Annotated in this window: 49 protein-coding genes and 1 pseudogene (1 of these 50 only partly in view); 18 read left to right on the top strand and 32 right to left on the bottom strand. The window is 60.4% G+C overall.

What is annotated here, in order from left to right:
- The first annotated feature begins 109 nt into the window (after positions 1-109).
- Entirely contained in the window at positions 110-2029 is a 1920-nt protein-coding gene (locus DSM14862_RS08780; protein WP_007119901.1) for an OmpA family protein, read from the top strand.
- Between the two features lie 119 nt (positions 2030-2148).
- Here the strand turns inward: DSM14862_RS08780 and infC are convergent, their stop codons facing one another.
- Positions 2149-2610, bottom strand: a complete 462-nt coding sequence (gene infC / locus DSM14862_RS08775) for a translation initiation factor IF-3 (protein ID WP_243254370.1) — start codon at positions 2608-2610, stop codon at positions 2149-2151.
- Positions 2611-2896: 286 nt separating this feature from the next.
- On the opposite strand from infC, the gene DSM14862_RS08770 reads away from it, so the two are divergent.
- Complete coding sequence (locus tag DSM14862_RS08770; protein WP_007119898.1) at positions 2897-3166, top strand: hypothetical protein; 270 nt, start codon at positions 2897-2899, stop codon at positions 3164-3166.
- Positions 3167-3247: 81 nt separating this feature from the next.
- On the opposite strand, the gene purF is transcribed toward DSM14862_RS08770, so the two are convergent.
- The 5 genes from purF to alr form a co-directional block, all read right to left on the bottom strand.
- On the bottom strand, positions 3248-4732 hold the full coding sequence (purF, locus tag DSM14862_RS08765) for an amidophosphoribosyltransferase (protein ID WP_007119897.1): 1485 nt from the start codon (positions 4730-4732) through the stop codon (positions 3248-3250).
- Positions 4733-4987: 255 nt separating this feature from the next.
- Entirely contained in the window at positions 4988-5542 is a 555-nt protein-coding gene (locus tag DSM14862_RS08760) for a CvpA family protein (RefSeq protein ID WP_007119896.1), read from the bottom strand.
- Positions 5543-5572: 30 nt separating this feature from the next.
- Entirely contained in the window at positions 5573-6940 is a 1368-nt protein-coding gene (gene radA, locus DSM14862_RS08755; RefSeq protein WP_007119895.1) for a DNA repair protein RadA, read from the bottom strand.
- Between the two features lie 103 nt (positions 6941-7043).
- Positions 7044-7847, bottom strand: a complete 804-nt coding sequence (locus DSM14862_RS08750) for a hypothetical protein (RefSeq protein ID WP_007119894.1) — start codon at positions 7845-7847, stop codon at positions 7044-7046.
- Between the two features lie 278 nt (positions 7848-8125).
- Entirely contained in the window at positions 8126-9169 is a 1044-nt protein-coding gene (gene alr, locus DSM14862_RS08745; RefSeq protein WP_007119893.1) for an alanine racemase, read from the bottom strand.
- Between the two features lie 165 nt (positions 9170-9334).
- On the opposite strand from alr, the gene DSM14862_RS08740 reads away from it, so the two are divergent.
- Positions 9335-10042, top strand: a complete 708-nt coding sequence (locus tag DSM14862_RS08740) for a sterol desaturase family protein (RefSeq protein WP_007119892.1) — start codon at positions 9335-9337, stop codon at positions 10040-10042.
- A 175-nt stretch (positions 10043-10217) separates the two neighbouring features.
- On the opposite strand, the gene DSM14862_RS08735 is transcribed toward DSM14862_RS08740, so the two are convergent.
- The 10 genes from DSM14862_RS08735 to DSM14862_RS08690 all read right to left on the bottom strand — a co-directional run bounded on the left by DSM14862_RS08735 (position 10218) and on the right by DSM14862_RS08690 (position 21190).
- On the bottom strand, positions 10218-10673 hold the full coding sequence (locus tag DSM14862_RS08735) for a DsrE family protein (RefSeq protein ID WP_007119891.1): 456 nt from the start codon (positions 10671-10673) through the stop codon (positions 10218-10220).
- Between the two features lie 186 nt (positions 10674-10859).
- Positions 10860-12359, bottom strand: coding sequence for a replicative DNA helicase (locus DSM14862_RS08730; protein ID WP_040701264.1), 1500 nt, complete (start codon positions 12357-12359; stop codon positions 10860-10862).
- A gap of 151 nt (positions 12360-12510) precedes the next feature.
- On the bottom strand, positions 12511-13188 hold the full coding sequence (locus DSM14862_RS08725; RefSeq protein ID WP_007119889.1) for an orotate phosphoribosyltransferase: 678 nt from the start codon (positions 13186-13188) through the stop codon (positions 12511-12513).
- A 55-nt stretch (positions 13189-13243) separates the two neighbouring features.
- Entirely contained in the window at positions 13244-14275 is a 1032-nt protein-coding gene (pyrC, locus tag DSM14862_RS08720; RefSeq protein WP_007119888.1) for a dihydroorotase, read from the bottom strand.
- Positions 14276-14320: 45 nt separating this feature from the next.
- Complete coding sequence (locus DSM14862_RS08715) at positions 14321-15280, bottom strand: hypothetical protein (protein WP_007119887.1); 960 nt, start codon at positions 15278-15280, stop codon at positions 14321-14323.
- Between the two features lie 144 nt (positions 15281-15424).
- The gene (locus tag DSM14862_RS08710) at positions 15425-16492 is read right to left on the bottom strand and encodes a glycosyltransferase family 2 protein (protein WP_007119886.1); all 1068 of its coding nucleotides are present in this window, start codon (positions 16490-16492) and stop codon (positions 15425-15427) included.
- Positions 16482-17171, bottom strand: a complete 690-nt coding sequence (locus DSM14862_RS08705) for an FkbM family methyltransferase (RefSeq protein WP_007119885.1) — start codon at positions 17169-17171, stop codon at positions 16482-16484. The genes DSM14862_RS08710 and DSM14862_RS08705 overlap by 11 nt, the downstream gene beginning before the upstream one ends.
- 4 nt (positions 17172-17175) lie before the next feature.
- Positions 17176-19548 (bottom strand): glycosyltransferase family 2 protein, encoded by a 2373-nt coding sequence (locus tag DSM14862_RS08700; RefSeq protein WP_007119884.1) that lies wholly within the window; start codon positions 19546-19548, stop codon positions 17176-17178.
- Positions 19548-20174, bottom strand: coding sequence for a sulfotransferase (locus DSM14862_RS08695; protein ID WP_007119883.1), 627 nt, complete (start codon positions 20172-20174; stop codon positions 19548-19550). The genes DSM14862_RS08700 and DSM14862_RS08695 overlap by 1 nt, the downstream gene beginning before the upstream one ends.
- The gene (locus DSM14862_RS08690) at positions 20171-21190 is read right to left on the bottom strand and encodes a glycosyltransferase family 2 protein (protein WP_007119882.1); all 1020 of its coding nucleotides are present in this window, start codon (positions 21188-21190) and stop codon (positions 20171-20173) included. The genes DSM14862_RS08695 and DSM14862_RS08690 overlap by 4 nt, the downstream gene beginning before the upstream one ends.
- Positions 21191-21379: 189 nt before the next feature.
- Between DSM14862_RS08690 and DSM14862_RS08685 the strand changes: the two genes are divergently transcribed.
- Positions 21380-22288, top strand: coding sequence for an AAA family ATPase (locus tag DSM14862_RS08685; RefSeq protein WP_007119881.1), 909 nt, complete (start codon positions 21380-21382; stop codon positions 22286-22288).
- Between the two features lie 5 nt (positions 22289-22293).
- Positions 22294-23553 (top strand): vWA domain-containing protein, encoded by a 1260-nt coding sequence (locus tag DSM14862_RS08680; protein WP_007119880.1) that lies wholly within the window; start codon positions 22294-22296, stop codon positions 23551-23553.
- 212 nt (positions 23554-23765) lie between these two features.
- Here DSM14862_RS08680 and purL read toward each other — a convergent pair whose 3' ends face one another.
- Both purL and DSM14862_RS08670 read right to left on the bottom strand, forming a co-directional pair.
- A complete protein-coding gene (gene purL, locus DSM14862_RS08675; protein ID WP_007119879.1) occupies positions 23766-25925 on the bottom strand; it encodes a phosphoribosylformylglycinamidine synthase subunit PurL in 2160 nt (719 codons plus the stop codon).
- Positions 25926-26209: 284 nt separating this feature from the next.
- Positions 26210-27121 carry a LysR family transcriptional regulator gene (locus tag DSM14862_RS08670; protein ID WP_007119878.1) on the bottom strand — a complete coding sequence of 304 codons (912 nt, stop codon included), beginning with the start codon at positions 27119-27121 and terminating at the stop codon, positions 26210-26212.
- 170 nt (positions 27122-27291) lie between these two features.
- Between DSM14862_RS08670 and DSM14862_RS08665 the strand changes: the two genes are divergently transcribed.
- From DSM14862_RS08665 to DSM14862_RS08620, 10 genes and pseudogenes are all read left to right on the top strand, one after another.
- Positions 27292-30708 carry an indolepyruvate ferredoxin oxidoreductase family protein gene (locus tag DSM14862_RS08665; protein WP_007119877.1) on the top strand — a complete coding sequence of 1139 codons (3417 nt, stop codon included), beginning with the start codon at positions 27292-27294 and terminating at the stop codon, positions 30706-30708.
- Positions 30709-30796: 88 nt separating this feature from the next.
- Positions 30797-31650, top strand: a pseudogene (locus DSM14862_RS08660) (lysophospholipid acyltransferase family protein).
- Positions 31651-31659: 9 nt separating this feature from the next.
- Positions 31660-32469 (top strand): glutamate racemase, encoded by an 810-nt coding sequence (locus tag DSM14862_RS08655; RefSeq protein ID WP_007119874.1) that lies wholly within the window; start codon positions 31660-31662, stop codon positions 32467-32469.
- Between the two features lie 38 nt (positions 32470-32507).
- Positions 32508-33536: an N-acetyl-gamma-glutamyl-phosphate reductase gene (gene argC, locus DSM14862_RS08650; protein WP_007119873.1), complete on the top strand. Its 1029-nt coding sequence runs from the start codon at positions 32508-32510 to the stop codon at positions 33534-33536.
- Positions 33533-33976, top strand: coding sequence for a cytochrome c maturation protein CcmE (gene ccmE, locus DSM14862_RS08645; protein WP_007119872.1), 444 nt, complete (start codon positions 33533-33535; stop codon positions 33974-33976). The genes argC and ccmE overlap by 4 nt, the downstream gene beginning before the upstream one ends.
- A gap of 82 nt (positions 33977-34058) precedes the next feature.
- Positions 34059-34670: a holin-associated N-acetylmuramidase gene (locus DSM14862_RS08640; RefSeq protein WP_007119871.1), complete on the top strand. Its 612-nt coding sequence runs from the start codon at positions 34059-34061 to the stop codon at positions 34668-34670.
- On the top strand, positions 34661-35236 hold the full coding sequence (locus tag DSM14862_RS08635) for a holin family protein (protein WP_007119870.1): 576 nt from the start codon (positions 34661-34663) through the stop codon (positions 35234-35236). The genes DSM14862_RS08640 and DSM14862_RS08635 overlap by 10 nt, the downstream gene beginning before the upstream one ends.
- Positions 35237-35310: 74 nt before the next feature.
- Complete coding sequence (locus DSM14862_RS08630; protein WP_007119869.1) at positions 35311-37275, top strand: heme lyase CcmF/NrfE family subunit; 1965 nt, start codon at positions 35311-35313, stop codon at positions 37273-37275.
- Positions 37272-37724: a cytochrome c-type biogenesis protein gene (locus tag DSM14862_RS08625; protein ID WP_007119868.1), complete on the top strand. Its 453-nt coding sequence runs from the start codon at positions 37272-37274 to the stop codon at positions 37722-37724. Before DSM14862_RS08630 ends, DSM14862_RS08625 begins: the two co-directional genes overlap by 4 nt.
- A 67-nt stretch (positions 37725-37791) precedes the next feature.
- Entirely contained in the window at positions 37792-38565 is a 774-nt protein-coding gene (locus tag DSM14862_RS08620; RefSeq protein WP_007119867.1) for an enoyl-CoA hydratase-related protein, read from the top strand.
- A 3-nt stretch (positions 38566-38568) separates the two neighbouring features.
- On the opposite strand, the gene DSM14862_RS08615 is transcribed toward DSM14862_RS08620, so the two are convergent.
- From DSM14862_RS08615 to gltX, 3 genes are all read right to left on the bottom strand, one after another.
- Positions 38569-38868 carry a hypothetical protein gene (locus DSM14862_RS08615; protein ID WP_007119866.1) on the bottom strand — a complete coding sequence of 100 codons (300 nt, stop codon included), beginning with the start codon at positions 38866-38868 and terminating at the stop codon, positions 38569-38571.
- Between the two features lie 469 nt (positions 38869-39337).
- Positions 39338-40633, bottom strand: a complete 1296-nt coding sequence (locus tag DSM14862_RS08610; protein ID WP_007119865.1) for a citrate synthase — start codon at positions 40631-40633, stop codon at positions 39338-39340.
- Between the two features lie 116 nt (positions 40634-40749).
- On the bottom strand, positions 40750-42150 hold the full coding sequence (gltX, locus tag DSM14862_RS08605) for a glutamate--tRNA ligase (RefSeq protein WP_007119864.1): 1401 nt from the start codon (positions 42148-42150) through the stop codon (positions 40750-40752).
- A 115-nt stretch (positions 42151-42265) separates the two neighbouring features.
- Here gltX and DSM14862_RS21865 point away from each other — a divergent pair, with 115 nt between their 5' ends.
- The gene (locus tag DSM14862_RS21865) at positions 42266-42718 is read left to right on the top strand and encodes a hypothetical protein (protein WP_007119863.1); all 453 of its coding nucleotides are present in this window, start codon (positions 42266-42268) and stop codon (positions 42716-42718) included.
- Between the two features lie 23 nt (positions 42719-42741).
- Complete coding sequence (locus tag DSM14862_RS08600; RefSeq protein WP_322790836.1) at positions 42742-44301, top strand: ComEC/Rec2 family competence protein; 1560 nt, start codon at positions 42742-42744, stop codon at positions 44299-44301.
- Here DSM14862_RS08600 and lexA read toward each other — a convergent pair.
- The 7 genes from lexA to DSM14862_RS08565 form a co-directional block, all read right to left on the bottom strand.
- Complete coding sequence (gene lexA / locus DSM14862_RS08595) at positions 44298-44993, bottom strand: transcriptional repressor LexA (RefSeq protein WP_007119861.1); 696 nt, start codon at positions 44991-44993, stop codon at positions 44298-44300. The genes DSM14862_RS08600 and lexA overlap by 4 nt on opposite strands.
- Positions 44994-45065: 72 nt before the next feature.
- Positions 45066-46238, bottom strand: a complete 1173-nt coding sequence (locus DSM14862_RS08590; protein ID WP_007119860.1) for a molybdopterin molybdotransferase MoeA — start codon at positions 46236-46238, stop codon at positions 45066-45068.
- On the bottom strand, positions 46235-46708 hold the full coding sequence (moaC, locus tag DSM14862_RS08585) for a cyclic pyranopterin monophosphate synthase MoaC (protein WP_007119859.1): 474 nt from the start codon (positions 46706-46708) through the stop codon (positions 46235-46237). The genes DSM14862_RS08590 and moaC overlap by 4 nt, the downstream gene beginning before the upstream one ends.
- Positions 46708-47520, bottom strand: coding sequence for an indole-3-glycerol phosphate synthase TrpC (trpC, locus tag DSM14862_RS08580; RefSeq protein WP_007119858.1), 813 nt, complete (start codon positions 47518-47520; stop codon positions 46708-46710). The genes moaC and trpC overlap by 1 nt, the downstream gene beginning before the upstream one ends.
- Before the next feature lie 7 nt (positions 47521-47527).
- Positions 47528-48187, bottom strand: coding sequence for a uracil-DNA glycosylase (locus DSM14862_RS08575; RefSeq protein WP_007119857.1), 660 nt, complete (start codon positions 48185-48187; stop codon positions 47528-47530).
- Positions 48184-49200, bottom strand: a complete 1017-nt coding sequence (trpD, locus tag DSM14862_RS08570; RefSeq protein WP_007119856.1) for an anthranilate phosphoribosyltransferase — start codon at positions 49198-49200, stop codon at positions 48184-48186. Before trpD ends, DSM14862_RS08575 begins: the two co-directional genes overlap by 4 nt.
- Entirely contained in the window at positions 49197-49778 is a 582-nt protein-coding gene (locus DSM14862_RS08565) for an anthranilate synthase component II (RefSeq protein WP_007119855.1), read from the bottom strand. Before DSM14862_RS08565 ends, trpD begins: the two co-directional genes overlap by 4 nt.
- A gap of 165 nt (positions 49779-49943) precedes the next feature.
- Between DSM14862_RS08565 and DSM14862_RS08560 the strand changes: the two genes are divergently transcribed.
- Positions 49944-51506 (top strand): polysaccharide deacteylase family 2 protein, encoded by a 1563-nt coding sequence (locus tag DSM14862_RS08560; RefSeq protein WP_007119854.1) that lies wholly within the window; start codon positions 49944-49946, stop codon positions 51504-51506.
- A gap of 12 nt (positions 51507-51518) precedes the next feature.
- Here DSM14862_RS08560 and DSM14862_RS08555 read toward each other — a convergent pair whose 3' ends face one another.
- The 4 genes in view from DSM14862_RS08555 to DSM14862_RS08540 are tightly spaced (at most 30 nt apart) and all read right to left on the bottom strand, a layout consistent with a single transcriptional unit that may run on beyond the window.
- On the bottom strand, positions 51519-52559 hold the full coding sequence (locus DSM14862_RS08555) for a succinylglutamate desuccinylase/aspartoacylase family protein (protein WP_007119853.1): 1041 nt from the start codon (positions 52557-52559) through the stop codon (positions 51519-51521).
- Positions 52560-52561: 2 nt separating this feature from the next.
- On the bottom strand, positions 52562-54073 hold the full coding sequence (trpE, locus tag DSM14862_RS08550; RefSeq protein WP_007119852.1) for an anthranilate synthase component I: 1512 nt from the start codon (positions 54071-54073) through the stop codon (positions 52562-52564).
- Positions 54074-54085: 12 nt separating this feature from the next.
- Positions 54086-55930, bottom strand: coding sequence for a peptidyl-prolyl cis-trans isomerase (locus DSM14862_RS08545; protein ID WP_007119851.1), 1845 nt, complete (start codon positions 55928-55930; stop codon positions 54086-54088).
- 30 nt (positions 55931-55960) lie between these two features.
- Positions 55961-56976, bottom strand: partial view of an aminotransferase gene (locus DSM14862_RS08540; RefSeq protein ID WP_007119850.1) — the 3' portion only. Its footprint extends 166 nt past the window's final position; only the last 1016 of its 1182 coding nucleotides appear in the window; its start codon lies off the right edge, out of view; its stop codon occupies positions 55961-55963.

The following is a 56976-nucleotide window of genomic DNA, read 5'->3' as shown; positions in this document are numbered from 1 at the left end:
TTTTTATGGGCTAAGGTATTGATATTGGATAGCGGAACAAGAAGACCCATCATGCGTTAGGTGACAAGCGCTGCCCGAACGGCGTTCCCGTAATGATGAGGACGTGAACATGAAAAACCTATTGAGATCTACAACTTCGCTGGGTCTGAGCCTTGCTTTGGCCTTCCCCCATGGTGCCTTTGCACAGGATCAAAATATCGCCGAATGCGGCCCCGTAGGTGAGGCGACTGAGTTCCCCTGCGCGTTTGATGATCAGACTGTAGAAAACGCTGAAGAGCTTCGGGTCATCGCTGGTCTGAGCGCGGATGCAGAAGCAAGCGCTGAAGCTGAAGTTCAGGCGGAAGGTGAAGCTGAAGCTGAGGTCGACGGTGAAGCTGAGGCGGAAACTGGTTCTGTTTTGGATCAGGCTGCAGGTTCTGCTGCCGACGCTTTGGAAAATGCCAATGAACAAGCCGAGCAGGCTGCTGCTGCGGTAGAAGCTGAAGCCCAGGCTGCCACGGAAGAAGCTGCCAAAGTTGCAGGCGAGGCCGAAGCCGCTGCTGAGCAAGCGGCTGCTGAAACTGAAGCCGAGATGACGACCGAAACAGAGGTTGAGGCCGAAGCGGAAGTTGAAGCCGAAGCGGAAGTGGAAGCCGAGACTGAGACATCTGCTGAAACCGAGGCGGAAGCTGAAGTCGAGCAGGAAGCTGAAGTCGAAACTGAGACCGAAAGCACCACCGAAGCAGAAGCAAATGCTGAGCCAGTGGTTGAGACCACCGAGCCTGTTCAAGAGGTTCAGCCCGTTGAAACCACGACAGACACCGAAGCCACAGCAGAGGTTCAAGAGACCGAAGCCGATGCTGAAACAAACGGTGAAGCTGTTGGCGCAGAGGCGGATGCCGGCCTGACCGAAGAGCAAATTCGTGAACGTGATGAACGCCGTGAAGCCCGTCAGGCAGAGCGCCGCGAAGAGCGTCGTGCCGAGCGCCGTGCGGAACGTGAAGCAGCCGCTGCTGCCGCGGCCGCCGCTGAAAACAACTCGGAAGCCGAAGTTGTCACCGAGGAAGTGACCGAAGAAGATGTGCGCAGCTCAAGCGAAGACTTCGACACCAAAGTGAATGCCGCTGCTGGTGCGAATGCCGCAAAGGCAGATGATGACGACAGTGGCCTGTCGGACTTCGAAAAAGCACTGCTTGTAGGTCTGGGTGCTGTGGCCGTGGGGTCGGTGCTGAACAATGGCGAGAAAATCGTCAGCCGTTCGGGTGACCGCGTGGTTGTGCAGGACGATACCGGTGAATACCGCGTTCTGAAGGACGACAACGCGCTGATCCGCCGCCCTGGCGACGAAGTTCAGACACAGACCTTCGATGATGGCTCGACACGTACAATTGTGACTAAGAATGACGGTAGCCGGATTGAGACCATTCGCTCGCGTGATGGTACTGTTCTGCGCCGCACAAACTTTGACGCGCAGGGCCGGGAGTACATTTTGGTTGATGACCTGGTTGAAGAACGCGAGGTTATCGTAAACGATTTGCCGCAGGTACAAGAAACTCAGCAGGCCCAGCGTGCGAGCGTTCAGGACGAAGCCGCGCTGCGTCAGGCGCTGCAAGCTGAACTGCGCAGTGACCAAGGCCGGACATTCTCGCTCCGTCAGGTGCGCGAAATCCGTGAGGTCCGCTCGCTTGCGCCTGAGCTGGAACTGGATGCCGTCCGTTTCCCGACCGGCTCTGCCGCGATCCAGCCTGAGCAAGCCCGTGCGCTTGCAAATATCGGCTCCACATTGCGCGATATGATTGCGAACGATCCGCGCACTGTGATCCTGGTTGAAGGGCACACTGATGCCGTTGGCGATGCGGGTTACAACCTCGCGCTGTCCGACCGTCGTGCGGAGACTGTCGCGCTGGCTTTGACTGAGTACTTTGACGTGCCACCAGCAAACCTGATCACGCAAGGCTATGGTGAAAGCCAGCTGCGCGTCCCAACGACCACGGCGGAGCCTGCAAACCGCCGTGCGGTTGTGCGCAACATTTCGAACCTGCTGCGCTAAGCACAAACAACAACGAAACAAAAAACGCCCCCGAAGTAATTCGGGGGCGTTTTGCATTGTTCGATTGTGTCGTAGGAGCGGCCTATCTCGCCTGAGATGCAGGCCCTAGACCGATCAGATCACTTGCTGGGCAGAGGCCCGATCACCATGACCATCTGGCGGCCTTCCATCTTTGGGAAGTTCTCGACCCGACCGATGTCTTTGGTGTCTGCAGCAACGCGTTCCAAAAGCTCACGACCAAGGTTCTGGTGTGCCATCTCGCGGCCACGGAACCGCAGAGTAATCTTCACCTTGTCGCCACCTTCGAGAAACTTGAAGACGTTGCGCATCTTCACATCGTAGTCATTCGTGTCCGTGTTCGGACGGAACTTGACCTCTTTGATCTCGATGATCTTCTGTTTCTTACGGGCTTCGCTCTCGCGCTTTTGCTGTTCATATTTGAACTTGCCGAAATCCATGATCTTACACACAGGCGGCTTGGCATTCGGCGAAATCTCGACAAGGTCGAGGCCAGCTTCTTCGGCCATTTCCATGGCACGCTGAGGCGTTACAACGCCGACGTTTTCGCCGTCCGCACCGATCAGTCGAATTTCAGTGGAGCGGATCTTGTCGTTGACGCGCGGGCCAGTGTCACGTTGGGGCGGCGCGTTATGAGGTCTGCGAGCGATGGTGATGGTCCTTTGATTGTTACCTATTCCGAGAATGCAAGGTAAACCCGACAGGGGGCATCTTCAAGCCGCAAAATGGCGCTATGCATGGGGTTTGCCTCGATTTCCTCTTGATCCTCGGCCATTGTGGGGCAATTGACGGGTATGCGACTGCGGGGGTAATCTTGAACTCTGCGGGGCGTAGAACGAGGGGAATAAAATGAAGAATCTGATTTGGTTGGTCGTGGCGGCGGTGATTGCGCTGGCGGGCTATATGCTTTTCACGGGCAAGGGGCCGCAGGAAGTGGCGATCGAAGCCTCTGATGCGATCAATGCGCCCGCCGTGGCCGAGGAGGTGACGGAAGCCGCTGAGGAAGCCGCTGACGCAATTGCCGACACCGTTGATGCCGCCGGAGAGGCGATCACTGAGGCGGTTGATGATGCCACCGAAAGCGCCAACGATGCCGCAGAGCCTGCTGTGCAGAACTGAACAACCGCCTAAGACGAAAAGCAAAGGCCGCATCCGGGGAACCGGGCGCGGCCTTTGCTTTGACTAAAATAATGCGCTGCTCTATTCGGCGGCGGGCTTCATTTGGAACCCTTCTTTCACCTGATCGGCTGGGATCACCGGATATTCACCCGAGAAACACGCATCGCAATATTGCGGGCAATCAGCCTTGCGGCCTTCGGCTTCGCCCACCGCACGGTAGAGCCCGTCGAGTGAGATGAACTTGAGGCTGTCGACCTGTAGGTGATCGCGCATTTCTTCTTCCGACATGGTGGCGGCCAACAGCTTTTCACGCTGCGGGGTGTCGACGCCGTAAAAGCAAGGCCAAGCCGTCGGCGGGGAAGCAATGCGGAAGTGCACTTCGGCCGCCCCGGCATCGAGGATCATCTCTTTGATCTTGCGAGAGGTCGTGCCGCGCACCACCGAGTCGTCGACCAAGATCACCCGCTTGCCTTTGATCAGCGCGCGGTTGACGTTGAGCTTAAGACGCACACCCATGTTGCGGATCTGCTCGGTCGGCTCGATGAAAGTCCGGCCCATATATTGGTTGCGGATGATCCCCATCGCGTAAGGAATGCCGGACTCGAGGCTAAATCCAATCGCCGCCGGGGTGCCGCTGTCGGGCACGGGGCAGACGAGATCGGCGTCAACGGGGCTTTCCTTGGCCAGTTCACGGCCAATATTCTCGCGTGTTTCATAGACCGAGCGACCACCGAGGATACTGTCAGGACGGCTGAAATAAACATGTTCAAAAATGCAGAAGCGCGACGGCACGCGGCGGAAGGGAAAGTGGCTTTCGACGCCTTTTTCGGTGATAACCACCATCTCTCCCGGCTCAATCTCGCGTACGAATTCGGCACCGATAATGTCGAGCGCGCAGGTTTCCGAACTCAGTGCCCAGCCATCGCCAACCCGGCCCAGAACCAGCGGGCGTACGCCCAATGGATCGCGCACACCGATCAGTTTGGTGCGGGTCATGGCCACGACAGAGAAGGCACCTTCGACGCGGCGCAGGGCGTCTTCCATCCGTTCGGGGATGTTCTGCTGTAACGAGCGCGCCATGAGGTGAATGATGCACTCGCTGTCCGAGGACGACTGAAAGATCGAGCCGCGCTCGATCAGCTCACGACGCAGGGCATTGGCGTTGGTGATATTGCCGTTATGCGCAATCGCCGCACCGCCCATGGCAAACTCGCCAAAGAAGGGCTGCACGTCGCGGATCGCGGTCGGGCCTTTGTTTCCGGAGGTGGAGTAGCGCACGTGGCCGATCGACAATTCGCCGGGCAGGGTCTGCATGATGTCCTGCGAGGTGAAGTTATCGCGCACATAGCCAAAGCGGCGGGCAGATTGAAAACCAGCTTCGGGGTCATAGCTGACGATGCCGCCAGCCTCCTGTCCGCGGTGCTGGAGGGCATGGAGGCCGAGGGCCACGAAAGTGGCGGCATCAGCAACGCCAACAACGCCGAAAACGCCGCATTCCTCCTTCAGTTTGTCCTCATCTCCGCTGTCGCGCAGATAGGATGTGTCAAAAGGATGGGCAGGTGGCATGAGCTTGGACAACGGGGCAACTCCGAATCCGGGTGGGGTCGGTGTCTATGTAGGGGCTTCGTACCCGGCTGTCACCCCGCATGTCGCACGCAGGGGAAGACAGCCACAATAAAGCGGGACGCTTGACCGTAAGATGAGCAGCCGGGGCGGATGCGGTTGACCAAAATGTGTAACCGACCATCCTCAAACGCAAAACAGGCGGCCCTATGCTCTGGCCGCCTGTCTAAATCTAGTCTGTTAAGGGATTATGAACGCTTAGGCGCTGCATTTCCCGACGAGCGCTTCGTAGCGGTTGGTGATCCAACCAAGTGCCTCTTGGGGGTCTTTTTCTTCGATCTGGCCGGTAAAGCGCGAGAAGACAGCGGCAGAGCGGCTGTTATCGACTGCGGTCGCACGCTCTCCGGTGATGACGGTGTCATAGACGAAAAAGGCGATCGCGACGAGCAAGACGCCCCGCACAACGCCGAAGATAAAGCCAAGGCCTTGGTCAATTCCGCCGAGGATCGAGCGGTGCACCAGCGAAGAGAATAGCGGCGTGAAGAGCGAAACAATGATCAGTGCCGCGGCAAAGACCAGTGCGAAGGCGCCAATCACAGACAGTTCACAGCTATCGGCAAGGAATTCGCCGATATAGGGCAGTTCGCGCACCAGCGGTTCAACCTGCGGTGCAAAGAGAAAGGCCAATACCGCGGCTGCAATCCAGCCAACAATCGCCATCAACTCGCGCACCAGCCCGCGGCCATAGGCCAGCAGTGCCGATAGCACGATGACCACCGCAACCACCCCGTCAATAATGGTAAAACCGTCCATGCGCGTTCTCGCCCTCGTCTAAAGGGGGGATCAGCCCGCCCCGAAAATTTCGCCAACAAATCCGGTCAGATCGCTCATTGTATTCAGCGCAATTCCGGTCGCACCCACGGCTTTCCCGCCGCGTGGTGCAATAGCGCTCGTAAAACCAAGTTTTTGCGCCTCTTTCAACCTGTTTTCCGTCTGACTGGCAGGTCGCAGCGCACCGGATAGGCTGATTTCGCCGAAAACAACTGTTTCGGCGGGAAGAGCCACGTCTTCGCGGGCCGAAAGTATTGCCGCGGCCACGGCCAAATCGGCGGCGGGCTCAGATATCTTCATACCGCCTGCAACGTTGAGGTAGACATCTAGCCCAGCAAAGGGGATGCCGCAGCGCGCCTCCAACACGGCAAGGATCATCGCCAGACGCCCCGAATCCCAGCCCACCACGGTGCGCCGCGCTTGGGAATGGGGCGAGGGTGCAACGAGCGCCTGAAGCTCAACTAAAACGGGCCGCGTGCCCTCGATGCCCGCAAACACAACGGAGCCGGGGGAGGGTTGGCCGCGCTCAGACAGAAAATGAGCCGAGGGGTTGGTGACTTCGGCCAAGCCGCTACCGGTCATTTCAAAGACACCGATCTCATCCGCCGGGCCAAATCGGTTCTTCACTGCGCGCAGGATGCGGAACTGGTGGCCGCGCTCGCCTTCGAAATAAAGCACGGTGTCGACCATATGTTCTACCACACGCGGGCCTGCGATCTGGCCCTCTTTGGTGACATGGCCCACCAGAATCACCGCGACACCGCGCCGTTTGGCAAAACTGGTCAGCTCATGCGCGGCGGCGCGGACCTGACTGACCGATCCGGGGGCGCTCTCGACATTATCGGCCCACATGGTTTGAATTGAGTCGATGATCGCCAGTTGCGGGCGCTCGGCCTCCAGCGTGGTTAGAATATCGCGCAGGTTGGTTTCGGCGGCTAATTTCACCGGCGCTTCGGCCAGATCTAGGCGCTGCGCGCGCATACGGACCTGAGCGCTTGCTTCCTCGCCACTAACGTAGATGGTTTTGAGCCCTGACTTGGCAAAATGCGCGGCGGCTTGGAGGAGGAGGGTGGATTTCCCGATCCCCGGATCACCGCCGACCAGGATCGCCGAGGCCGGCACCAATCCGCCACCTAGAACGCGGTCCAACTCGGCGATGCCGGATTGGGCGCGGGGGGGCGGGGTTTCTTGGGTGGCAAGGTCGGTCAGCTCAATCGCGGACCCGCGCCGCGCGCCCAAGGATTTGCTGGGCGGACCTGCAGAGATGCCCTTGTCTTCGACGATGGAATTCCAAGCGCCGCAGGCGTCACAGCGCCCGGACCATTTGGAATGCTTCGCACCGCATTCGGTGCAAGAGAAACTGGAGGAGGATTTTGCCATGCGCCCTTTTCGCTCAAGGGTGGAATGGCGTCAAAGGAAAAGCATCCGGCCCGTGGGCGATGATCCCGGGGGGGAACCCATGGGCCGGATGCTGCCGCCTAACTTATTCGGCGGCCTTGGGAGGAAGATCAATCACGATGTTATCAAGCGAGGTGGGGTCAGGCTTTCGGTTGGTCGCAGGCGCTTGGGTTTGCACCACACGCTCAAGGCCAATTTCTGGCATGATCTCACGCATCTCTTCACGCAGACGCTCAAGCTGGGCCACAGCGACGCTCTCTTCAAGTTCGACCTCATGCAGCCAATGCTTCATTTCCGTCGAGATGCTCTTTGCCTGGTCCAGGCGGCTGTTAAACAATTCAACCTCTTCTTGACGCTGCTTTAGGAAGCTGCGTGCGCGGGCCAGTTTCTCATCGGAGTAGACCTCGGCCAGATCGCGGGCCACATGGCTCATCTGGGCGGCCATTTCCAAGACTGCAGGCTCAAGCGTGCTGAGATCGGGGTGGTCGCGCAGGTAGGCCAAACGCTCACGAACCGAGTCGAATTCCGAGCTCATCTGAAAGGTCTCTGCCCGATCAGCGGCGTGCACCATGCCGTAGGCGCGGGCCACGTCCTGCATCCCGACATTAAACTGGCGGTGCGAGGTTTCAAGCTGCATCACACGGCGGTTGGTGGGCAGGAAAAAGCACAGACCGACGGCCAGAGCAGTAAGGGCAAGCTGGGCATACATCCCGGCGTTTTCGACAGGCTCCCCGGCATATTGAAGGTCAAGGCTGACCCAATTCCACAGGCCAAATGCGGCCATGAGGCTGGCACCGGTAAGCGCGAGCGCCGCAAGGGCGAAAATGGCCAACGCGAGGCGCTGAAATGCAAATTGAGCGAGGTAGGCAATGGAACGAAGCTGGGACATACTTTCTCCCCCCTGGAAGAGCTACTAAGCAAGTTTCTGCCGACTAACGCCCCTTTATCCTTCTTTGTTCCAACTCTATGCGGAATTATGCTGGGGATTTAGCTAAGTGTTGCCGATAGTATGGCACAACCTTCGGTATTTAGGAAATTTTTCGCTCTAATGTGGGGTTTTATTTTTCCGACGGGCATCGGAAAGCCATGGGAGTTTGCACCGTTTGAGGCCGGTAAATCGGCTTGCATTTCATTCCGAACTCTCGCGAACGGTAAGAAATCGCCGATTTAAGCGATATAATGCCGGTCGTATCTTGCACCGAGCGAGGTGAGAATTTCATAGCCGATCGTCCCGGCCCAATCTGCCAAATCATCAACACCCTGTCCGGGGCCAATTAGCTGCAGTGTTTGGGGCACGTCGGAAAGCGCGGAAATATCGACCGTAATGAGGTCCATCGATACGCGGCCAACGATGGGCAGTGTTTTTCCGTCGTGTTGAAAACATGCCTCACCCACCGCATTTCCTAGGGCACGCTTTAACCCGTCGGCATAGCCCGCAGCGACCGTGGCAAGCGTCACCATGGTATCCGCAGTCCAACTGTTGCCATAGCCTACAGTCTCGCCCGGGGTCACGGTGCGGGTTTGAATGACCGGCACGTCGAGGGTCACCACTGGCTGCGCGTCGTCAAAGGGGCGACCGCCATAAAGTCCGATGCCGGGACGGGTAACGTCAAAATGATAGTCTGAACCCAACAGGATACCGCCTGTAGCCGACAGTGAGCGCGCGACATCGATCCCTTGGGTCATGTCGTGGAAACTGCGCAATTGCGCGGCGTTCATCTCATGGTCGGGCGCATCTGAGCAGGCCAGATGTGACATGATAAGCGTGAGGGGCTGGCTCTGCGCGATGTCGCGCAAAGCGGCCCATTCTGCGGGTTCCATCCCCAAGCGGTTCATCCCACTGTCGAGTTGAACACCAAAGGGGTGGCCGGGCAGGGTTTCAAGTTGCCGCAAAAGTTGCTCGGTTGAGTTGATCATCGGCGTTAACGCCGCGTCGCGGATGGCCTCGGCATCGCCTGCCATATGGCCAGAGAAAACGTTGATGACCGGCCTGTCGCCCAAAGCCTGACGCAGTGCAGCACCTTCCTCGGCCAAAGCTACGAAAAACTGCCGCGCGCCGGCCTGTGCCAAAGCGTTGGCCACGCGTTCGGCCCCTAATCCGTAACTGTCGGCTTTGACCACCGCGCCAGTCTCGGCTTTGGTCAGCCGGTCAAGGGCGCGCCAGTTGTTGGCGATGGCTTGCAGGTCGATGGTCAGGGTCGCTTTACTCATGTGCGGATGTGGGCCGGAATGCAGGGCAAGGTCAAGCGGCCAAGGGCACCTAACGTCATGCGCGACAGGAAGGTGGTCGATTTGATAGGCTTTTGCCTACGGGTTGCCCAAGATGGGCCGGTTGCGCAGGGCAGGGAGGTCAGGCGGGTGACAAGGATCAAGATCATGTTCGGCCATGCGGGCGTGTCACTTATGGCGCTGGCCTGTGTGGTGGCCATTGTGGCGATGCTTTGGGGGGCGCCGCTGTGGTGTTGGGCGTTGGTCCCGCTGGGGGTCGCAGCGCAGATGTTGAACGAATACAACCTACACCGCCATATCTTTCACCTTGATCCGCCGAAACGGCAGTGGGCCTTTGATCTGCTTTACCGCGCGCATTACGGGCACCATGATTTTCCCACCAACCACGGGCTTTTCTTTGTCCCGCTCTGGGTCGCCCTGCCGATGCTGGCAGGCAATTTCCTGTTGGTCTGGGGAATCGCGGCGCTGCTGGGGTTTGAGACTGCGATCTGGATTGCGACAGCAGTTGTGCCCTTGGGCGGGGTGCTGACCTTTTTGATCTATGAATGGTTCCATATGACAGCGCATCTGACCGTCCCTAAAACCGCGGTAGAGCGCCATGTCACGCGGTTGCACAACCAGCATCATTTCCGCGATTTCAACAAGTGGTTCCACGTCAGCCCGGGCGGAGAGATCATCGATCGCGCCATGGGCACGGATATCGACACCGAAGCATTGAAACAGCAGCAGCGCATTGCGTTTATCCGTACCTTGGGCATGAAACCCGACGACCCGAGGCTTCTTGCCGCCCGCGCGAAGTTTGCGTCAAAATACGCTTTGACTGAGACAGAGGTGGCCCGCGCTGCACGGGGATAGGTGTGAAATTCCCCCAAGCGTCACAGGCAGAGTGCCAGCCTGGATGACGTGGGTAGGATTACGCGTATCCCGAAAGGCCAAACCCATTTCACCTCCCTTGTCCAGATTGCCGCCGAAGCAACGTAGGCAGAGGACACGCTTATCGCCCGGAGGGATGCCCCCCGGGCGCTTCAGATCAAGGCTTGATGTAGGTATAACCCATCTGCTGGAGCCGCGAGAGTTCGGCGACGCCAGAGGGCACGATGTCTTCTTCCCAGACATCATAGAGATCGTCTTCGTAGCTAATCTTGCGTCCTCGCAGGGTGTTATCACAAACGTGGAAGCTGACGTTTTGGCCCTTAAGCGATGAGACGGTGGTCTGCATCTTCTCGTTGCCCTTGGCATCGGCCAGCAGGCTTAGACCGTTGCCGTGCAACACGACCTTCACGTCGATATTCTCTGCCCCGACGGCGTTGATATGGTTCTGGATGTTACGCATGGCACCCAAATGCGCCTTAGAGGCTTCGCCGCCGTTGTAATTGATGTGATAGACGACCTTCTGCTTGCCGTAGCGCTCGGTCTCTTCGGCCTGAAGGGCGAAGGCAAAGCTGCTGGCCAGCAATAGGCAGATGGCTCGGATGATGTTTGTCATGTGGTTCCTCCCAATATGAATGACGGTTCAAACGCGGGTGCGCAGAACTGTCCCACCTAGCCTAGCAAGAGAGGGGAGCAATCCAAATCATTTATTCGCAGATGTGAATTTGAAGGGGCGCCGGATGGGCTGAGGCACCATGTCAGCGCCGCAAAATCGGGCGCTGACCATGCCTTTGGGGTAGACTTAAAATTCTTGTTCGTCCCGATCGCCCTGCTGCCAAGGCTGCACAAGGTTGCCAAAGCGGGTGAACTTACCTTCAAAGCTGAGATCGACGGTGCCAATCGGGCCGTGACGCTGCTTGCCGATCACCACTTCGGCGCGGCCGTGCAGACGTTCCATCTCTTCCTGCCACGCGGCCATCTTGTCGAGCTCGTGATCGCCGGGTTTTTCACGTTCTTTGTAGTATTCCTCGCGGTACACGAACATCACCACATCGGCGTCCTGTTCGATCGAGCCGGATTCGCGCAAGTCCGACAGCTGCGGACGTTTATCGTCGCGGCTTTCCACCTGACGCGACAGCTGTGACAGCGCGATCACCGGAATGTCGAGTTCCTTGGCGATGGCCTTGAGACCCATGGTGATTTCCGAGATTTCGTTGACCCGGTTTTCCGATTTACCTGTGCCGCGGACCAGCTGCAGGTAGTCGATGATCAGCACGTCCAGCCCATGTGTCCGTTTGAGCCGCCGCGCGCGGGCGGCAAGTTGGCTGATCGGCAGGGCGGGCGTGTCGTCGATGAACAGAGGGCAGGCTTCGAGGGCTTTGGCGGCGTCGACAAACCGGCGGAACTCGGTCTCGGTCATGTCGCCCGAGCGGATCTGCTGGCTGGGGATTTCAGCAGCTTCTGAAAGGATACGCGCGGCAAGCTGCTCGGCGCTCATTTCAAGGCTGTAGAAGCCCACCACACCGCCATCGACCGCACCTGTGGAGCCGTCGGGCTTTTGGCCACGCTTGTAGGCTTTGGCCACGTTGAAGGCGATGTTTGTCGCAAGCGAGGTTTTACCCATCGATGGACGCCCGGCGAGGATCAAAAGGTCAGACCGGTGCAAGCCGCCGAGTTTCTTGTCCATGTCGATCAGGCCGGTGGAGACGCCCGAGAGGCCGCCGTCCCGCTGGTAGGCCGCGTTCGCCACGTTCACCGCATCGGTCACCGCTTTGAGGAAGGACTGGAAACCGCTTTCGACCTGACCTTGCTCGGCCAGTTTGTAGAGCTCCTGTTCCGCTTCGACAATCTGCTCGCGCGGCTCAGACGCAACATCGACCTGCGCGGCCTTTGCCGAGATGTCACGGCCCAGTTGGATCAGGTCGCGGCGCACGGCGAGGTCATAGATCATCTGTGCGTAGTCGCGCACGGCAAAGGCGCTGATTGCGGCCCCGGCAAGGCGGGCAAGATAGGCCGGGCCGCCGAGTTCTTTCAGCCCCTCGTCGTCTTCCATGAAAGCTTTGAGCGTTACTGGGGAGGCGAGGTTGTTCTTAGCGATACGCTGGGCCGCGATATCGAAGATCCGCGCGTGAACCGGCTCGTAGAAATGTTTGGGGCCAATGACGGAAGCGACGCGGTCATAGACGTCATTGTTGGTCAGGATGGCGCCCAGCAATTGCTGTTCGGCCTCAATCGAATGCGGCATCGATTCCGGTGCCTGCACCGCCAATTGGTTCGCGTTCAGCGATGTAATCTCGTTCATGACCTCACCCATATTTACCCAGATGGTCGTCATAGCCAGTGGGTATGCCCGGCGCAAATTGTATCTTTCTGTGGATATCTCTGCGCGCAAAAGACCCCACCACATCTTGCCTTGTGGTGGGGTCTTACGTCAACATCTTGGTGAATCTCGCTTAACTTTTGCGGGATTCTTGCCACTCGCGCGGGGCATTGAGGAAGGCTTCAACCTCGGTCAGGGTGGCCACATCAAAGGCGTTCTGCGCGCGGGCTTCGGCCAGCACGTCCCACCATGTGCACAATGCGTGCAGACTAACGCCATGGTCACCAAGGGTCTTTTCGGTCTGCGGGAAAATGCCGTAGTGGAAGATTACCGCGGTATGCGCACAACTCGCCCCGGTTTCCCGAATCGCGTCGACGAAGCTGAGTTTCGAGCCGCCATCGGTGGTCAGGTCTTCGACCAGCAGCACGCGCTGGCCCTCGGTCATCTCGCCTTCGATCCGCGCGTTGCGGCCATAGCCTTTTGGCTTTTTGCGTACATAGGTCATCGGCAGCGCCATGCGCTCAGCCACCATAGCGGCGAAGGGGATGCCTGCGGTCTCGCCGCCCGCGATGTTGTCGAAGGCCTCGAAACCGGCGTTGCGCATCACGGTGACGGTAAGGAAATCCATCAGCGTGGATCGGATCCGCGGGTGCGAGATCAGCTTGCGGCAGTCGATATAGGTCGGGCTGGGCAAGCCGGAGGCCAGCGTGAAGGGCTCCTCCGCGTTGAAATGGACTGCGCCGATCTCCAGCAGCATGCGCGCGGTGAGGCGGGCCATTTCTTCGGGGCTAGGGTGGCTGGTGGGGATCATGGCAGGCGTCCTTGGGCAGGGAGAGGTCGGATCGGTATTTAAGAGAGGATGAAGCTTAAGAGGTCCAGTGCAGGTCGAAACCGGGGTCGAAGACCGTGACCGGGCCGTCGGGTGTGTCGATGCTGCTGGGGTGTGCAGGGGCTTCGCGGCGCAGAGTGATGCGGGTCTCGTTTGCGGGCAGGCCGTAGAAGGCGGGGCCGTTGAGCGAGGTGAAGGCTTCGAGTTTGTCGAGCGCGCCGTCGTCTTCGAAGACCTGCGCGAGGATCGACATTGTGTTGGGCGCGGTGAAACAGCCTGCGCAGCCGCAGGGTTGCAGTTTGGCGCCATCGGTGTGCGGCGCGCTGTCGGTGCCGAGGAAGAATCGCGCGTCGCCGGATGTGGCCGCCTGGCGCAGGGCGAGGCGGTGGGTCTCGCGTTTGGCGACGGGCAGGCAGTAGTAATGCGGGCGGATGCCGCCGGCGAGGATGTGGTTGCGGTTGATCACGAGGTGGTGCGTGGTGATCGTTGCCGCGAGGCCACTGTCGTTGCTGCGGACGTAGTCTGCGGCATTGGCGGTGGTGATATGCTCCATGATCACGCGCAACGCAGGGTGTGCGCGGCGGATCGGGTCGAGCACGCGGTCGATGAAGACGGCTTCGCGGTCGAAGATGTCAATCTCGCTGTCGGTGACTTCGCCGTGGGTGCAGAGCGGCAGGCCGATTTCGGCCATGCGGTCGAGCACGGGGGCGACCTTGTCGAAGTTGGAGACGCCGCTGGCGGAGTTGGTGGTGGCGCCTGCGGGGTAGAGTTTGACAGCGTGGATCAGTCCATCTGCGTGGGCGCGGGCCACATCTTCGGGGTCCGTGTCCTCGGTCAAATAGAGGGTCATCAGCGGGGTAAAATCCGCGCCTTCGGGCAGGGCGGCCAAAATCCGGTCGCGGTAGGCGGCGGCTTGGGCACCGGTCACAACCGGCGGCACGAGATTGGGCATGATGATCGCGCGGGCGAAGTCGCGGGCGCTATGGGGCAGTACGGCGCGCAGCATATCGCCGTCGCGCAGGTGCAGGTGCCAGTCGTCGGGACGGCGGATCGTGATGCTTTGTGTCATGGGCGCGGGCTAGCACAGAGCGGGGGCGCGCGCCAGATTGAAAACCTATCCGGTGGCGGTGGCCGCCTCTGCCGTGCGGGCCTGACGGCGGGCGCGCATCCGCTCGAGGCGGCGGGCAAAGCGGGGCGCGCTCATCCGCGAGCTGACATTGGCGCAGACGGCTTCGAGTAGCATCTCGCGCCCTTGGGCGTTGATCGCTTGGCTGAGATTGCGCAGATAGGGCAGATAATCGCGCCGCGCGCGGTAAAGGGCAGCAAAGCGCGTGGCATCCAATGTGCCATCCGCGGCAGCCTGCAGCAGCGGGTCGAGCTGGTCGATCTCCAAAAGGTCAGTTTGCAGTGCGTCCCCCATGTAGGGCATCCGCAGCTTGGTCACATTGGGCCGGGTAAAGAGCGCAGCGTGCATCGCGTCGAGTGTTTCTTTGGGATCATAGAGCACGAAAACCCGTTTGGCGGCGTCGAGCATATCGGGGGCGTAGCCGTAGCGCGATGTGAAATCGAGAATGCGCATATCGGTGAAACGGTCGTCCCATTCGGTGAGGCGTGGGTTGAGCGTGGCCTGCGGTTGGATCGCGACCACGGCAGCGCCCGGAGAGGCGACGGAATAGGCGGCGGCGGCATAGGCGCAGGGACCAGCGCCGTAGAAAAGAACCTGCTCGAATTCGTCGAAGAACCCATCATCAATCAGCCGGTCGAAATAGGCGTAGACCTCTTCGGCGCGGAACCATGTGTCACCGTCGCTGGCCAGACACAGATGCGACCAGTCGTGGTTGCGTACCATGTCCCAGCCCAGGGGCTGCGCCTTGTCCGACAGTGCGTGCATGCCTTGATAGGTTTCAAAGGTGACGAGCAGGGTGCTGTCACGCTCAATAAAGGCCGAGAAATGGCGTTTGCCGAGAGACTGGAAATAACCGTCCTCTTCGGCCACGGCCTCAACCGCGCGCAGCCATTCGCGTTTGGGCATATCGGCCAGTGAGCTTTCGATCGTGGGCGTATCGCTCGGCATCGGGCATCCTCAGGGCTTGTCGCGGCGGGGCAGATCCGCCTTCTCAGCTAGGGTTAGCCGGATAATAGGGCAAAAATGCGGAAAATCCGTGAGAATTTGAAGAGAATGTGACGGTTTTCCGGGGGCAGTGCGCCATCGAGCGTTTTAATGCTGGCTTTCGTGCGCTTGGCCGCGTCTTGCATACTCAACCATAAAGCGTGCAGCCTTGGCGGTCACCGGGCGGCTTGGCGGCGCCATGAGCAGGCGTCCGAAGAGGGCGCGAAAGGGCTCTTGTTCCATCAACGCGTCGAAACGGGTGCGGCGCCATGCGACCGCAGCGTCGTGCAGCGCGGCGAGTTCTGGATCAGCCCTAAGCGCGGCCAGTTCCCGCGCGCGCGCCGGTGCGGTGGCGCTGATTGTCGTATCGGTCTCGGTGTTGAAATTCCGCTCCACCCAATAGTCTAGCCCCAGCATATGGTCGCTGTGCACGGCGCGGCCACGGTCGGCTTTAAGCACGTAGGTTTCCATTGCGCCCAAGGGATAGTGATTGATCTGAGCCAGACCATGATTTTGGCGTCCGTAATTGGAAAAGATCCGGCGGGTTTTAAACAGGTCGGGCAGGGGGCGGCCATGGCTGTCGAACCAGCGGGCTTGATCCAGTCGCGCCGGATCAGGGCCACGGGGGCGGTGCACGCCGGGTTGCGCATAGGTGCCGTCGTTGCGGTAAAGCGTTTTGAACATCGCGGCACGCCACGGCCAATGCATCACGGCGGGCGCGCAGCGTGTGAAGGTCTCGGTCACGGGATGGTCTTTGTAGCGCACCTGATCGGCATTGCCGAACAGCCGCCATGTGAGGGTGATCGACGTGGCCTCGGGCAAGGCGCCGTGCAGCGCGGCGAGACTGTGATCGCCGCAATGGATGTTCACGAACTCATCAATGTCGAGCGGCAAGATCCAGTCGGCCAGTTGCACAACCTCCAAATCGGCAGCGGTCTTTAACGCGGTGAACTGTATCCCGCCTTTATCATAGGGGCCGTCGTTGCGGATGTGGGTCACGCCGCCAAGTGCTTGTAAACGGTCAAGCATCGCATCCGTGCCGTCGTCGCAATCGTTGGAAAACACCAGCGCATGATCAAACCCGATGGCGCGGTGGTGGGCGAGCCATTCGAGAAGGAACGCGCCCTCATTGCGCAGGCAAAGGATCGCGAGGTGGGAGGGGGGCTTACCACTCACGGCGGAATGCCACGACTTTGTTATGCGAACCACGGTGATAGTAGGCCAGGCCGGCGTTCATAAACGCGGCGAAGACCTTGTTGACGCCCTCAGGACCGATCCATTGCGGGTGCAGTTCGATGATGGCCGCCCGAAGATTGGCGAGGGGCAGTGTGGGGATTAGGTCCACCTCTGCGCCTTCGATATCGCAGATCAGCACGGTGGGGTTCAACTCGGCGAAGACCCCAGCGGCATCAAGCACGTCGATTTGATGGGTTTCGGGAGGGTCTTCGCCTTCAAAGCGGGTCATGGAGGACGACAGGATCTGCGCGCGCACATGGAAATCGACCTTGCCCGGCGCGGGGCCGAGAATGGCGTTGGTGACATGCGCGTTGCTTAGCCCATTAGCTGCATGGACGCGACAAATATAGGGGATGAGGTTGGGGTTGGCTTCAAAGGAATGCACCGAGGCGACCTGGCGTTTGCTGGCCACCAGCGTCGACATATAGCCGACACCGCCGCCCAGTTCGATCACCCGGTCGCCTTCGCGGACCACCCGCAAGGCTGCCTCGCTTTCTTTGGTCTCATAGGAATTTTGACGCAGCAGTTTGCGGACCCGACCGCGCAGAATTGTAGGGTCGTCGGGGAACTTCATACCGCGGGAATGGATGAAATTGGCTTCAGTCGAGGTGTCCGTCACGAGGTCAGCTTTCCATATCAAGGGCAAGGGCATAGGCCACCCGCTCGGACGCGCTTAACTGGATGTTAAGGGCTTGGCGGTAGAGATCGCGAAACTCTGGCATTTGGTGCAGGTCTTCGGCCTTGGCACGGTGCCAAGCAAGGCCCGCTTCGTGATGTGCGCGGAGTTGATCGTCTGCCAGCAACCGGTCCATCTCGGCCTGCAGGCGTGGCAGGTTGCGCTGAATGGTGACATCACGGTGATCGTTCCAATCCATGCGGATCCAATAGTTGATCCCGATGGAGCGGTCGACATGCAGCGCCCGTCCGCGTTGGCGTTTAACCAGGAACGATTCTGCCGAGCGTAGCGCGTAGTGGTTCAGTTGCAGCAGCTCATAGCCGATATTGCTTTTGGAAGAGCGCCAGCCGTTGCGCAGCGCTTCGCGCGTCATATCTTGGCCTGAGCCATTGACCCATTTCACCTGGTTTTCCCGCGTATCATCCAGCTTGTTGGGCCGGTGACAGGAAAGCTTTTCGTAGGCACCAATGTTGCGGAACAACGTCTTGAACCCCCATGCAGTATGGGGTTTGGGGCAATAGGCGGGGGCACAGTGGTCAAACTGGCCGATCACCGGGGCGTCTGAAAGCGCCGTCACCCCGTTATGACCAAAAAGCCGCCATGTCATGGCGACGTTCGTCGCCTCCGGCACGGCGGCAAAGAAGTCATCCAGCCTGCCATTGCCGGTGCGAATGTTCACGAATTCATCCACGTCAATATGCGCGATCCATTCAGCATCGCGTATCAGCGGCTGTTTAAGCGCCTGGTTCAGCGCATGCTGCTGCGGGGAGTTTCCCTTCCAATCGTCATTGTTGCGGTGCTGGAGGATGCCCAGATCTTGCAGTCGGGCCAGCACAGCATCGGTGCCATCGGTACAATCATTTGTGTAGATCAGGAAATTGTCAAAACCCACGGAGCGGTGATGGGCGACCCATTCAAGGATATACGGTGCCTCGTTTTTCATGCAGCCGACGATGACGTTGCCGCTGCTGCCGGGCGGCAATTGGCGCGGCGGGACGGCGGTATAGGCGGGCGCGGGCTGGTCTTCATCCTCAAGGGTTGTGCGGTTGTGCGGACGGAAGGGGCTGCTGAGGATCATCTCATGGTTGACCTTCACCCGGTTCAACAGTTGGACTTTGGCCTTGCGCACGTCCTTAGAAGCATCTGGATCGTGCAGCATCGTCTCAAACTTGGTGGCGGAGCGGCGCGCCATCTCAGCCTCCGCGCGTTTTTGAGCCAGCGGGGTTGCAGTGGTGCGGATGCGGTGGGCAAAGGCGGCGAGGTATTGCGTTGCGCGAAAGCCGAATGCGGGGTCCGCCTCGCGCCAAAGGGGGGCGGGCGTATCGGGGGTCAGCGCCTTGGCCAGTGCGGGGAACTTTTCGATCAGTGCGGCATTGTCGGCAGCGAAATGCGCAGAGATCGGGGCGAGGCTGCCGGGGGGGATTGGCGCGCCGCCGATCTGGATCGCCTGCAACATCTGGTTCCACGTACTACGTGGGCAAGAAAGATCATGTACCTGTAGGTAGCGTATCAACACGTCGTTAAATCGCTGCATCCGCGTAAGCCATGGCGCGGGCAGGGCTGCGATCGCGCGACCGGGGTCAACCGGACCGAGGGGCGTGGTCAGGCAAAGACTGTCGGTGACTTCGCGGGCCCCGTCCTTTGACAATAGATGCGAAAGGTTGAGCGGGCGAAAATGGATATTCTCAGTGCCAAAAGCCTCGGCCCAATGAGCATGTAGCGCATGGTAATCGAGCCAAAACGGCGGGTCTTGCACATCAGGGAAAAGGCCGAAGTCAGGCGCGTTCTCAGTATTCTCACGCGCAGCTTGCCACCAGTTGCCCCGTTCAGCCACAGCCAAATCTTGGGTCAAGGCCAGTTCTTGGGTCAAAGAATGGCGGCGGCCTTCGGTCACGGCAAAGGCGTAATGCGCCGTAAGCAGGCGGGCCTGTTCGTCAAGGTGGGCGACGATCTGAATGTCATCGAAATGCGCAGAAAGCAGGTCACGCAGATGGGCAAGCTCTTCGGGTCGGGACAGCAAGTTGCCCAATTGCGCAGCGCTTAGCACTACATGATCGGCGTGTGTCTCGGCCAATTCGCGAGACATCAGCGCGTTGAATTCGTCGGGCAGCGTGGTGTGGATCAAGGGGCTGTCCAGACCCCGTCGATAGCGCAGCAGCCCCACAGCATCGGGCGCGGCGCAGGCGGCATAAAGGCGAACATGGTTCCAATCGGGCGCGTAAACCCCCTGCATTAGCAGTGCATTCTGTTGTTGTTTTAGGATGTTGCGCAGCCGTGCGGCGGCTTTTTCAGTTGGGCCGATGTACAGGGTTAGACGCATTATTCGGCCTCTGCTTTGCCAGTGTTGCTCTGGCCCCACCACGGCAGTTCGATGCCGAGGTAGGCCGCGATCTTGTCGCGTGCATCAGGGTCTTCGATGTCGAATTCCAAGAAATTGTCGCATCCCGCAAATATGCGGCGACAGAAGGCAAAATGCCCCTCAACCCATTTGGCCAGTTCGGCCTCAGTGCGGCCAAAACCCCGTGGCAGGCCCGGCACGTCCGCTTGCGGCAAGCGTTTGTTGCCCAGATTACGCCAGCGCATCATACTGTTGGCCGTCTTAACCGGGTCGCGGTGCGACAGGAGGAACTTGATGTCTGGGTGGTAAGTTTGAATGGCCTGCAACAACCCCCAATCGGTCTGCGGCCAAAGGCTACGGTCATGGCGCACGGCGCTCATCTCGTTGACCACATCGAACTCGCGCAACCGCGCCAACGGGTCGCCGCTGACAAAGTAATCGGCATAAAGGATCCGTCCGACATGCTCTCCAACGATATCAGGCAAATTGCTTTGCCCGCGACGGATGCGCCAATCGGCGACCTTAAGCCCCGCGTGGCGCAGCGCGTCGGTCAGTGTCGTGGTGCCAGTTTTTGGCAGCCCGAGGTTTATGATGCGTGGCCCGGTCATGGCAGGCCTATTTCAGCAAGGATGTCCGCTTCGGCGGCGCAATAGGGGCTGGCGTTAAGAAGTTGTTCGCGCATTTCTACATAGGCCGGGTCAGCCAGAAGCGCATCGCGCCGCGCGCGGTGAGCGGCAACGGCTTCCAAATGCAAATCTGCGATACCCGGCAAGGCCTTAAGGCGGTCTATCTCTGCACCGAGGGCCGGCAGGTAGCGTTGGATTGAGCGATCTTCCCACGCCGCATCGTTGCGCTCGCGCCAATAGGTGTCATCAAAGGCGCGATGCTCACGGTTCACATCGCCCCGGTCATTCTTGACCTGATAGCTGTCGAGTGACCGCAGCGCGTAGTGATTGAGCGTCGCAAAGCGCCGCGCGCCGCGGGCGGGAAAAGCGCGGATGCGGCGTTTGTTGGCGGCGCTGCGAAAGAGGTCGGGGACCTGCCTGCCGGCGCCATCCGTCCAATGGGGCTGGTCTTTCTCGTCGTCATGAAAGGGCCGATGCGCGCCGTAGTAACCAAGAGGGAAGTCGCGCCGGATTAGCGACTTAACCTCCATCGCCGTGTCAGCGCCGCAGATGTCTGGATTATGGCTGTGGGTGAATTGCGCGATGACGGGCCTGTCGACGTAATCGGTAACCCCGCCATTGGCAAAGAACTGAAAATGCACCGAGATCGCTTGTGGGTTGCCGCAAGCCTCAATCAATGCGGGCAGGCGGTGGTCACCCACATGAATGTTGAGAAACTCATCCACATCCGCGACCCAGACCCAATCCGCTCCTGTGACAATGGGCTGACGCCGCGCGTCTTTCAGCGCCTGCATCTGGTAGTTTCGGTTGGTGGCCGGGTTCGGCAGGTGGGTGACGATGCCCTGCGCGCCAAGCGCGTCTAGAAGTCGGTCAGTCCCATCGGTGCAATCATTGGAGTAAAACAGAAAATCCGTAAGCCCGATCACCCGGTTAAAGGCGATCCACTCCAGCAGAAACGGGCCTTCGTTCTTGACGCAGGTGACAGCGGTAATGCGCATGTCAGACCCCGCCGCGCCGGGTCGCGATGATAGTGCACTGTCCCATATCTGCCCCTGTGGCCCCGGTGGTTGTCCCCAGTGGCCGTCAATTATTGGTTAAGACTATGCCAGCGCGAAGAAATCACGTCAATCTGCGCAAGCCCTGTCAGACCCCTTGACGGGGCGGGGCGGGAATGCACCACTGGGCCTATGAAAAACATTGAAACCATCGACGCGGTCCAAGAGATGCTAAGCGCGGAGGGCTATGTCTGTGACCGCGCCCTTGGGGTTGTTGTGTTCCTAAGCCTGACACTGGGGCGGCCCTTGTTTCTGGAAGGCGAAGCAGGCGTGGGCAAAACCGAGATTGCTAAGGCGCTGGCCGCGGGGCTGGGGCGGCGATTGATCCGGTTGCAGTGTTATGAAGGGCTCGACGCCTCAAGCGCAGTGTATGAGTGGAATTTTCCGGCGCAGATGGTGGCGATCCGTACGGCAGAAGCCGGGGGCGGCGCGGACCGGCGTGCACTGACCCAAGAGTTGTTCAGCGATGACTACCTGATTGAACGCCCCCTTTTGCAGGCGCTGCGTCCCGACGAGAACGGCGCGCCGGTGCTGCTGATCGACGAGCTGGACCGGACCGATGCGCCCTTTGAGGCGTTCCTGCTGGAGGCGCTGAGTGATTTTCAGGTGACGATCCCCGAGCTTGGCACGATCCGCGCACCGGAGCCGCCGATCGTGATCCTAACCTCAAACCGCACGCGGGAGGTGCATGACGCGCTGAAGCGGCGGTGTCTTTACCACTGGGTTGACTACCCGGATGTGGAACGCGAGATGGCGATCCTGCAGGCCCGCGCGCCTGAGGCGGCGGAAGCGCTCAGCCGCGAAGTCGTAGCCTTTGTTCAGCAATTGCGCACCGAGGATTTGTTCAAGAAGCCGGGTGTGGCAGAGACAATTGACTGGGCGAAATGTTTGTTGGCGCTGGATGTGACAACGCTGAGCCCTGAGGTGATCGCCGACACGCTTGGGGCGGTGCTGAAATACCAAGATGACATCGCCAAGCTCCAAGGCTCCGAAGCCGCGCGTATTCTTGAGCAGGCCCGCGCGTCGCTGGTCCCTGCCTGAGCAGAATGGCCGAGCAGCTCCCCCTTGAATTGCCGGACGATCCTAAGCTTGCGGGCAATATCACGCATTTTGCCCGCGCTCTGCGCCGGGCGGGGCTGTCCATCGGGCCGGGCCGCGTGGTGGAGGCGGTGGAGGCGGTTGCCGCCGTTGGCTTCACCAGCCGCCGCGATTTCTATTGGACGTTGCATGCTTGTTTCGTGAGCCGCCCTGAGCAGGCGCGGGTCTTTGCGCAGATATTCCGGCTGTATTGGCGTGATCCGCGCTATTTGGAACATATGATGGCTGCGATGCTGCCTGCCATTCGCGGTGTGCAGGAGGACCGTCCCGCGACCCCCGCCGAAAAACGCGCGGCGGAGGCTTTGCTAGACGGGGCGGAAGCACCGGTCCGTGAGGATCAGCCCGCGCCGGAGGAGACACTCATAGAGGTGGATGCAAGCCTCACCATGTCGGCGCGTGAGCGGCTCCGAACGCTGGATTTCGAACAGATGAGCCTTGCCGAGATGGCTCAGGCGAAACGGATGTTGGCCAAGCTTACCCTCCCGGTGCCGCCGATGCCCAGCCGGCGGAATGTGGCGGCGGCGCGCGGGCGGATCGACGTGGCGCGCACGATGAAAGCGGCGCTTCGGCGTGGGGGGGAGATGGAGCGGCTCTACCGGATGAAGCCGCGGGAACGCTATCCGAACCTTGTGGTGCTTTGCGATATTTCGGGCTCGATGAGCCAATACAGCAGAGTGATCCTGCATTTCCTTCATGCGGTGGCCAACCGCAAGGGTGCGGGCTGGGCGCAGGTGCATGGCTTTACCTTTGGCACGCGGCTGACAAATATCACCCGGCATCTCGCCACGCGCGACGTGGATGTGGCACTGGCAACAGCGGGCGCACAGGCGCAGGATTGGGAGGGCGGCACGCGCATCGGCACTGCGCTCGCGGCGTTCAACCGCGATTGGTCGCGGCGGGTTATGGGGCAGGGCGCGGTTGTGCTGTTGGTGACCGACGGGCTTGACCGAGACGATCCGGCGGAACTGGCACGGCAAATGCAGCGGCTGCATCTGACGGCGCGGCGGGTGATATGGCTGAACCCGCTGCTCCGCTGGGACGGGTTCGCGCCCAAGGCTGCGGGCATTCGCGCGATGCTGCCTCATGTTGACAGTTTTCGCGCGGGGCATTCGATTGCGTCTTTGGAAGCGCTGGCTGAGGCGATCTCGCGCCCCGATGATCTGGGCGAAAAGGCGCGGATGTTGGCAGGGTTGAACGCAGCCGTTTAGGCGATGAGGAGAGGGAGGGGGGCTGCGGGTCTCTCCAAAACCAGAAGGTTTCGCACCCACCCTTGATTGATCCCGGCCTGTCACCCGCCTGTCGTCGCGCCAAGCGAAATAGCCGCATCCCCTGAAGGGGCCCCTCGGCGATTTCGCTTGTCCCGCCGCCCTGCGCGCGACCGTTTGGTCACAAGCAAGGGCGGCTCCGAAACCAGAGTTTCTTAGGCGAAGGTCTTGGCAAAGGTGGTGCGGTAGGTCTCGCGCAGATCGGTGAGCGGGGCGGAGGCAGCGCCGAAGCTGACCTTGTTGCCACCGAAGGCGCCAATTTGAGAGACGGGAACGTTTGCTTCTTTGCCCGCGGCGATGAGTGTCTCGGCAGCCTCGGCGGTGCAGGCGATGAGGTAGCGGGCCTGATCTTCGCCGAAGAGGACCGCGGTGTCATCGCTTTCAAGCTCGACGCCAACGCCGGCGGTTTCGGCCAGCTCAAAGGCGGCGAGGGCAAGGCCGCCATCCCCGAGGTCGGTGCAGGCGGAGATATGGCTGGCCTGCGCGCGGATGAATTCGCCGTGGCGGCGTTCGGTTGCCAGATCGACATGGGGCGCGTCGCCCTCGATGCGGCCAAAGGCTTCGGCGAGCAAGGCGGATTGGCCTAGGTGGCTGCCAGCGGCGCCGACCAGCAGGGCAATATGGCCTTCGCGTAGCTGGTTGCTGATGATGTCATCGACATTGTCGAGCAGGCCAACCGCGCCGATGGTGGGCGTGGGCAGAATGCCTTTGCCGTCGGTCTCGTTATAGAGCGAGACGTTGCCCGAGACGATCGGCATGTCGAGCGCGCCGACGGCTTCGCCGATGCCTTTGATCGCGCCGACGAACTGGCCCATGATCTCGGGCTTTTCGGGGTTGCCGAAGTTCAGGTTGTCGGTTGTTGCAAGCGGTTTGGCACCTACGGCGCAGAGGTTGCGGTAGGCTTCTGCGACGGCCTGTTTGCCGCCTTCGGTGGGGTTGGCTTTGACGTAGCGTGGGGTCACGTCGGAGGTGAATGCCAGCGCTTTGTTGGTGCCATGCACGCGCACGATGCCAGCGCCGAGGCCGGGCAGGCGGACGGTGTCGCCCATGACCATCGTGTCGTATTGCTCGTAGACCCACGCTTTGGAGCTGTGGTTCACAGAGCCGATCAGCGCGCGCAGACCCCCGATGGGGTCGATTTGTGGGGTGTCGGCCAGCGGCATTGCGGCGGGAGTTTCCACCCACGGGCGGTCGTATTCGGGTGCGGTCGATGCGAGTTTCGACAGCGGCAGGTCGGCTTTGACCTCGCCATTGAGGCAGATGAGGAAGCGGTCTTCGGGGAGGGTTTCGCCGACGATGGCGAAATCGAGATCCCATTTGTCGAAGACAGCTTTGGCTTCGGCCTCAAGTTCGGGGCGCAGCACCATGAGCATCCGCTCTTGGCTTTCGCTGAGCATCATCTCATAGGCGGTCATGTTGAGTTCGCGCGTTGGCACTTTTTCAAGGTCGAGACGCACGCCAAGGCCGCCTTTGTCGCCCATTTCCACGGCCGAACAGGTGAGGCCCGCAGCGCCCATATCTTGGATCGAGATCACGGCACCGGTCGCCATCAGCTCAAGCGTGGCTTCCATCAGGCGCTTTTCGGTGAAGGGGTCGCCGACTTGGACGGTGGGACGCTTTTCTTCGATCGTGTCGTCGAATTCGGCCGATGCCATTGTCGCGCCGCCGACGCCGTCCCGGCCTGTTTTCGCACCGAGGTAGACCACGGGCATGCCGACACCGGAGGCAGCGGAGTAGAAGATCTTGTCCGCATCTGCGAGGCCCGCCGCGAAGGCGTTGACCAGGCAGTTGCCGTCATAGGCGGTGTCAAAGCGCACTTCGCCGCCCACGGTGGGGACGCCGAAGCAGTTCCCGTAGCCGCCGACGCCTTCGACGACGCCGTGCACAAGCTGGCGGGTTTTGGGGTGGTCGGGGCGGCCAAAGCTGAGCGCGTTCATCGCCGCAATCGGGCGCGCGCCCATGGTGAAGACATCGCGCAGGATGCCGCCCACGCCGGTAGCGGCGCCTTGGTAGGGCTCGATGTAGGAGGGGTGGTTGTGGCTTTCCATTTTGAAGACCAGCGCCTGGCCGTCGCCGATATCGACCACGCCTGCGTTTTCGCCGGGGCCGCAGATTACCTGCGGGCCGTCAGTGGGCAGGGTGCGGAGCCACTTTTTGGAGGATTTATACGAACAATGCTCATTCCACATGGCCGAGAAAATACCCATCTCGGTATAGTTCGGCTCGCGCCCGAGGATGTTCACGACCTCTGCGTATTCCTCGGGGGTGAACCCGTGGCTGGCGATGAGGTCAGGAGTGATGGCTGGATCTTGCATGGAAATTCCCCGGCTGGCGCGTTCGCGCCCTCATACAAGGGGAAGTGGCGGGGGGGAAGTGGGTTTGGCCGCCTGTGGCCTGAAAGAATGGGATAGGCCAAAAAAAAGGCCGAGCACGAAGCTCGGCCAAGTCCAACAGGGAGGTATGAAGCGACGCGCCCTCGGGCTGTCAATCTTCATGACGATGAAATAGGAGGCAGAGCTGCTCAGATCAAGGCTATTTAACATCGCAAGTCATCATGGCCGATATGCGCCTAATGCATGGCTGAGGTGGCGGCGGGGGGTCAGCCTTCGCCTTCGGTCCGTTCGCGCCAGAGTTTGCGGTAGGTTATGATCTCTTCCTGCACGAAATCCTTGAAAGCGGCGACGCGTTTGGATTGGCGAAGCTCTTCGGGGTAGGCAAGGTAGACCGGCACTTCGGCGGATTCGATATCGGGCATCACCTGCACGATATGGGGGAAGTCCTGAATGAGGTAGTTGGGCAGCACGCCAAGGCCAAGGTGATGCACCACGCCCTGCAAAACGCCGAAGTAGTTGTTGACCGTCAGCAGTGAGCGCAGGTCATACATCATCAGCTCTTTGACCAATTGCAGCCCGGCACCGACCTGATCGCTGTCGGTATTTTGACAGATCAAACGGTGATCGGCCATGTCTTCCATGCGCTTTGGGGTGCCATGTTTCTCAAGATACTCAGGGGTGGCGTAGAGTCCCATGCGCACGGTCATCAGGCGTTTGCGGACCAGATCGGCCTGGCTCGGCTCTTTCATACGGATGGCGACATCGGCCTCCCTCATGGGCAGATCGAGAACGCGTTCCTCGAGCATCAGGTCGACTTTGAGGTCGGGGTATTGTTCATAGAGTTTGGGCAGGCGCGGGGCGAGCCAAAGGGTGCCGAAGCCGGTGGTGGTGGTGACCCGTAGCTCACCAAACACTTCTTCTTCGCTGTCGCGGATGCGCGCGGCGGCGGCGTCGAGACGCTTGGCCATGGCCGAGGTCGCATCGAACAGCAGCTCACCCTGTTCTGTCAGGATCAACCCGCGTGCGTGGCGGTGGAAGAGGTTGGTGTTGAGCTGTTCCTCAAGCCCGCGAATCTGCCGGCTGACCGCGGACTGCGACAGATTCAACTTGTCGCCCGCATGGGTCAGCGACCCGGCGTCGGCCACGGCGTGAAAAATTCTGAGTTTGTCCCAATCCATGGCGCGTACTTTCCTTGCCCAGCCTTTCCCCTATCTTAATAGGCGGGAGAAAACAGCACAAACCGTCCCCTGTAAGGCCGACGTTGCGAAAATATCTGCTATACAGGTCAGCAACTGTGACCTATATAGGGGCCAATCATGCAAGACTGACGTGCTAGGGAGGGCCCGCCATGACAACGCAAAAGATCTCACTTAATGACCGTTTCGACCTTGAGAAAAGCCCGGTGCTGCTGAACGGCACGCAGGCGCTGGTACGGTTGATGATGATGCAATCCGCACGCGACCGCGCGGCGGGGCTCAATACCGCAGGCTATGTGACTGGTTATCGCGGCAGCCCGCTGGGCGCGGTCGACCTGCAGATGCAGCGCGCTGAGAAAAAACTCGCCGAACATAATGTGCGTTTCGAGCCGGGGCTGAACGAAGACCTCGCGGCGACGATGCTTTGGGGCAGCCAGCAGGCGGAACTGCGCGGTGAGGGGAAATACGACGGTGTTTACGGCCTGTGGTACGGCAAGGGGCCGGGCGTGGACCGCACCGGCGACGTGATGCGCCATGCGAATATGGCCGGCACTTCGCCTCATGGTGGTGTGCTGATGGCGATGGGGGATGACCATACGGGCGAATCCTCGACCGTGTTGCACCAGTCCGAATGGGCGATGGTGGATGCCTATATGCCCGTGGTTTCGCCCGCCGGTGTGCAGGAAATTCTTGACTATGGCATCTATGGTTGGGCGCTGAGCCGTTTCTCGGGTCTTTGGGTGGGCCTGAAGACGATGAAAGACACCGTTGAGGCGACCAGTGTGGTGAACGGCGATCCGAACCGGATGAAGCTGATCACGCCGGAGTTCGACATGCCGGACGGCGGTCTGAGCATCCGTCTGGGTGATACACCACACCTGCAAGAAGCGCGGATGATCGACTATAAGCGTTTCGCGGCCGAGGCATTCTCCCACGCCAACAAGATGGACAAGCGCATGTGGGGCAAACGCGGGGCCAAGATTGGCTTTGCGGCTGCTGGTAAGAACTGGCTCGATCTGGTCCATGCGCTGAGCCTGCTCAATATTGATGAGAACGAAGCCGAGCGCCTTGGCATCACCACCTATAAGATCGGCCAGACCTTCCCGCTGGACATGCAGGGGTTCCACGAATGGGCCGATGGGCTCGATCTGGTGGTCGTGGTCGAAGAAAAGCGCAAGCTGATCGAAGTGCAGATCAAAGAAGCATTGTTCAACGATACGCACCGCCGCGTCTATGGCTGGCACAAGGGCGGCGCCGGCATGGAGCATGGCGAAGAGCTGTTCCCGACCCGTGGTGCGCTGGATCCGATCCTGATCGCCGAGAAGATTGGCGGCATTCTGTTGGAAGAGGGCCGCGAGACGGATGGTATCCGCGCCGGGTTGGAAGCGCTGAACGAGGCGCGGCGCTCGGACAATGCCGAAGATATCGCGGCACGTCTGCCATACTATTGCGCAGGCTGTCCGCATAACTCCTCGACCAAAGTGCCCGAAGGCTCGCGTGCCTATGCGGGCATCGGCTGTCACTATATGGTGCAGTGGATGGACCGCGAGACCACCGGCTTTACCCATATGGGCGGTGAGGGCGCGAACTGGATCGGTGAGGCGCCGTTCTCTAATACCAAACATGTGTTCCAGAACCTTGGCGACGGCACCTATAACCATTCCGGCGTGCAGGCGATCCGTGCCGCACTCGCCGCAGGAACCAACATCACCTACAAAATCCTCTACAATGACGCCGTCGCCATGACGGGTGGTCAGCACAACGAGGGCGATTTGGATGCCTACCGCATCGTCGCAGAGCTAAAGGCGATGGGCGTGAAGAACATCGCCGTGGTCTATGACGAGAAGGAAGACGTGGATCTTGCGCGTTTCAAGGGAGTCGAAGTGCATGAGCGCGCCGAGATGCCCAACGTGCAAAAGGCCTACCGCGAGCATGAAGGCGTCAGCGCGATCGTCTATATCCAGACCTGCGCCGCCGAGAAGCGCCGCCGTCGTAAGCGCGGTCTGTTCCCGGACCCGGATAAGCGGGTGTTCATCAACGAGGACGTTTGCGAGGGCTGTGGCGATTGCGGCGTGCAATCGAACTGCGTGGCCGTGGTGCCGAATGAGACCGAGTTGGGCCGTAAGCGCGCGATTGACCAATCGTCCTGCAACAAGGATTTCTCCTGTGTGAATGGCTTCTGTCCGTCATTCCTGACGCTCGAAGGCGCAAAGGTCCGCAAAGACCCGACCACCGAGCTTACCATTCCCGACCTGCCGATGCCCGAACTGCCAACGATTAACGGCACTCATAACGTCGTCATCACCGGCGTCGGCGGCACCGGTGTTGTGACCATCGGCGCGCTGCTGGCACAGGCGGCGCAGTTGGATGGCAAGGGCGCAGGCATGATGGAAATGGCGGGGCTCGCCCAAAAAGGCGGCGCGGTGCATATCCATTGCCGTCTGGCCGAGCGGCCCGAGGACATCAGCGCGATCCGCGTGGCCACCGGCGAGGCGCATGCGCTGATCGGCGGCGATCTGGTGGTCTCGGCTGGGCACAAGACGCTGGGCCTGACCCGTGCAGGCCGCACCGGGGCTGTGGTCAACTCGCACCAGATCATTACGGGCGATTTCACCCGCGATACTGAGTTTCAGATGCCTTATGACCGCTTGAGCCTCGCGCTTGAAGCGCGGCTGAAGGACGATGTGGCAATGTTCGACGCGTCCGATCTGGCGAAGGCCGCTTTGGGCGACTCGATCTTTTCCAACATGATGATCTTTGGTGCGGCGTGGCAGCGTGGCTTGCTGCCTCTGACATTGGAGAGCCTGCACGAAGCGATCCGCATGAACGGTGCTGCAGTTGAGCGTAATATGCGCGCCTTTGAGATTGGCCGTTGGGCGGTGCTTTACCCCGAGGATGCGGCGAAGGTGAGCCAGCCCAGCAAGGTGGTGGAACTGCCCAAGTCGCTGGACGAGAAAATCGCCTTCCGTGAGGCCCATCTGACTGAGTATCAGGGCAAAGGGTTGGCAAAGCGCTATGCCAAGATGCTCGACGGGATTGGGGACCGTGACGTAAGGGCGGCTGCCGCTTTGGGTTATCACAAGCTGTTGAGCTACAAGGACGAATACGAAGTCGCCCGTCTGCTCATCACCAGCCGTAACAAAGCGCGGGCCGAGTTTGACGGTGATTTCAAAATGACCTTCCACATGGCGCCGCCGCTTTTGTCAAAGATGGGGCCGAATGGCCGTCCGGAAAAACGCGAGTTTGGTCAATGGCTCGAAGGGCCGTTGCGGGTGATGGCCAAGTTCAAGGGTCTGCGCGGTACGCCGTTCGATCCCTTTGGCTACACCGCGGAGCGCAAGATGGAACGTGCGCTGATCAAACAATATGAAGCGGACATGGCTGAGGTATTGCCGAAGCTAACAGATCAGACCCGCGATGCCATCGTCGCACTGGCCGAACTGCCGCTGCAAATCCGCGGCTTTGGCCCGGTAAAACAAGCGGCAGAGGCAAAGGCCGCGAAACGGCGCGAGGAACTGCTGGGCGTGATCCGCGCAGGGGGCACCGCAACGGCCAAGGCCGCGGAGTAATACATCCGTTACAATCTACCTCTAGGGTCGGGCACAACGCCCGAGCCGGAGGACGCCGTAAGGCAAGAGATCGTATCACCCGCCCGACATAAGCTATGCCCTCCCGCTCGCTCCGTGGGCGGTAGGGCGCTGATCGCACTGATGTAAAACAGCACTGGCCGGGTGTCTTTGCTTAGGCGTGCCGATGGGTATCAAGACGATTTAGCCGCCGGGCATGGGTTCTTCGACGCGATGGCAGGGCGCTGTGGCCTGTCACTGGATGTAATGCGCGGATCGCTTCAGAATATCCCGGCCAGCGGCCCGGTTATTCTGATCACCAACCACCCCTATGGCATTCTTGATGGGGTGATGTTGGGGCATATCCTCAGCCAGACCCGTCCAGACTTCCGGATCAAGGCGAACTCCATCTTTAGCCGCGCGCCGGATCTGACGCGGTATTTGTTGCCGATCAATTTCGACGAAGACCGCGACGCTTTGGCGGTCAATTTTGCTACCCGCCGCAGGGCGTTAAACGATCTTGAGGGAGGTGGCGCCATTGGCATTTTTCCGGGCGGCACAGTCAGCACTGAGGCGCGGCCCTTTTCGCAACCGATGGATCCGGGGTGACGCAGTTTCACCGCGCGGAGGATCGCCCAATCCAACGCGACGGTCGTGCCGATCTGCTTTGACGGGCACACCGGCCTATTGTTCCAAATTGCGGGCCATTTGCATGCCAATCTGCGGATGGGGCTGCTGATCAGCGAATTTCGCGGCCGCGTCGATACCCCCGTGCGGATGGCCATTGGTGTGCCGATTACCCGCGCGGCTTTGGACCCTTTGGCGCGGGATGCAAAAGCGATGATGGATTTCCTGTGCAAAGCCACATATGAGTTGTCACCGAAGCCGGGCCAGTATCAAGGTCTTGGCTATGAGTTTGAGGAACGGCATAGAGCCGACAGGTGACGACGGACCATGGCAGTTGGTATTTTTGATTCGGGGCTGGGCGGGCTGACCGTCTGGAACAAGGTGCAAGAACGGCTTCCAGAGGTGGATTTTGTCTATCTCGCTGACAGCGCCCATGCGCCCTACGGCGTGCGCAACGCAGATGACATCTATAATCTGACCTGTGCCGCCGTGCAGCGGCTGTTTGATGCGGGCTGCGATCTGGTGATCCTCGCCTGTAACACCGCCTCTGCGGCAGCCCTGCGCCGGATGCAGGAGGGTTGGATCCCGCGCGAGAAACGGGTGCTGGGCGTCTTTGTGCCATTGATCGAAGCGATGACTGAACGCCAATGGGGTGACAATTCTCCGCCGCGCGAGGTGGCGGTAAACCATGTTGCGCTCTTTGCCACCCCCGCAACCGTGGCGAGCCGCGCGTTCCAGCGCGAGCTGTCCTTCCGTGCCATCGGTGTGGATGTCGAAGCCCAAGCCTGCGGCGGGGTGGTCGATGCCATTGAAGAGGGCGATATGATCCTCGCCGAAGCGCTGGTGCGCAGCCATGTGGATGCGCTGAAACGTAAAATGCCCAACCCCGACGCGGCGATCTTGGGCTGTACCCATTATCCGCTAATGCAAGAGGCGTTTCAGGCGGCTTTGGGGGCTGAGGTCAAAGTGTTCAGTCAAGCGGAATTGGTGGCGGCCTCCTTGGCGGACTATCTTGAACGGCATCCCAATATGATGGGCAGTGGCGAAGCGGCCTTTCTGACCACCGGAGACCCCGCCCGCGTGAGCGACCGCGCGACGCAGTTCCTGCGACGACAGATCACATTCACCGCCGCCTGAATTCCCATTACAAATCGTTCCGAACAAGGGGACAGACCATGACCCAGAACATCGCCATTCTCGGCGCCTCAGGCTATACCGGAGCAGAACTCATCCGGCTGATTGCTGGCCATTCTTCGATGAAGATCACCGCTTTGGGGGCGAACTCCAAGGCCGGGCAAAGCATGGCGGAGGTCTTTCCGCACCTGCGCCATCTTGACCTGCCGGCGCTGGTCACCATTGATGAGATCGACTTTTCGCAGATTGATCTGTGTTTCTGCGCGCTGCCCCATAAGACCAGCCAAGAGGTCATCGCGGCACTGCCCAAAGACCTGAAGATCGTCGACCTTTCCGCTGATTTCCGCCTGCGCGATCCCCAGGATTATGCCAAATGGTACGGCAACAAACACGCGGCTGTCGACGTGCAGAAAGAGGCGGTTTACGGTCTCACCGAATTCTACCGTGAAGAGATCGCCGCCGCGCGTCTGGTGGCGGGCACGGGCTGCAACGCGGCCACGGGGCAGTTTGCCCTGCGCCCCCTGATCGCGGCGGGGGTGATTGATCTGGATGACATCATTCTGGATCTGAAATGCGCCGTGTCAGGTGCAGGGCGGTCGCTGAAGGAAAACCTGCTCCATGCAGAGCTGAGCGAGGGCTATCACGCCTATGCGCTTGGCAGCACGCATCGCCATTTGGGTGAGTTCGATCAGGAGTTCTCGGCCGTCGCCGGGCGGCCCGTGCAGGTGCAATTCACCCCGCATCTGGTGCCTGCAAACCGCGGTATCTTGGCGACCTGCTATGTCAAAGGGGATGCGCAGGTGATCCATGAAACGATGCAAAGAGCCTATGCGGATGAGCCCTTTATCGAGGTTCTGCCCTTTGGCGAAGCGCCCAGCACGCGGCACATTCGTGGCTCGAACTTCTGTCATATCGGCGTGGTGGGCGACCGTCAGACGGGCCGCGCCACGGTGGTGGCCGCGCTCGACAATCTGACCAAGGGCTCCAGTGGGCAGGCGTTGCAAAACGCGAACCTGATGCTGGGCCTTCCGGAAACGGAGGGGCTGATGGTGGCCCCGCTCTTCCCATGAAGAGCCTCAAGAAACAGCGTCGCATCCAGATCATTGCCGTGGCGGCGGTGGCCTTGGTGTTATCGACCGGATTGATCGGTTACGCGCTGCGCGACGGGATCAACTATTTCCGCGCGCCGAGCCAAGTGATTGCCGAACCACCCGGCCCGGCAGAGGTTTTTCGCATCGGCGGGCTGGTTGAGGAAGGCTCGCTGAAACGCGGGCAGGGCGAGGCGATTCGCTTTGCCGTGACCGATGGCGGGGCGACCGTTCCGGTTGTTTTCACAGGCGTCTTGCCGGATCTTTTCGAAGAGAACCAAGGGATGGTCGGCACCGGGCGCTATGTCGACGGGGTTTTTGAGGCCTCTGAAATCCTTGCGAAACATGACGAGACCTACATGCCCAAAGAAGTGACGGACGCGCTGAAAGCGCAGGGTGTTTACCGCGATCCCGAAGGCTGATCTGCGCGCAACGCGCGGATACATGAACTTGCGTTAACCATTCCGGCAGAGCCTGTTTTCACCCAAGACAGGAGAGCCCGCAATGCAGTCCGTCCGTGAGATCGCCAGTGCCATCGTCGCCCGTGAGGGCGGTTTTGTGAATGATCCCGATGACCCAGGCGGGGCGACGAATTTTGGGGTGACGATCCATACCATGCGCCGTTTGGGGCTGGACCTGACAGGCGATGGGGCGGTCGACACGGCGGACGTGCGCCGCCTCAGCCGTGCGCAGGCGGTTGATATATTCGTCAGACATTACTTCAACGCCCCGCGTATTGCGGAATTGCCCGCAGCTTTGCAGCCGAGCGTTTTTGACATGTATGTCAACGCAGGCAGCAACGCGGTGAAGATCCTGCAAAGCCTATTGCGAGAGATGGGCCAAGACATCGCGGTTGATGGTGCCATTGGGCCACAAACCATCCGCGCCGCCCATGCCGCGATCACCGCCGCGCCCGAGCATTTGGTCGACGCTTACGGCATCGCGCGGCGCAACTACTACTTCCGTCTGGCCGACCGCCGCCCCGCCAGCCGTAAATACGCGCGCAGCCGGGCAGGCGGCAAGGGCGGTTGGATCCGCCGGGCCGAAGAATTCATCGCGCCGCAGTATCACATGACGGATGCGGCCTTTGCACAAAGGGTGGCACAATGGGACTGATCGAACGCATCTTCACGACCGTCTTTGGCGGCGAGCGCAATGTCATCCGCGACACGGTCGAAGTGTTTCGCGAGAATGCCGAAGCCGGGGCGCAGCGGGCCCATGCGGTGCAAGGCCAAGCGATGGCGCAATATGGGGCGGAGTTCGCCCATCCCCGCCATGGCGGATTTGACCGTTTCATGGATGGGCTAAACCGCCTGCCGCGTCCGATGCTGGCTTTGGGCACCCTAGGGTTATTCGTCACAGCAATGATCAACCCGCTGTGGTTTGCGGAGCGAATGCAGGGCATTGCCCTTGTGCCGGAGCCGCTGTGGTGGCTGTTGGGCGTGATCGTTTCCTTCTATTTCGGTGCGCGTCAGCAGGTGAAATCGCAAGAGTTTCAGCGCGCCATCGTGGGTACGATTACACGGGTGCCGCAGGTGGTCGAGAATATCGAGACCCTGCGCAAGTTGCGTGCCGATACCCCGCGTGTGGCCGACACGGGTGCCGACAGCCGACTGGCCCTCGCGGCAGTTGAACCGTCAGACAACCCCGCCCTAGACGCGTGGCGCCGCAGCCGCGCCTGACTGCGACCGATTGACCTTATCCCACGTCTGATTTGCCATGGCTTAGGGGGCGCTGTCCCCCTATAGTCCAGCCCATGATTACAGAGCTTGGACATTTCGCGCTGGTGCTCGCCTTTGGCGTGGCCCTTGTACAGATGGTAGTGCCGATGTGGGGCGCTTGGCGGGGCCGTGCAGCCTGGATGGCGGTGGCCGAACCGGCGGCGGGGGCGCAGTTTATCCTGATTGCGCTGGCCTTTGGCGCGCTGATGTGGGCCTTTATTACATCGGATTTCAGCTTGCGACTGGTCGTGGCCAACAGCCATTCCGCCAAGCCGATGCTCTATAAAATCAGCGGCACATGGGGCAATCACGAAGGTTCGATGTTGCTCTGGGTGCTCATCGTGGCGCTTTTTGGGGCGATGGCCGCGTGGTTTGGTGGCAATCTGCCGCCGCGCTTGCGCGCCCGGGTGCTGTCGGTACAGGCGGCGATTGGCGTGGCTTTTCTTGCGTTTATCCTCTTCACCTCCAACCCGTTCCTGCGCATGGGCACGCCGCCCTTTGACGGCCAAGACCTGAACCCGCTGTTGCAAGACCCCGGATTGGCCTTTCATCCGCCGTTTCTCTATCTCGGCTATGTCGGCCTTAGCATGGCATTTAGCTTTGCCGTGGCGGCGCTGATTGAAGGGCGCGTTGATGCCGCTTGGGGCCGTTGGGTGCGTCCTTGGACGCTGGCGGCTTGGGTTTTCCTGACCATTGGCATCGCGCTTGGGTCTTGGTGGGCCTATTATGAGCTTGGCTGGGGCGGTTTCTGGTTCTGGGATCCGGTTGAGAATGCCAGCTTCATGCCGTGGCTTCTGGCAGCAGCGCTGTTGCATTCGGCCATCGTGGTGGAAAAGCGCGAGAGTCTGAAAAGCTGGACCATCCTGCTGGCCATCCTTGCATTTGGATTTTCGCTAATCGGTACATTTATCGTGCGTTCGGGGCTGCTGACCTCGGTTCACGCTTTCGCAAATGACCCTGAACGTGGGGTGTTTATCCTTGCCATTCTGGGATTTTTTACCGGCGGCGCTTTGATACTCTACTCCCTGCGCGCCTCTGCACTTGAGGCCAAGGGCGTCTTTGGTCTGCTCAGCCGTGAGACCGCCTTGGTGGTGAACAATCTGCTGCTAGCTGTGGCTTGTTTCGTTGTTTTTGTTGGCACGATGTGGCCGCTGGTGGCCGAGATGTTCCTTGATCGCAAACTAAGCGTCGGCCCGCCGTTCTTTAACGCCGCGTTTACGCCCTTCATGGTAGCGCTAGGGCTCATCTTGCCGATTGGCAGCGCCATGCCGTGGAAACGTGCCAAAGTCATGCGCGCCCTCTATCCGCTGCGCTATGTCTTCTTGTTGGCGCTGGCGCTTGGCGGATTGGCATTTGCGATGCAATCCGGGCGCGGGTTGCTTGGGCCGGTGGGCATGTTCCTCGGGGCATGGCTGATCATGGGCACGGTGGTGGATGTGATGCAGCGCCTTGGCCGGGGGCCGGGAAAGCTGCGCCGCTTGCGACGCTTGCCGCGTGCTGATTGGGGCAAGGCCACGGCACATGGCGGTTTGGGCGTTACGATGGCCGGGATTGCGGGGCTGATGGCCTGGGCGGTGGATGACATCCGCGTCGCCCAGCTTAAAGAGCCTTTCAACGTGGGCAGCTATACGCTGACCCTGCACAATGTGAGTGAGGAGCGGGGGCCAAACTACCTGACCACCATTGCAGAGCTTTCCTTGGCGCAGGACGGCAAGACGATTGCCACCCTTCGGCCAGAGAAACGTTTTTATCCTGTGGCGCAGATGCCGACGACCGAGGCGGCGATCGACTATAACCTCGCGCGCGATGTTTATGTGGTGATCGGCGATGCACAGGACGGCGGTGGTTGGGCTGTGCGGACCTATATCAAGCCGATGACCAATTGGATCTGGATCGGTTGCGCGCTGATGGCGCTTGGCGGGGTCTTGAGCCTGAGCGACCGGCGCTTCCGAATTGCGGCGGGTGCGCGCAAGCAGCCAGCGGGCGTGCCCGCAGAATGAAACGCCTTTTGTTAATCCTCACGTTGCTGGCAAGCCCGCTTTGGGCGGTACAGCCTGACGAGATTTTGGCAGATCCCGCGTTAGAAGCGCGCGCGCGACAGCTGAGCCAAGGGCTGCGCTGCCTTGTTTGCCGTAACGAGAGCATCGACGAAAGCAATGCGAGCCTTGCCCGAGACCTGCGGCTGCTCCTGCGGGAGCGGTTGGTCGCGGGTGATAGTGACGCGGAAGCGGTGGATTTCATTGTAGCGCGCTATGGTGAGTATGTGCTGCTGAGCCCCCGGGCCACGGGCGCGAATTGGTTGCTTTGGGGGGCAGGGCCGCTGATGCTTTTACTCGGCGGTGGGCTGGGGCTGGTTTATCTACGTAGCCGCGCGCGCGCCAAGACGGCCACAGAGGCACCGCTTTCGCCCGAAGAAGAGGCCCGCCTGCGAGATATTCTAGATACCTGACGCCCGGTTGTACTGGCCGTTGCAGGTCGCTTTGATATGCTGCCCGTAAGCAATCAAGGATACCAAAATGGACTATGAAACGATCACCTATGCGTTGACGGATGACATCGCGCTGATCACGCTTAACCGCGCTGATAAGATGAACGCTTTGACCACTCAGATGCGGGCTGAGCTTAATCATGCTGTGACCGAAGGCGGGCGCGAGGGGCGGGTCGTTGTGCTGACGGGTGCCGGACGGGCCTTTTGTTCGGGGCAGGATCTGGCAGACAGGGCAGGCGGCGTGGCCGATCTAGAAAAGACCCTGCGCGAGGAATACGCACCGTTGCTGCGCGCCATTATCAACTGTCCGGTGCCGACAATTGCCGCTGTGAATGGGCCAGCAGCAGGCGCGGGCGCCAATATCGCGCTGGCCGCCGATGTCGTATTCGCCAGTGAGAGCGCTTATTTCATGCAGGCCTTCACCCGTATCGGCCTTATTCCTGATGCAGGCGGCACCTATGCACTGCCGCGCCAGATGGGCATGGCCAAAGCCATGGGGGCCGCGCTTTTTGCCGATAAGATCACAGCGCGTCAGGCAGACGACTGGGGAATGATTTGGCAGGCGGTACCCGATAGCGAGTTTGACGCCCATTGGCGGGCCAAGGCGGCGCAACTCGCCAGTGGGCCGACCGCCGCCTATGCGGAGACGAAAAAGGCGATCCGTGCGTCTTGGGACAATGGGTTGGAAGATCAACTGTCGCTTGAGGCCGAGGCACAGGGCCGGTGTGGCAAATCGCATGACTTTGCCGAAGGGGTCACGGCCTTCACGCAAAAGCGCAGCCCCAAGTTTCAGGGCCGCTGAGCGCTAGCAGGTACGTTCGACCAGCAGCACATCATCTGCGGAAGGCGCGGGGCCACTGGCCCGCGCCACCACCGCCACGGCGACCCCATCGGCCAATACCGTATGAACCGAGCGGGAAACCTGCGCGATCGTGATCTGCGGCGGGGTCTGACCCTTGTCGTAAACCACGGCGATTTGGTCACAATCATGCAGCGTGTCCGGCACCAGCGCACATTGAGGGCCGGACAAATCACTGGCTTTTGAAGGGGATAGCCCGGTCGCGCAGTCCCAGCGAAGGCCTTTGGTCCTATCTGATGCGGTCATTTCGCGCTCCTTCGTCAAGGCCCTGCTGCGGGGCAGCATTAAATATCAATTCAACCGGGCGGTCTGATCGCGCGAGGGGTAATCCCAAACCAATGCGCCACCACAGCTCTCCACCCGGAAAGTCATCTTGGCTCTTAGTTAACTTTGATGTGGGAATCCCGTCAAGCGTGTGTGACGCATTGTTACCTGCTGCGAAACAGTGCCGTAATTTCGCCGTATTTTCGGCTTTGGTGTTTCGAAACTGGCAAAACGCTTGGAAACATTCACTCATTTTCAAGCCCATTACCTACGCCGAGCTGAAACGCATATTTATGTCCGATTCGGAAGCACACCATTCGTATAGGTAGCTATGCTCCTATTGTCGCGCTTTGGTGAACAACCCTGATCGCACAAGTCGTTTTTAGGCCTGAGCAGAAACGAGAAACGCCCCGGGAATCCGGGGCGTTTGCTAGGGTTTAAGAGGCGCTGTTCAGCGGTTCTCGATATCGACGTAATCGCGTTTGTCCTCACCAAGATACAGCTGACGTGGACGGCCAATTTTAAGCTGCGGATCGCTGATCTGTTCTTTCCACTGCGAAATCCAGCCCACGGTCCGCGCAAGGGCGAAGATCGGCGTGAACATCGAGGTGGGGAAGCCCATCGCTTCGAGGATGATGCCCGAATAGAAGTCGACGTTCGGGAAAAGCTTCTTCTCCGCGAAATACGGGTCTTCCAACGCCGCTTTTTCCAGCTCTTTCGCAACCTGAAGGATCGGGTTGTTCTCGACCCCCATCAGCTCCAGAACCTCGTCGGCGCTCTCTTTCATCACAGTCGCGCGCGGGTCGTGGTTTTTGTAGACGCGGTGACCAAAGCCCATCAGGCGGAATGGATCGTTCTTGTCTTTCGCGCGGGCGATGAACTCAGGGATGCGATCGGGCGTGCCGATCTCCTTGAGCATTTCCAGGCAGGCTTGGTTCGCACCACCATGCGCCGGGCCCCAAAGGCAGGCGATGCCAGCGGCGATACAAGCGAAGGGGTTCGCACCCGAAGAAGACGCCAGACGCACTGTCGAGGTCGATGCGTTCTGCTCGTGATCGGCATGGAGAGTGAAAATCCGGTCCATCGCGCGGCTTAGGATCGGGTTTACCTCATGATCTTCGGCGGGCACGGCAAAACACATGCGCAAGAAGTTCGACGCATAGTCGAGATCGTTGCGCGGATAGATAAAGGGCTGACCAATGGTGTATTTATAGGCCATTGCCGCAATCGTCGGCATTTTCGCGATCAAGCGGATCGTGGCGACCTCGCGCTGGTGCTCATCGTTGATGTCGGTGCTGTCATGGTAGAATGCCGACATCGCGCCGACCACACCGACCATGATGGCCATCGGGTGCGCATCGCGGCGGAAACCACGGAAGAAATTCATCATCTGCTCGTGCAGCATGGTGTGATTGGTCACCAAGCATTCGAATTCTTCCAGCGCTTTGGGGCCGGGCAGTTCACCGTAGAGCAGCAGATAGCAAACTTCGAGGTAGTGCGATTTGCTTGCCAGTTGTTCGATCGGGTAGCCACGATGGAGCAGCACACCTTTGTCACCATCGATAAAGGTGATCGTGCTGTCGCAGGCCGCGGTCGAGGTAAAGCCCGGGTCATAGGTAAAGACGCCCGCCTGCGCATAGAGCTTGCGAATGTCGAGCACATCAGGCCCGTCGGTCGGGCTGTGGATCGGCAGCTCGTAGGTCTTGTCGTCGATCGTCAGCGTTGCGGTTTTATTATTATTGGTCATGAAGTCCCTTCCCGAATGTAGGCTGCGGAGTTGTCCCCCGCCGTCTGGGCCTAGCCCCAATAGGGGCCGTCCCGTTCAGTTATATCCTGCCGCGGTAAGAAGTGGTTAACCAAAACTTAGGCCGCAGCATCTGTCAGTCGGGCAAGGGTTTCATCGCGCCCCAGCACCAACATCATGTCAAAAACCGATGGGGTGACTGCCCTGCCAGCCAAGGCCGCCCGAAGGGGCCCTGCCAGCTTGCCGAACTTGGTGTCCTGCGCGGCAGCAATGCCGTTCAGTACCTCCTCCAGCGTTTCTTTGTTCCAGCTAGCATTTTGCAATTGCGGCGTCAATTCCGACAGTATGCCACGGGATACCGTATCGAGGTTCTTCGCTGCTTTCTCGTCCGGGGTGATTGGACGCACGGCAAGAACAAAGGTCGCTTTTTCAAGAAGTTCCGGGAAAGTCTTCGCGCGATCTTTGAGGCAATACATGGCACGCTCCAAACCCTCGGCTTGGGCTTCCGTAAGGGAAGGTAGACCGGCAGCATCCAAATAGGCTTCGATTTCGCGCCGCAGCGCGGCATCATCCGCCTGTGCGATATGCTGACCGCAGAGGTTTTCCAGCTTTTTCAGGTCAAATTGCGCGGGGCTTTTGCGGATACCGTTAAGGTCAAACCAATCTTGCGCCTGCGCGTCAGTGAAAAATTCATCATCGCCGTGGCTCCACCCCAGCCGCGCGAGGTAGTTCCGCATGCCAGCGGCCGGGAAACCCATAACCTGATATTCCTGTGCGCCCAACGCGCCGTGACGCTTGGAGAGCTTCTTGCCATCCGCACCATGGATCAATGGAATATGCGCCCAGACCGGCACTTCCCAGCCCATCGCCTCATAGATCATCATCTGCCGGGCGGCATTGTTCAGATGATCGTCGCCACGGACAACATGGGTTACGCCCATGTCGTGATCGTCCACCACAACAGCCAACATATAGACCGGCGTGCCGTCGGAGCGCAGCAGGATCATATCGTCGAGCTGGTCATTGCGAATTGTCACATCGCCCTGAACCTGATCGCGGATCACGGTGGTGCCTTCCAGCGGTGCCTTGATGCGGATCACATACGGCGCGTCGGGGTGGCTCGCCGGATCGGCGTCCCGCCAAGGAGAGCGGTAAAGCGTGCTGCGGCCTTCGGCCTTGGCCGCCTCACGGAAGGCTGTGATTTCATCTTGGGATGCGAAACATTTGTAGGCTTTGCCCTGAGCCAGAAGTTCATTTGCCACTTCGGCATGGCGGGGCGCATTCTCAAACTGGCTGACGATCTCGCCGTCGTGGTCCAGACCCAGCCACGCCATCCCTTTCAGAATCGCTTCTGTCGCCTCGGGCGTGGAGCGCGCGCGGTCGGTGTCTTCGATACGCAGCAGGAACTTACCACCACGGCCGCGCGCATACAGCCAGTTAAACAGGGCGGTGCGGGCACCGCCGATGTGCAAAAACCCGGTGGGCGAAGGGGCGAAACGGGTCACGACGGGGGCGTTCATGGCAGGAGGCCTTTCGGTAAGAGGTATGGCGTTTGGGGCAGTGTTTACCAAATGGTAACCACCCCGATCCTAGAATTTAAGGTCTGTCTACCCAGTGCGATCCGCGGGGGCAAGCATGGGCCTTTTGAACCTTTTCAGCACCGTGATGCTTCGCCAGCGGGGGCATCTGTTTGGCTGGGTGCCGATCTGCCTCGCGGGGGGGATCGGTTGGTACTTTTCACTGCCGGTAGAGCCATCTTTGCCGTTGCTTTGGGGAATGGCGCTTGCCGTGGCAGGGTTGACGGTCGTGGCGCGGCTGCTGCCAGAGGTCACCGCGCCCTTTGCCGTCGGCGCCGCCTTGGTTCTGCTTGGACTGCTCATTGCTGCATTCCGCGCGCATTCCACGGCAGCCCCCGTTCTCGGCTGGCGCTATTACGGCGCAGTTGAGGGGCGGGTCATCGCGCTGGATCGCAGCCAATCAGATGCCCCGCGCGTCACCCTTGATCAAGTCGGTTGGACCGCATTCCACCTGCGCGGACCCCGACAAGGGTTCGGGTATCTTTGCATTCCAAAACCCCCGGCTCAATAAAGCCTACACCGGGTATGCGGGTGATGACGACGGCGCATCTGTCGCCCCCCGCCGGACCGGTAGAGCCGGGAGGCTTCGATTTTCAGCGCCATGCTTGGTTTGCTGGGTTGGGCGCGGTCGGCTACGCGCGTGTGCCGCTTTTGGGTATCGCCAAGCCGACTGAAGGCGAACTGAGCCTGTTGCTTTTTCGTCTTCGTATGGCGGCCTCGGCCCGGGTGCGTCATCATCTGCCCGGCGATATCGGAGGGTTCGCGGCGGCCATCACGACCGGAGATCGCAGCGCCATCTCTCAGCAAGCGCTGCAAGACCTGCGCAGCAGCAATCTGGCGCATTTACTGGCGATTTCCGGCTTGCATATGGGCCTGCTCAGCGCTGTGGTTTTTAGCGGGCTACGGCTGATATTGGCGCTGCATCCGGTCACCGCCACCCGCTGGCCAAGTCGCAGCATCGCGGCAGGTGCTGCACTAATCGCCGCCACCGGCTATCTTGCGCTCTCCGGCGGAAATGTCGCGACCGAGCGGGCCTATGTGATGTGCGCGGTTGCCTTGTGCGCGCTTATGATTGGCCGGCGTGCCATCTCGCTTCGTGCGGTGGGTGTCGCGGGTATCATCGTGTTGGCCCTGCGCCCCGAAGCGCTCATGGGGCCGGGGTTTCAAATGTCCTTCGCCGCAACCACTGCGCTGGTTGCGGTCTTTGGTTGGATGCGCGATTTCGAAGGGGAAGTCATACCCCGTCGCCTGCGCCCGGTGGCTGCTGTGGTGATCTCCTCGGCGGTCGCAGGGTTTGCCACTGCGCCGATTTCAGCGGCGCATTTCAACACGGTTTCGCATTATGGACTTGTGGCAAACTTGCTGTCAGTTCCCCTGATGGGGGTCTTGGTGATACCTGCAGCCGTGTTAGCCGTCTTGATTGCGCCCTTTGGGCTGGAAGGTATTCCGCTTTGGGCAATGGGGCTTGGCCTTAGATGGATACTCTTTGTTGCCGAAGGTGTTTCAAACCTTCCCGGCGCGCGCAGTTTCGTGCCCGGACCGGGAGGCTGGGTGCTACCGCTCTTAGCCCTCGGGTTTTTGTGGCTTCTTATCTGGCAAGGGAGCCTGCGTTGGCTAGGCTGTCCTGTGATGGTGTTGTCGTTGATCGTCTGGCAAGCAACGACGCGGCCAGATGTGCTTGTCGCCGACACCGGCACACTTGTTGGCATCATGACCGCTGAAGGGCGGGCGCTGAGCAGAGAAAAGGGCGCAGGGTTTATTGCCCGAAACTGGCTTGAGAATGACGGTGATGGCGTCAATCAATCTGTGGCAGCCGCACGTTGGGTAAAGAACACGACGGGCATTATTCACCTTTCAGGCAAGCGCGCCGTCGCCGCGTTTCGGGACTGCCGCCGGGGCGAGATCGTCATCGCCTCGGTCCAAATGGAGCCAGACCCCGCCTGGAATTGCCGCGTGTTCGATCCCATTCAATTACGGGAAACAGGTGCTCTGGCGCTTTGGAAAATGCCTAAAGGCTGGCATATTACCACCGCAAAAGAACACGCTGGCGCGCGTCTGTGGAACAGCAGGCCTGCACGCGGCGCAAATCGTTAATAGGTTCGGATAAGCCCCACAAGACGCCCCTGAACCTTGACCTTATCTGAGGGCAGCACGCGTGTTTCATAGGCCGCGTTGGCTGCTTCCAAAGCAACGGAGGCGCCCTGTCTGCGGAACCGTTTCAGCGTGGCCTCTTGGTCCTCTACCAGCGCGACCACGATATCACCGTTATCAGCAACCGATGTCTCACGGATCACCACGATGTCACCATCGTTAATCCCGGCCTCAATCATCGAGTCGCCACGCACCTCAAGCGCATAGTGCTCCCCTTGACCGGCAATCATACCGCCCGGCACCGTAACGGTATGAGATACTTGGGAGATTGCCTCAATCGGAACGCCGGCGGCGATCCGGCCCATGACGGGCACGTCAAATGCATGTTGTGCAGTAACCGGCTGCGCAGAGTGGGGCGGCGGGCTGTCGGGGCGATCCCCGTCAATAACGCGGGGGGCAAAGCCAGGAGCGCCGCCAAGGCTCTCGGGCAGTTTGACCACTTCAATGGCGCGGGCCCGGTGGGCAAGTCGCCGAATGAAACCGCGTTCTTCCAAAGCCGTAATCAACCGGTGGATGCCTGACTTTGACCGTAGATCGAGCGCCAATTTCATTTCATCAAAGCTGGGCGGAACGCCATCCCGCTGAACGCGCTGGTGAATAAAAGCCAGCAAATCGAGTTGTTTTTTGGTCAGCATCGTACGTCCCCTGAAGCTTTTCTTTGTTTTGTTCTAGGGATGTTCTCGTTTTGTGTCAACCTCAGGTTGGCGTTATATCAAAATGTAGGGCTGTAAGTCTTTTGCATTTCGGGCCGGATCATGCGGGGGGCGGATCATCAAAGCGTCTGCCTGCGCAAGGACCGACAAAAGCGAGGAATCCTGACGATCATCGGGGTAAAGCATTCCGTCACGCAAGCGTGCTCGCATGTAGTGGGCACGCGGCCCATTCGGACCAATGTCACGCCCGAGCGGCGCTTCACAAATCGGGGCATGTACCTGCGTCAACCCAAGCATCCGTCGCAACATCGGCAACACGAAGACAGCGCCGCAAACCATTGCCGACACAGGATTTCCCGGCAAACCGATAATCGCAAGATTACCCAATTTTCCCGCCATCAGTGGCTTGCCGGGGCGCATTGCAACCTTATAGAAGGCCTGCTCCATTCCAAGTTCTGCTGCTACGGGGGCGATCAGATCATGGTCGCCCACAGATGCGCCGCCGATGGTCACCAGCAAATCCGCGCCTTTGGCCAGCGAAAAGGCCTGTTTTAATGATGCCGTTGTGTCACGGGCAATGGGCAGCATGCGTACCTCTGCGCCCGCGTCTTCAAACATCGCGGCAAGACCATAGCTGTTAGAGGCGATAATTTGATCGGGGCTGGGGTCTTCGCCCGGTTGCACCAATTCATCTCCGGTGGCGAGGATCGCGATAACCGGTTTGCGGGTCACGGGTACATTCGGGACGTTCATCGCCGCCAGCAAAGCCACATCCGCTGGCCGTAGGCTGCGCGGCGCGGAAAGTTCCTCACCTACGGTGAAATCCCCCCCGGCAGGGCGAATATTATCTTTCGCATCAATATGATGTCCAAGAGTAATAAGGTTCCCACGTCGGGTAACATCCTCTTGGATCACCACAAAATCAGCACCTTCGGGAACCGGCGCGCCTGTGAAAATGCGAACAGCCTGGCCCGCGCGCAGCGTGCCTTCATAGCCGTGGCCAGCGGCGGCCTCTCCAACGACCTTGAACATTGCGTCAGGTTCAACTTCCGCGCGCCGCAGCGCATAGCCGTCCATTGAAGAGGCGGCGAAGGGGGGTTGGCTGCGCTGAGCGGTTACGGGTTTGGAAAGCACCCGTCCATTGGCAACGCGGAGGGGCACAGCTTCGGTCTCTAGTGGCGCAACAAGGTTGAGGACTGCGGCGAGAGCTTCATCTACGCTGATCATGTCGCCTCGTAACGGCCTGATTTACCACCGTCTTTCAGAATTACCCGGGTGCCGCCAATCTCCATCGCCTTATCTACGGCTTTCGACATATCATAGATAGTGAGCGCGGTCACGGACGCGGCGGTAAGGGCTTCCATTTCCACCCCGGTTTGACCCGTGGTCTTGACGGTCGCAACAATGCGAATGCCGGGCAGCGACGCATCGGGCGTCAACTCAATGCTGACTTTGGTGATGGGCAGCGGATGGCAAAGGGGGATCAGATCGGCAGTGCGCTTGGCGGCCATGATCCCGGCAAGCCGCGCGACGCCCAGAACATCGCCCTTCTTTGCCCGACCTTCGGTAATGATTTCAAACGTTTCTGGCGCCATTTTGATGTAGCTCTCGGCTTGGGCCACGCGTGACGTCACGGCCTTGTCCGACACATCAACCATATGCGCGTCACCTTCAGCGTCAAAATGGGTCAGCGCCATCACATGCCTCCGGGGATGAGCGGGCTGGCCAGCAAATCACGCGTGGCCTGTTCGACATCCGTCTGCCGCATGAGGCTTTCGCCAATCAAGAAGCAGCGCGCGCCGTAGATTGCCATATCCGCAAGGTCAGCGGGGGTATAGAGGCCGGATTCGCAGACCAGCATCCGGTCAGGCGGGACGGCCTCAGACAGTTCGCGCGTTACATCAAGAGATGTCTCAAAGGTATTGAGATTACGGTTATTAATGCCGATCATACGGCTTGTCAGTTTCTCGGCGCGGGTCAATTCCGCGGCGTCATGCACCTCGATCAGTGCGTCCATGCCCCAGTCGTCGGCGGCCTGTTCCAGTTCGGCGGCCTGCGCGTCGGATACGGATGCCATGATGATCAAAATACAATCAGCGCCAAGGCTTCGCGCTTCGGCGACCTGATAGGGATCATAAAGGAAATCTTTGCGCAGCACTGGCAGGTCGCAGGCAGCGCGGGCCTCAACCAAGAACTCTTTTGCTCCTTGGAAGCTCGGGGTGTCGGTCAGCACTGAAAGACAGGTTGCGCCGCCCGCGGCATAGGCCCGCGCAAGGGCGGCTGGTTCGAAATCTTCGCGGATCAACCCTTTGGAAGGGCTGGCTTTCTTAACTTCAGCGATCAGCCCATAGCCCTCGCGGGAGGCTTCGTGCAAGCTTTGCGCGAAGGGGCGCACGGGGGGCGCGGCACGGGCGGCAGCCTCTACATCAGCTTGTGATTTTTCGGCCTTGGCAGCGGCGATTTCGTCCAGCTTATAGGCTTTGATTTTTTCCAGAATTGTCGCGGTCATGGCATCCTCACGGGTTTATCCAATGTATGCCGGGCTTGCCTTGGCGCTGCAACCAGTCATTCACCCGGCTAAATGGCCGCGACCCAAAGAAGCCACGCCGGGCAGAGAGCGGCGAAGGGTGTGGCGTCTCAATTTTCAGGTTTTGCACCGGATCAACTGCGGCGGCTGCCTTTTGGGCATGTGCCCCCCAGAGCAAATAGGCGCGGGGACGATCCGAAAGGCGTGTGAGCACCTGAGCCGTCAGCTTTTGCCAGCCAAGTTTAGCATGGCCATTCGCATCGCCTGCGGGCACGGTGAGCACGGCATTCAGTAACAATACCCCTTGGTCGGCCCAAAAACGAAGATCAGGGCTTTGAGGCGATACGCCAATATCGTCCTGTAGCTCTTTGAATATGTTAGATAAAGATCGGGGTAGGGGGCGCACATCAGGTTCGGCTGAAAATGCGTAACCATGGGCGTGACCCGGTGTGGGATAGGGATCTTGGCCGAGGATCACCACATCAACTGCATCGGGTTGGAGGTGTTCGAGTGCGGCGAATACTTGCGATGCCGGCGGGAGCACCTCGCGCGGCTCCGAAGCCAGGTTTTGCGCGATACCGGGCCAATCTTCTGTGAAAAAGGGTAGGCTGGCCCAGTCGCCAAGCGCGCTGCGGTTCAGCGGATTCATTTCGTCTGACTGATGCGCGCTACTTTTCCGATACGGTCCCGCGCAGCACCGCTGTCGATACTCTCTCGGGCCATCTCGACGCCGGACTTTAGATCAGGCGCCACATCTGCCACCACCAAGGCGGCGGCTGCGTTCAACAAGACCGCGTCGCGGTATCCTGATGGAACGCCGTCCAACAGCGCTTTGAAATGTTTGGTGTTTTCTGCAGGCTCACCCCCGGCAATCGCCTCGAAAGGATGCACGGGCAGGCCTGCGTCTTCGGGGTGCAGTTCGCGCAGATTAACCACACCATCTTCCAGTGCAGCAACCCAGCTTATGCCGGTGATGGTCAGCTCGTCCGTGCCATCAGAGCCATGCACGAGCCACGCTTTTTCGGAGCCGAGTTGTTTTAATGTGAGGGCCATAGGCTCGATCAGGTCGCGGGTGTATGCGCCGGTCAATTGTCGTTTGACGCCTGCTGGGTTGGTGAGCGGACCGAGGATGTTAAAGATCGTGCGGGTGCCCAGCTCTGACCGTGTGGGCATGACATGGGCGACCGCAGGATGGTGCATAGGCGCCATCATGAAGCCGATGCCTGCTTCGGCGAGCTCACGCTCGACCACTGCGGGGCCGACCATGACGTTGATGCCCAGCTGCGTCAGCGCATCAGACGCGCCGGATTTCGAGCTGAGGTTGCGGTTGCCGTGTTTCGCCACAATTGCGCCTGCGCCAGCAGCGACAAAGGCGGCGGCGGTCGAAATGTTAAGCGTTCCTTTGCCATCGCCGCCGGTGCCGACGATGTCGATCGCCCCTTCGGGCGCGCGGACGGCGTTGCACTTGCTGCGCATCACCTGTGCTGCGGCGGCGTATTCAGTCACTGTCTCGCCGCGCGTGCGCAGCGCCATCAGAAAACCGCCGATCTGACTGGGCGTGGCTTCGCCTTCAAATAGGATTTCAAAGGCCTCAACAGCTTGTTCGGAGGTCAGGGGCCCATTGGCGGCGGCGTCCAACAGAGGTTTTAACGCAGCGCTCATGCCGGGACCTTCATCTCATTCAGGAAGTTTTGCAGCAGGGCGTGGCCGTGCTCGGACCGGATCGATTCCGGGTGGAACTGCACGCCATGCAGCGGCAGTTCGCGGTGTTGCAGGCCCATGATCGTGCCGTCTTCGAGTGATGCGGTCACTTCAAGACAGTCCGGGAGGCTCGCGCGCTCAACCACAAGCGAATGATAGCGCGTCGCACCAAAGGGCGAGGGAAGCCCGGCAAAAACACCGCGTCCCTCGTGTTGCATCTGGCCCAGTTTGCCATGCACGATGTCATCGGCCCGCACGACTTTGCCGCCGAAGGCTTGGCCCAGCGTCTGATGTCCGAGGCACACGCCCAAAAGCGGCACGCGCGCCTTGGCGGCGGCATGGGTCAGCTCTAGGCAAATCCCCGCTTGGTCAGGATCACAGGGGCCGGGGGACAGCAAGATACCGGCAGGGTCCATGGACATCGCTTCATCCACGCTGAGCGCGTCATTGCGGTGTACCTGCACATCCGCACCGAGGCTGCCTAGGTAATGAACCAAATTATAGGTAAAGCTGTCGTAGTTATCGATGAGCAGCAGCACAGGCAGGCATTTCTTTGTATTAGGACTGGAGAAACCACGCCGGGGCGCGGTATAGGTTTTCGCATACATGTTCAGGCTTGAACCCCATCGTCAAGAGTTTGGGGCAAGCCAATTGAGGGATCGCCGGGCTTTCTGGCCGTGGCGCAGACAGCAGGAGTAGCGCAGATGGCACGCGGAATTCTAAGCGGGCTGATTTGGGGCGGTGTGGCCAGCATCGGCGTGGCGGGTGCGGTGTCGCTGATGATGCCCTTGCCGCTGCCACCGCAGGTGGGCGATGCACCCGGCTCGGGAACGGCGCCGGCGCGGATCAATGTGACGGATGCAGGGGATCAGGGGCGCAGCCGCGATTCCGCGCCTGTGTTGAATGCGCCCGCTCCGCGCGCTGATATGCCTGAGCAAGACAGTCTTGCCGCGCTTGACCCTGACACACAGACCTCTGCCAGCCTGCCAGAGACGGGCGGCGCAGAGGGGCTTAGCACCCCCGCCGCAGCTGAGGGCCAGACGCCGACGTCGCCGAGGGCGGAGGAGCCGGTGTTGCCCAATCCGCAGGCGATGGCCCCCGATGAGCCGCAGGCTGCCGATGAGCTTTCGATCAGCACCGAACCCGCGCAGCCGCCTGCGCCGGATGTGGCCGGTATCGAAGGCGCATTTGATGCCCCACAGGGCATGGCAGCGCCGGAGGTAGAGGAGGCCGATCCCATAACCTTGCCAGCGGAAGAAGTCGCCGTTGAGGAAGAAACGCCAGAGCCACTGCCCGAAGAGACTGGCGTGGCCGAGGCCGAGCCTGCTGGAAAGGCCGAAGCCCCTGCGCCTGCCGTAGAAGCCGAAGCCCCTGAGACTGCCGTGGAGGCCGAAGCCTCTGCGCCAGTGGAGGAGCCGGAAGCCGAAACCACCTCAGAGCCCGAGGAGACAGTTGCTGCAAGCCGCCCGGCCATCGGCACACCTGCGGCCACATTGGCCGACCGCAATTCCGGGGTCGTGATCAACCGCCCCGGGGCGGATATCGCGACGGATGGGGACGCGGAAATTGTGATCGAAGACCCGCGCCCCGTGGTGGTCAACAGCATCGCCAGTGAGCAGGTCGAGGGCAAACCGCTGATGAGCGTGGTCTTGATCGACGATGGCACCTCGGTCACCGCAGGCAGCGCCGGGCTGGCCGCGCTGCGCAGCTTTCCCTATCCGCTGAGCTTTGCCGTCGACAGTGGACTGCCTAATGCGGCAGAGCGGGTAGAGATTTACCGCGAAGCCGGGTTTGAGGTTTTGGCGATGGTCGATCTGCCGCAGGGCGCGCAGCCCAGCGATGCCGAAACCGCCTTTGCCGCCACGCTTGACCGGATCGGTCCAGTGGTGGCTGTGCTGGAAGGGACCGAGAGCGGCTTTCAGGGCAGCCGTGCGCTGACCGATCAGGTGACGGATATCCTCGCGCAGTCCGGCCACGGGCTGGTGACACAGGACAAAGGGCTCAACACCATGCCCAAACTGGCGCGGAAGGCAGGGGTGCCTGCGGATCCGGTGTTTCGTGACTTTGACAGCAAGGATCAGACCGCGCGGGTGATCCGCCGCTTTCTGGATCAGGCAGCGTTCAGGGCCGGGCAGGAGGGGGCGGTAATAATGCTGGGCCGTTTGCGGCCCGATACCGTCTCGGCATTGCTGCTCTGGGGGTTGCAGGACCGCATCAATGATGTGGCTTTGGTCCCGATCTCTGCGGTGTTGCTGCGCGAGGAGTGACCTCGCGCAGGGTTAGATAATCTCGTCTTCGTCAAACAGCGGGTCTTCTTCCAACTGGCTGGCCAGATCGCCAACGGTTGCCTCTGCCGCACGGGGGCCAAGCTTGGCGAGGTGAAAAACCGCATCGCCTTCGTTCACCACCGGCAACATTGCGCGCCCAATCAGGATGCCCGGCGCATCGGCCAATAGCTCGGCCTCTTCTTTGCCAAACGGGTCTGACACGATGGCGAGCAGTTCGCCTTCGGCCACGGTCTCTCCCTCAGCGCGGAAGGTGCGCAAAAGCCCGCCCGCAGGGGCGCGCAGCCAGTGGGACGCGGTGCAGATATAGGGCGCGCTGCGGGCGCGGGCGATGCCCTTGGCGGGCAGCATGTCTTGGCCGCGCATGACCCGTAGGATCCCCGCAAGCCCCGCACGGACGGCCATTTCGTCAAAGCGCAGCCCTTCGCCCGCCTCATAAAGCAGGATCGGCGTGCCTTGTTTTGCCGCGACCGCGCGCAAAGAACCATCCCGCAGCGGCGAGGTCAGCACCACCGGCGCGCCGAAATCCATCGCCATCTGCTGGGTCACCTTGTCAGCGGGCGAGACTCGTACCTGCGGCAGGTTCGTGCGGTGGATCGCCGCTGAATGCAGATCAACACCGAAATCACAGCGCAGCACCACCTCTTGAAGGAAGATATGCGCCAATCGTGCTCCGAGGCTGCCCGAAGGCGAGCCGGGGAAGCAGCGGTTTAGATCGCGGCGGTCGGGCAGGTAGCGTGAGCGGTTGAGAAAACCGAAAGAGTTCACCACCGGCACCACGATCAGCGTGCCACGCAAAGCGCTAAGCTGTGGCGCGCGCAGCAAGCGGCGGGTGATCTCAACGCCAATGACCTCATCCCCATGCACGGCGGCAGAGACGAACATCGTCGGCCCCGGACGTTTGCCGTGAAAGATCTCAAGCGACAGATGCACCGGCGTATGATCCGGCAGGATCGAGACGGGCAGGTCAACCGCAAGGCTACTGCCGGGGGCGACGGAATGCCCCGCGATCTGAAAGGGGGCACGGTTCGGCATGATCAGTTGTTTCCCTTGCCGCCAAAGCGCGCGGCGTCGGCAGCCGCGCGGCGGATTGCACCGGATTTGTGAACGGTTTCCATGAACTCAGCCTCTGGGTCGCTGTCATAGACAACGCCACCACCGGCTTGAATATAAAGTGTTTCGTCCTTCACGACGGCAGTGCGCAGGGCGATGCACATGTCCATGTCGCCGCCCGCGCTGAAGTAGCCCACGCCGCCGCCATAGACGCCGCGCTTCTCGGGTTCCAACTCGTCGATGATCTCCATCGCGCGGACCTTTGGCGCGCCTGAGACGGTGCCTGCGGGCATCCCGGCAAAGAAAGCGTCGAGCGCGTCGCAGCCTTCGCGCAGCTCGCCCACCACGTTGGAGACGATGTGCATGACGTGGCTGTAGCGCTCAACAATGAACTCTTCCGTCGGGCGCACGGTGCCGATTTTGGCAACCCGGCCTACGTCATTGCGGCCCAGATCAAGCAGCATGAGATGTTCTGCCAGTTCTTTGGGATCGCTCAGCAGATCGGCCTCTAGCGCGCGGTCTTCCTCCGGTGTGGCACCGCGTTTGCGGGTGCCGGCGATGGGGCGGATGGTGACTTCGTTGCCGAAGACCCGCACAAGGATTTCAGGGCTCGCGCCGACCACATGGAAGCCGCCGAAGTTGAAATAGAACATGAAGGGCGAGGGGTTGGTGCGGCGCAGGCTGCGGTAGAGCGCGAAGGGCGGCTGCGTAAAGCCTTGAGCCCAACGCTGGCTCGGCACCACCTGAAAGATATCGCCCGCGACAATGTATTCACGCGCTTTTTCCACGGCAGCTTTGTAGCCCTCATGGGTGAAATTGCTGACCGGCTCCGGCGCGTCTTCTGCGTCACCCAGATCGCGGGAGGTTTGCGGCATGGCGCGTTCCAGATCGCGCACCGCGTCCATCACCCGCTCGGCAGCTTGGGCGTAAGCAGCGCGGGCCGTTTGGCCGTCAGAAACCCAAGCGGGGGAGACGATGGTGACTTCGCCCTTCACGCCATCCAGCACGGCCACCACCGACGGGCGCATCATCACCGCATCAGGCAGGCCCAGAGGGTCGGGGTTCACGTTGGGCAGATGTTCAACCAGCCGGATCATGTCATAGCCGAGATAGCCAAAGAGGCCCGCAGCAGCTTGGGGCAGATCATCGGGCAGGGTGATCCGCGATTCTGCGATGATGTCACGTAGGCGGTCCAGCGGAGCGCCGGGCATGTCCTCAAAGGCATCCGCATCATAGCGGGCCGCGCGGTTAAGGGCTGCGGTCTCCCCTCGGCAGCGCCAGATCAGATCAGGCTTCATACCAATGATGGAATAGCGCCCGCGCACGTCGCCGCCGGTGACGGATTCCAAGACAAAGGCGTTCTCTGCCGCGCCGGTGAGTTTCAGCATCAATGACACAGGCGTGTCGAGATCGGCGGCAAGTCGGGTGTAGACGATCTGATTTTCGCCCGCTTCATAGGCGCGGGCGAAAGTGTCGAAATCCGGGGTTAGGGCCATCAAAACTGCCTATCAGGGAAAGTTCACATGCACGGCACTGACCGCGCGCTGGTCGATCTGGGGATCGGCATCGCGCATCACTGCGTTGCTGTAGATATCGAAAAGACCTTGGGCCAGCGCCTGATCCAGCTGCTGCGACAGACGGTCCATCAGCGCTTGGGTCTGATCGTTCTCGCCTGCAGCCGTTACGGAATCAACCCGCAGAACCACCACATGATCGCCCGCGGGAAGCACGGCCACGCCGCCTTCGTCGAGGTCAAAGACCTGATCCATGAAGGTGTCGGGCGTGCCATCCACATAGGAGCTGCGGGTCATGCCTTCGCCAAGCTGCGGCTCAAGACCTGCGGCTTCAAAGTCACCTCCGTCGGCCAGATCGGCAGTCAGGTTTTCGGCCTTGGCTGTCAGGGCTTCAACGATCTGCGCGTTGCGCCAAGCGGCTTCTACCTCTGCGCGGGCGGCATCGAAGGGATTGGGCCGCTCTGGCTTGGTCTCATCAAGGCGCATGGCAAAGATACCGCCGTCGTCGAGTTGGTCGATCTGAGGGAAGGCATCCGCGCTAAGCCCGGCGGCGGCCTCACGGAAGGCCCCATAGGCGGCGATGCCATCGCTGCTGTCTTCGGTCCAATCGATGGTGCCGAGGTTCATCTTGGTTTCCTTGCCGAGGTCTTCCAACGTGGCGCCCCCAGCAAGACGATCGTCAATCTCTTGGGCGCGGGCCTCCACAGCACGAGTAGCGCGGGAAATCGCGAGGGTTTCCTCGAGCACCTCGCGGGCCTCTTCGAACGGTACATTCTGCGCGGGCAGGATCGCGTTCACGCGGAAAAGGGCTGGGCCAAGCGAGCTGGGCAGTGGGCCAACGATCGCGCCGCTTTCGGCTGAAAAGACCGCGTCGCCTGCACCATCAAGATCGGATTTTGCGACATCGCCCATATCTACGTCGGCCAGAGCCAACCCGCGCTCTTCGACCAAAGCTTCAAAGGTGGTGCCATCGACTTCCAATGCCGCAGCAGCTTGATCGGCGGCCTCTTGGTTGGCAAAAACCAGACGTTCGACCAAGCGACGTTCAGGCTGATCATATTCACTGCTGCGGGCGTCATATTCGGCGCGCAATTCTTCTTCGGGCACTTCGACTTCGTCCAGCAGGTCTTCGGGGCGCAGCCATGCGTAGGTGATGCTTTTGCTGGCAGGCAGCATGAAATCATCAGCGTTGGCGTCGTAGTAGGCCTGAAGCTCTTCTTCGGTGGGCTCGGCCACGGGCGTGTCGAGGTCATCCGCGCTCAGCCGTGCCCAAGTAAAGCTGCGCTCTTCGGCGACATAATCCACCAAGGTGCGTGCATAGGTGTCAGGCATGGAAACGCCGCCTAAGACCGCGCGCTGCAGCAGTCCACGGGCGGATTCTTCGCGGATCGACGTTTCAAATTCCGCTTCGCTCATGCCGCTTTGCTGTAGCGCAAAACGATAGCCTTCGCGGTCAAAATTGCCATCGATGCCTTGGAAAGCCGAGATCGCGACGATCTCATCACGCAGGGTGGCGTCGCCGATGGAGATGCCCATCTCTGCTGCCTCGTGGTCCAGTGCGCGGTTGCGGACAATGCGCTGCAAAACGGCGCGGTCGAGGCCCATTTCCTGCGCGCGGGCAAACGACAGGCTTTCGCCTGTTTGCGCCTCAATGGCGCGGATTTCCTGCTGCAACTGGCGGGCGTATTGATCGACCGAAATTGACTTGTCACCCACGCTGCCAATGCTGCGCAGATTGCCACTGAGATTGATCGCGCCAAAGCCGCCCAGACCCAAAATAAGCAGGCCCATCAGGACCCAAACGGCGGTTTTCGAAAAGCTGAAGCCTTTTTTGGCCATGACACGGTCCCTCGTTAATTTCGGACCTGTCTATGCGTTGCGTGGCAGGGCTGCAAGCCTGTCGAAAAGCACCTCAAGACCGGCAGTGTCGAGGTTAGCAAAGGCAATCCGCAATTGGCTTTCACCGCGCGCGTCACCCTTGGGCTGGAACATCGTGCCGGGCAGGCAGAGCACCCCGGCGTCACGCACCAGTTGCGGCGCCAGATCTGCCGATGACATGCCAAACGGATGGCGCATGTAGGCAAAGTATCCGCCAAGGCCCAAGAGCTCCCAACCCAGCGGTTCGATCTTTGGCATCAGCGCCGAGATCGCCGCTCGGCGGGCGAGGATCTCTTCGCGTTCGCCAGCCAGCCACGCGCTTAGGTTCTGCATCCCCCAAAGCGCGCCGTGCTGGCCGATCTGCGCAGGGCAGATGGCCACGGTGTCGAGAAACTTTTCGACCTCCGCCAGCCGCGCTTTGCTGGCGATCAACGCGCCGACGCGGTGGCCGGTCAGGCGGTAGGCCTTGGAGAACGAATAGAGGTGTATCAGCGTGTCGTGCCAATCCGGGTCACTGAACAGTGCGTGGGGCGGGCCGGGGCGGCTGTGAAAGTCGCGGTAGGTTTCATCAAGGATCAGCGCGATGCCGTGGCGGCGGGCCAGATCGAAGAAGTCCTGCACGAGGGCTGCCGGATACTCCACGCCGCCGGGGTTGTTCGGCGTGACCAGCGCGATGGCGCGGGTGCGGGGTGTGATCGAAGCTTCGGCGCGGGCTGGATCGGGCAGCATGTCGGCCTCAACCGGCAGGGGCACCGCGGTTACGCCGCTCATGTCGAGCCACATCTTGTGGTTGAAGTACCAAGGCGTCGGGATGATTACCTCATCCCCTTCACCACAGAGCGTGGCAATGGCGGCGGCGAAGGCTTGGTTGCAGCCCGAGGTGATGCAGACCTGTTCGTCAGTCACCACGCCTGCGTATTTCTCAGCCGTTTGCCGTGCCAATTCCGCACGCAATCCCGGCAGGCCCAGCACCGGGCCATATAGATGCGCCTCATCATTGTTCAGCG

Origin of the sequence: Sulfitobacter indolifex, assembly GCF_022788655.1 — a bacterium.
GTDB classification, from domain to species: domain Bacteria; phylum Pseudomonadota; class Alphaproteobacteria; order Rhodobacterales; family Rhodobacteraceae; genus Sulfitobacter; species Sulfitobacter indolifex.
The sequence above is the reverse complement of the archived record's forward strand: the minus strand, read 5'-3'. Positions and strand labels throughout refer to the sequence as shown.

What these genes read in the sequence shown, in the direction of transcription:
- DSM14862_RS08635 (WP_007119870.1), top strand. Translation starts at nt 34,661, where the DNA reads ATGGGACTGATCGAACGCATCTTCACGACCGTCTTTGGCGGCGAGCGC.
- DSM14862_RS08750 (WP_007119894.1), bottom strand. Translation starts at nt 7,847, where the DNA reads ATGTCCCAGCTTCGTTCCATTGCCTACCTCGCTCAATTTGCATTTCAG.
- alr (WP_007119893.1), bottom strand. Translation starts at nt 9,169, where the DNA reads ATGAGTAAAGCGACCCTGACCATCGACCTGCAAGCCATCGCCAACAAC.
- DSM14862_RS08610 (WP_007119865.1), bottom strand. Translation starts at nt 40,633, where the DNA reads ATGACCAATAATAATAAAACCGCAACGCTGACGATCGACGACAAGACC.
- pyrC (WP_007119888.1), bottom strand. Translation starts at nt 14,275, where the DNA reads ATGACACAAAGCATCACGATCCGCCGTCCCGACGACTGGCACCTGCAC.
- DSM14862_RS08590 (WP_007119860.1), bottom strand. Translation starts at nt 46,238, where the DNA reads ATGATCAGCGTAGATGAAGCTCTCGCCGCAGTCCTCAACCTTGTTGCG.
- DSM14862_RS08670 (WP_007119878.1), bottom strand. Translation starts at nt 27,121, where the DNA reads ATGGATTGGGACAAACTCAGAATTTTTCACGCCGTGGCCGACGCCGGG.
- DSM14862_RS08680 (WP_007119880.1), top strand. Translation starts at nt 22,294, where the DNA reads ATGGCCGAGCAGCTCCCCCTTGAATTGCCGGACGATCCTAAGCTTGCG.
- moaC (WP_007119859.1), bottom strand. Translation starts at nt 46,708, where the DNA reads ATGGCGCTGACCCATTTTGACGCTGAAGGTGACGCGCATATGGTTGAT.
- DSM14862_RS08735 (WP_007119891.1), bottom strand. Translation starts at nt 10,673, where the DNA reads ATGACAAACATCATCCGAGCCATCTGCCTATTGCTGGCCAGCAGCTTT.
- trpC (WP_007119858.1), bottom strand. Translation starts at nt 47,520, where the DNA reads ATGACCGCGACAATTCTGGAAAAAATCAAAGCCTATAAGCTGGACGAA.
- purL (WP_007119879.1), bottom strand. Translation starts at nt 25,925, where the DNA reads ATGCAAGATCCAGCCATCACTCCTGACCTCATCGCCAGCCACGGGTTC.
- DSM14862_RS08575 (WP_007119857.1), bottom strand. Translation starts at nt 48,187, where the DNA reads ATGAATCCGCTGAACCGCAGCGCGCTTGGCGACTGGGCCAGCCTACCC.
- radA (WP_007119895.1), bottom strand. Translation starts at nt 6,940, where the DNA reads ATGGCAAAATCCTCCTCCAGTTTCTCTTGCACCGAATGCGGTGCGAAG.
- DSM14862_RS08770 (WP_007119898.1), top strand. Translation starts at nt 2,897, where the DNA reads ATGAAGAATCTGATTTGGTTGGTCGTGGCGGCGGTGATTGCGCTGGCG.
- DSM14862_RS08760 (WP_007119896.1), bottom strand. Translation starts at nt 5,542, where the DNA reads ATGGACGGTTTTACCATTATTGACGGGGTGGTTGCGGTGGTCATCGTG.
- trpE (WP_007119852.1), bottom strand. Translation starts at nt 54,073, where the DNA reads ATGGCCCTAACCCCGGATTTCGACACTTTCGCCCGCGCCTATGAAGCG.
- DSM14862_RS08655 (WP_007119874.1), top strand. Translation starts at nt 31,660, where the DNA reads ATGGCAGTTGGTATTTTTGATTCGGGGCTGGGCGGGCTGACCGTCTGG.
- DSM14862_RS08555 (WP_007119853.1), bottom strand. Translation starts at nt 52,559, where the DNA reads ATGCCGAACCGTGCCCCCTTTCAGATCGCGGGGCATTCCGTCGCCCCC.
- DSM14862_RS08560 (WP_007119854.1), top strand. Translation starts at nt 49,944, where the DNA reads ATGGCACGCGGAATTCTAAGCGGGCTGATTTGGGGCGGTGTGGCCAGC.
- DSM14862_RS08685 (WP_007119881.1), top strand. Translation starts at nt 21,380, where the DNA reads ATGAAAAACATTGAAACCATCGACGCGGTCCAAGAGATGCTAAGCGCG.
- DSM14862_RS08715 (WP_007119887.1), bottom strand. Translation starts at nt 15,280, where the DNA reads ATGCCGAGCGATACGCCCACGATCGAAAGCTCACTGGCCGATATGCCC.
- DSM14862_RS08700 (WP_007119884.1), bottom strand. Translation starts at nt 19,548, where the DNA reads ATGCGTCTAACCCTGTACATCGGCCCAACTGAAAAAGCCGCCGCACGG.
- DSM14862_RS08665 (WP_007119877.1), top strand. Translation starts at nt 27,292, where the DNA reads ATGACAACGCAAAAGATCTCACTTAATGACCGTTTCGACCTTGAGAAA.
- DSM14862_RS08545 (WP_007119851.1), bottom strand. Translation starts at nt 55,930, where the DNA reads ATGGCCAAAAAAGGCTTCAGCTTTTCGAAAACCGCCGTTTGGGTCCTG.
- DSM14862_RS08730 (WP_040701264.1), bottom strand. Translation starts at nt 12,359, where the DNA reads ATGAACGAGATTACATCGCTGAACGCGAACCAATTGGCGGTGCAGGCA.
- argC (WP_007119873.1), top strand. Translation starts at nt 32,508, where the DNA reads ATGACCCAGAACATCGCCATTCTCGGCGCCTCAGGCTATACCGGAGCA.
- DSM14862_RS08620 (WP_007119867.1), top strand. Translation starts at nt 37,792, where the DNA reads ATGGACTATGAAACGATCACCTATGCGTTGACGGATGACATCGCGCTG.
- DSM14862_RS08695 (WP_007119883.1), bottom strand. Translation starts at nt 20,174, where the DNA reads ATGACCGGGCCACGCATCATAAACCTCGGGCTGCCAAAAACTGGCACC.
- DSM14862_RS08780 (WP_007119901.1), top strand. Translation starts at nt 110, where the DNA reads ATGAAAAACCTATTGAGATCTACAACTTCGCTGGGTCTGAGCCTTGCT.
- purF (WP_007119897.1), bottom strand. Translation starts at nt 4,732, where the DNA reads ATGCCACCTGCCCATCCTTTTGACACATCCTATCTGCGCGACAGCGGA.
- DSM14862_RS08625 (WP_007119868.1), top strand. Translation starts at nt 37,272, where the DNA reads ATGAAACGCCTTTTGTTAATCCTCACGTTGCTGGCAAGCCCGCTTTGG.
- DSM14862_RS08740 (WP_007119892.1), top strand. Translation starts at nt 9,335, where the DNA reads ATGTTCGGCCATGCGGGCGTGTCACTTATGGCGCTGGCCTGTGTGGTG.
- DSM14862_RS08640 (WP_007119871.1), top strand. Translation starts at nt 34,059, where the DNA reads ATGCAGTCCGTCCGTGAGATCGCCAGTGCCATCGTCGCCCGTGAGGGC.
- DSM14862_RS08690 (WP_007119882.1), bottom strand. Translation starts at nt 21,190, where the DNA reads ATGCGCATTACCGCTGTCACCTGCGTCAAGAACGAAGGCCCGTTTCTG.
- gltX (WP_007119864.1), bottom strand. Translation starts at nt 42,150, where the DNA reads ATGAACGCCCCCGTCGTGACCCGTTTCGCCCCTTCGCCCACCGGGTTT.
- DSM14862_RS08615 (WP_007119866.1), bottom strand. Translation starts at nt 38,868, where the DNA reads ATGACCGCATCAGATAGGACCAAAGGCCTTCGCTGGGACTGCGCGACC.
- lexA (WP_007119861.1), bottom strand. Translation starts at nt 44,993, where the DNA reads ATGCTGACCAAAAAACAACTCGATTTGCTGGCTTTTATTCACCAGCGC.
- DSM14862_RS21865 (WP_007119863.1), top strand. Translation starts at nt 42,266, where the DNA reads ATGGGCCTTTTGAACCTTTTCAGCACCGTGATGCTTCGCCAGCGGGGG.
- DSM14862_RS08725 (WP_007119889.1), bottom strand. Translation starts at nt 13,188, where the DNA reads ATGATCCCCACCAGCCACCCTAGCCCCGAAGAAATGGCCCGCCTCACC.
- DSM14862_RS08600 (WP_322790836.1), top strand. Translation starts at nt 42,742, where the DNA reads ATGACGACGGCGCATCTGTCGCCCCCCGCCGGACCGGTAGAGCCGGGA.
- ccmE (WP_007119872.1), top strand. Translation starts at nt 33,533, where the DNA reads ATGAAGAGCCTCAAGAAACAGCGTCGCATCCAGATCATTGCCGTGGCG.
- DSM14862_RS08630 (WP_007119869.1), top strand. Translation starts at nt 35,311, where the DNA reads ATGATTACAGAGCTTGGACATTTCGCGCTGGTGCTCGCCTTTGGCGTG.
- trpD (WP_007119856.1), bottom strand. Translation starts at nt 49,200, where the DNA reads ATGAGCGCTGCGTTAAAACCTCTGTTGGACGCCGCCGCCAATGGGCCC.